This window comes from Porphyromonas gulae, from assembly GCF_000765945.1.
Classification (GTDB): Bacteria; Bacteroidota; Bacteroidia; order Bacteroidales; family Porphyromonadaceae; genus Porphyromonas; species Porphyromonas gulae.
On record NZ_JRAT01000029.1, the window covers coordinates 1 to 57,671 of the forward strand.

General features: G+C 47.8%; 49 protein-coding genes, 2 pseudogenes and 1 riboswitch. Of the genes and pseudogenes, 22 read left to right on the plus strand and 29 right to left on the minus strand.

Annotated features, from left to right (window positions below):
- Positions 1-341: 341 nt before the first annotated feature.
- The 8 genes from gcvT to gltX all read right to left on the minus strand — a co-directional run bounded on the left by gcvT (position 342) and on the right by gltX (position 9,846).
- A complete protein-coding gene (gcvT, locus tag HQ49_RS09620; protein WP_039419690.1) occupies positions 342-1,430 on the minus strand; it encodes a glycine cleavage system aminomethyltransferase GcvT in 1,089 nt (362 codons plus the stop codon).
- Positions 1,431-1,504: 74 nt separating this feature from the next.
- Entirely contained in the window at positions 1,505-2,569 is a 1,065-nt protein-coding gene (gene rfbB / locus HQ49_RS09625) for a dTDP-glucose 4,6-dehydratase (protein WP_039419691.1), read from the minus strand.
- A 6-nt stretch (positions 2,570-2,575) separates the two neighbouring features.
- Positions 2,576-3,433: a dTDP-4-dehydrorhamnose reductase gene (gene rfbD, locus HQ49_RS09630; RefSeq protein ID WP_039419692.1), complete on the minus strand. Its 858-nt coding sequence runs from the start codon at positions 3,431-3,433 to the stop codon at positions 2,576-2,578.
- Positions 3,430-4,020, minus strand: a complete 591-nt coding sequence (gene rfbC, locus HQ49_RS09635; protein WP_039419693.1) for a dTDP-4-dehydrorhamnose 3,5-epimerase — start codon at positions 4,018-4,020, stop codon at positions 3,430-3,432. The genes rfbD and rfbC overlap by 4 nt, the downstream gene beginning before the upstream one ends.
- A 14-nt stretch (positions 4,021-4,034) precedes the next feature.
- Positions 4,035-4,904, minus strand: coding sequence for a glucose-1-phosphate thymidylyltransferase RfbA (gene rfbA, locus HQ49_RS09640; protein ID WP_018965311.1), 870 nt, complete (start codon positions 4,902-4,904; stop codon positions 4,035-4,037).
- 115 nt (positions 4,905-5,019) lie between these two features.
- Positions 5,020-6,975 carry an LTA synthase family protein gene (locus HQ49_RS09645; protein WP_039419694.1) on the minus strand — a complete coding sequence of 652 codons (1,956 nt, stop codon included), beginning with the start codon at positions 6,973-6,975 and terminating at the stop codon, positions 5,020-5,022.
- Between the two features lie 82 nt (positions 6,976-7,057).
- The gene (locus tag HQ49_RS09650) at positions 7,058-8,296 is read right to left on the minus strand and encodes a 3-deoxy-D-manno-octulosonic acid transferase (protein ID WP_039419695.1); all 1,239 of its coding nucleotides are present in this window, start codon (positions 8,294-8,296) and stop codon (positions 7,058-7,060) included.
- A gap of 26 nt (positions 8,297-8,322) precedes the next feature.
- Positions 8,323-9,846, minus strand: a complete 1,524-nt coding sequence (gene gltX / locus HQ49_RS09655) for a glutamate--tRNA ligase (protein WP_039419696.1) — start codon at positions 9,844-9,846, stop codon at positions 8,323-8,325.
- Positions 9,847-10,209: 363 nt separating this feature from the next.
- On the opposite strand from gltX, the pseudogene HQ49_RS09660 reads away from it, so the two are divergent.
- A pseudogene (locus HQ49_RS09660) lies at positions 10,210-10,377 on the plus strand (transposase family protein); the annotation flags it as partial.
- Between the two features lie 554 nt (positions 10,378-10,931).
- Here the strand turns inward: HQ49_RS09660 and HQ49_RS09665 are convergent.
- The 5 genes from HQ49_RS09665 to HQ49_RS09685 all read right to left on the minus strand — a co-directional run bounded on the left by HQ49_RS09665 (position 10,932) and on the right by HQ49_RS09685 (position 15,936).
- A complete protein-coding gene (locus HQ49_RS09665; protein WP_039419698.1) occupies positions 10,932-11,318 on the minus strand; it encodes a rhodanese-like domain-containing protein in 387 nt (128 codons plus the stop codon).
- A complete protein-coding gene (locus HQ49_RS09670; protein ID WP_039419699.1) occupies positions 11,291-12,706 on the minus strand; it encodes an MBL fold metallo-hydrolase in 1,416 nt (471 codons plus the stop codon). The genes HQ49_RS09665 and HQ49_RS09670 overlap by 28 nt, the downstream gene beginning before the upstream one ends.
- Positions 12,707-12,798: 92 nt before the next feature.
- Positions 12,799-13,605, minus strand: a complete 807-nt coding sequence (locus HQ49_RS09675) for a sulfite exporter TauE/SafE family protein (protein ID WP_039419700.1) — start codon at positions 13,603-13,605, stop codon at positions 12,799-12,801.
- 64 nt (positions 13,606-13,669) lie between these two features.
- Complete coding sequence (locus tag HQ49_RS09680; RefSeq protein WP_018965320.1) at positions 13,670-14,293, minus strand: Crp/Fnr family transcriptional regulator; 624 nt, start codon at positions 14,291-14,293, stop codon at positions 13,670-13,672.
- 752 nt (positions 14,294-15,045) lie between these two features.
- A complete protein-coding gene (locus tag HQ49_RS09685; protein ID WP_039419701.1) occupies positions 15,046-15,936 on the minus strand; it encodes a decaprenyl-phosphate phosphoribosyltransferase in 891 nt (296 codons plus the stop codon).
- Positions 15,937-16,325: 389 nt separating this feature from the next.
- Between HQ49_RS09685 and HQ49_RS09690 the strand changes: the two genes are divergently transcribed.
- Positions 16,326-18,929, plus strand: coding sequence for a TonB-dependent receptor (locus HQ49_RS09690; protein WP_026292240.1), 2,604 nt, complete (start codon positions 16,326-16,328; stop codon positions 18,927-18,929).
- A 100-nt stretch (positions 18,930-19,029) separates the two neighbouring features.
- Here HQ49_RS09690 and HQ49_RS09695 read toward each other — a convergent pair whose 3' ends face one another.
- From HQ49_RS09695 to HQ49_RS09725, 7 genes are all read right to left on the minus strand, one after another.
- Complete coding sequence (locus HQ49_RS09695; protein WP_039419702.1) at positions 19,030-20,724, minus strand: alpha-amylase family glycosyl hydrolase; 1,695 nt, start codon at positions 20,722-20,724, stop codon at positions 19,030-19,032.
- Entirely contained in the window at positions 20,721-21,512 is a 792-nt protein-coding gene (locus HQ49_RS09700) for a patatin-like phospholipase family protein (RefSeq protein WP_039419719.1), read from the minus strand. Before HQ49_RS09700 ends, HQ49_RS09695 begins: the two co-directional genes overlap by 4 nt.
- A gap of 146 nt (positions 21,513-21,658) precedes the next feature.
- Entirely contained in the window at positions 21,659-22,822 is a 1,164-nt protein-coding gene (locus tag HQ49_RS09705; RefSeq protein ID WP_039419703.1) for a cytochrome d ubiquinol oxidase subunit II, read from the minus strand.
- 47 nt (positions 22,823-22,869) lie between these two features.
- Entirely contained in the window at positions 22,870-24,459 is a 1,590-nt protein-coding gene (locus HQ49_RS09710; RefSeq protein ID WP_080732512.1) for a cytochrome ubiquinol oxidase subunit I, read from the minus strand.
- 19 nt (positions 24,460-24,478) lie between these two features.
- The gene (locus HQ49_RS09715; RefSeq protein ID WP_018965328.1) at positions 24,479-24,727 is read right to left on the minus strand and encodes a DUF4492 domain-containing protein; all 249 of its coding nucleotides are present in this window, start codon (positions 24,725-24,727) and stop codon (positions 24,479-24,481) included.
- A gap of 180 nt (positions 24,728-24,907) precedes the next feature.
- Positions 24,908-27,133: a GH92 family glycosyl hydrolase gene (locus tag HQ49_RS09720; RefSeq protein ID WP_039419704.1), complete on the minus strand. Its 2,226-nt coding sequence runs from the start codon at positions 27,131-27,133 to the stop codon at positions 24,908-24,910.
- 132 nt (positions 27,134-27,265) lie between these two features.
- Positions 27,266-27,808: a pyruvoyl-dependent arginine decarboxylase gene (locus tag HQ49_RS09725; RefSeq protein ID WP_018965330.1), complete on the minus strand. Its 543-nt coding sequence runs from the start codon at positions 27,806-27,808 to the stop codon at positions 27,266-27,268.
- Between the two features lie 1,027 nt (positions 27,809-28,835).
- On the opposite strand from HQ49_RS09725, the gene HQ49_RS09730 reads away from it, so the two are divergent.
- Positions 28,836-29,288 (plus strand): copper resistance protein NlpE N-terminal domain-containing protein, encoded by a 453-nt coding sequence (locus HQ49_RS09730; RefSeq protein WP_018965332.1) that lies wholly within the window; start codon positions 28,836-28,838, stop codon positions 29,286-29,288.
- A 110-nt stretch (positions 29,289-29,398) separates the two neighbouring features.
- On the opposite strand, the gene HQ49_RS09735 is transcribed toward HQ49_RS09730, so the two are convergent.
- The 7 genes from HQ49_RS09735 to HQ49_RS09765 form a co-directional block, all read right to left on the minus strand.
- Entirely contained in the window at positions 29,399-29,890 is a 492-nt protein-coding gene (locus HQ49_RS09735) for a DNA-deoxyinosine glycosylase (protein WP_039419705.1), read from the minus strand.
- A gap of 15 nt (positions 29,891-29,905) precedes the next feature.
- A complete protein-coding gene (locus tag HQ49_RS09740) occupies positions 29,906-31,207 on the minus strand; it encodes an L-cysteine desulfidase family protein (protein ID WP_018965334.1) in 1,302 nt (433 codons plus the stop codon).
- 49 nt (positions 31,208-31,256) lie between these two features.
- Positions 31,257-31,829 (minus strand): FHA domain-containing protein, encoded by a 573-nt coding sequence (locus HQ49_RS09745; protein WP_039419706.1) that lies wholly within the window; start codon positions 31,827-31,829, stop codon positions 31,257-31,259.
- Between the two features lie 261 nt (positions 31,830-32,090).
- Complete coding sequence (ribH, locus tag HQ49_RS09750) at positions 32,091-32,576, minus strand: 6,7-dimethyl-8-ribityllumazine synthase (protein WP_018965336.1); 486 nt, start codon at positions 32,574-32,576, stop codon at positions 32,091-32,093.
- A 90-nt stretch (positions 32,577-32,666) separates the two neighbouring features.
- Positions 32,667-33,353 (minus strand): tetratricopeptide repeat protein, encoded by a 687-nt coding sequence (locus HQ49_RS09755; protein WP_018965337.1) that lies wholly within the window; start codon positions 33,351-33,353, stop codon positions 32,667-32,669.
- Between the two features lie 175 nt (positions 33,354-33,528).
- Positions 33,529-34,200: a response regulator transcription factor gene (locus HQ49_RS09760; RefSeq protein WP_018965338.1), complete on the minus strand. Its 672-nt coding sequence runs from the start codon at positions 34,198-34,200 to the stop codon at positions 33,529-33,531.
- A 12-nt stretch (positions 34,201-34,212) separates the two neighbouring features.
- Positions 34,213-36,075, minus strand: a complete 1,863-nt coding sequence (locus tag HQ49_RS09765; protein ID WP_052073481.1) for a tetratricopeptide repeat-containing sensor histidine kinase — start codon at positions 36,073-36,075, stop codon at positions 34,213-34,215.
- 399 nt (positions 36,076-36,474) lie between these two features.
- Between HQ49_RS09765 and xseB the strand changes: the two genes are divergently transcribed.
- Both xseB and HQ49_RS09775 read left to right on the plus strand, forming a co-directional pair.
- Positions 36,475-36,669: an exodeoxyribonuclease VII small subunit gene (xseB, locus tag HQ49_RS09770; protein WP_026292245.1), complete on the plus strand. Its 195-nt coding sequence runs from the start codon at positions 36,475-36,477 to the stop codon at positions 36,667-36,669.
- Positions 36,666-37,334, plus strand: coding sequence for a 2-C-methyl-D-erythritol 4-phosphate cytidylyltransferase (locus HQ49_RS09775; protein ID WP_018965341.1), 669 nt, complete (start codon positions 36,666-36,668; stop codon positions 37,332-37,334). The genes xseB and HQ49_RS09775 overlap by 4 nt, the downstream gene beginning before the upstream one ends.
- On the opposite strand, the gene HQ49_RS12350 is transcribed toward HQ49_RS09775, so the two are convergent.
- Entirely contained in the window at positions 37,279-37,599 is a 321-nt protein-coding gene (locus HQ49_RS12350) for a DUF1661 domain-containing protein (protein ID WP_080745587.1), read from the minus strand. The genes HQ49_RS09775 and HQ49_RS12350 overlap by 56 nt on opposite strands.
- 7 nt (positions 37,600-37,606) lie before the next feature.
- Here HQ49_RS12350 and HQ49_RS12355 point away from each other — a divergent pair.
- The 13 genes and pseudogenes from HQ49_RS12355 to HQ49_RS09840 all read left to right on the plus strand — a co-directional run.
- Positions 37,607-37,660: pseudogene (locus HQ49_RS12355) on the plus strand (hypothetical protein); the annotation flags it as partial.
- Between the two features lie 178 nt (positions 37,661-37,838).
- Positions 37,839-39,293: a THUMP domain-containing class I SAM-dependent RNA methyltransferase gene (locus HQ49_RS09780; RefSeq protein WP_039419707.1), complete on the plus strand. Its 1,455-nt coding sequence runs from the start codon at positions 37,839-37,841 to the stop codon at positions 39,291-39,293.
- 33 nt (positions 39,294-39,326) lie between these two features.
- Complete coding sequence (locus HQ49_RS09785; protein ID WP_039419708.1) at positions 39,327-41,525, plus strand: S9 family peptidase; 2,199 nt, start codon at positions 39,327-39,329, stop codon at positions 41,523-41,525.
- Positions 41,522-42,817, plus strand: a complete 1,296-nt coding sequence (gene purD, locus HQ49_RS09790) for a phosphoribosylamine--glycine ligase (RefSeq protein WP_039419709.1) — start codon at positions 41,522-41,524, stop codon at positions 42,815-42,817. The genes HQ49_RS09785 and purD overlap by 4 nt, the downstream gene beginning before the upstream one ends.
- Positions 42,818-42,819: 2 nt before the next feature.
- A complete protein-coding gene (locus tag HQ49_RS09795; protein WP_039419710.1) occupies positions 42,820-43,791 on the plus strand; it encodes a DUF6427 family protein in 972 nt (323 codons plus the stop codon).
- A gap of 423 nt (positions 43,792-44,214) precedes the next feature.
- Positions 44,215-44,471, plus strand: a riboswitch (cobalamin riboswitch).
- A gap of 90 nt (positions 44,472-44,561) precedes the next feature.
- The gene (locus HQ49_RS09805) at positions 44,562-46,958 is read left to right on the plus strand and encodes an anaerobic ribonucleoside triphosphate reductase (RefSeq protein ID WP_018965347.1); all 2,397 of its coding nucleotides are present in this window, start codon (positions 44,562-44,564) and stop codon (positions 46,956-46,958) included.
- 32 nt (positions 46,959-46,990) lie between these two features.
- Positions 46,991-47,482, plus strand: a complete 492-nt coding sequence (nrdG, locus tag HQ49_RS09810; RefSeq protein WP_080732446.1) for an anaerobic ribonucleoside-triphosphate reductase activating protein — start codon at positions 46,991-46,993, stop codon at positions 47,480-47,482.
- Between the two features lie 111 nt (positions 47,483-47,593).
- Positions 47,594-47,872: an HU family DNA-binding protein gene (locus tag HQ49_RS09815; protein WP_004584585.1), complete on the plus strand. Its 279-nt coding sequence runs from the start codon at positions 47,594-47,596 to the stop codon at positions 47,870-47,872.
- Between the two features lie 320 nt (positions 47,873-48,192).
- Positions 48,193-49,707, plus strand: coding sequence for an Rne/Rng family ribonuclease (locus HQ49_RS09820; protein WP_018965349.1), 1,515 nt, complete (start codon positions 48,193-48,195; stop codon positions 49,705-49,707).
- Entirely contained in the window at positions 49,704-50,327 is a 624-nt protein-coding gene (recR, locus tag HQ49_RS09825; protein WP_018965350.1) for a recombination mediator RecR, read from the plus strand. Before HQ49_RS09820 ends, recR begins: the two co-directional genes overlap by 4 nt.
- 6 nt (positions 50,328-50,333) lie before the next feature.
- On the plus strand, positions 50,334-50,861 hold the full coding sequence (locus HQ49_RS09830; protein WP_039419711.1) for a GNAT family N-acetyltransferase: 528 nt from the start codon (positions 50,334-50,336) through the stop codon (positions 50,859-50,861).
- The gene (gene ligA / locus HQ49_RS09835) at positions 50,849-52,858 is read left to right on the plus strand and encodes an NAD-dependent DNA ligase LigA (protein ID WP_039419712.1); all 2,010 of its coding nucleotides are present in this window, start codon (positions 50,849-50,851) and stop codon (positions 52,856-52,858) included. Before HQ49_RS09830 ends, ligA begins: the two co-directional genes overlap by 13 nt.
- 12 nt (positions 52,859-52,870) lie before the next feature.
- A complete protein-coding gene (locus HQ49_RS09840) occupies positions 52,871-54,106 on the plus strand; it encodes an ABC transporter permease (RefSeq protein ID WP_039419713.1) in 1,236 nt (411 codons plus the stop codon).
- Positions 54,107-54,303: 197 nt separating this feature from the next.
- Here HQ49_RS09840 and HQ49_RS12360 read toward each other — a convergent pair whose 3' ends face one another.
- Complete coding sequence (locus HQ49_RS12360) at positions 54,304-54,477, minus strand: hypothetical protein (RefSeq protein WP_230587837.1); 174 nt, start codon at positions 54,475-54,477, stop codon at positions 54,304-54,306.
- A 123-nt stretch (positions 54,478-54,600) separates the two neighbouring features.
- Here HQ49_RS12360 and HQ49_RS09850 point away from each other — a divergent pair, with 123 nt between their 5' ends.
- The 4 genes from HQ49_RS09850 to HQ49_RS09865 all read left to right on the plus strand — a co-directional run bounded on the left by HQ49_RS09850 (position 54,601) and on the right by HQ49_RS09865 (position 57,329).
- A complete protein-coding gene (locus tag HQ49_RS09850; protein WP_039419723.1) occupies positions 54,601-55,362 on the plus strand; it encodes a lysophospholipid acyltransferase family protein in 762 nt (253 codons plus the stop codon).
- A gap of 16 nt (positions 55,363-55,378) precedes the next feature.
- The gene (locus tag HQ49_RS09855; protein ID WP_052073482.1) at positions 55,379-56,137 is read left to right on the plus strand and encodes a DNA alkylation repair protein; all 759 of its coding nucleotides are present in this window, start codon (positions 55,379-55,381) and stop codon (positions 56,135-56,137) included.
- Between the two features lie 31 nt (positions 56,138-56,168).
- On the plus strand, positions 56,169-56,579 hold the full coding sequence (locus HQ49_RS09860; RefSeq protein ID WP_039419715.1) for a hypothetical protein: 411 nt from the start codon (positions 56,169-56,171) through the stop codon (positions 56,577-56,579).
- Positions 56,580-57,056: 477 nt separating this feature from the next.
- Positions 57,057-57,329 (plus strand): hypothetical protein, encoded by a 273-nt coding sequence (locus tag HQ49_RS09865; protein WP_039419716.1) that lies wholly within the window; start codon positions 57,057-57,059, stop codon positions 57,327-57,329.
- The last annotated feature ends 342 nt before the right edge of the window (positions 57,330-57,671 follow it).

Genomic DNA, 57,671 nt, shown 5'->3' on the forward strand with positions numbered 1-57,671 from the left:
CTTTTGCACCTGCTCAAAATAATAAGCGAAAAGCTAAGCGAGAGACCATCGATGAATGACTTCTCACTTGCAAATGCTTTTTAAGGGATGACTAATTACCCTTCCGGAGCTCATGCATGTAGCTCCACAAGGGTGATTTACAAGCCCTTTTACTCCTGCTTCCATCCAAATTCTTCCCTCCTTTTATGCGAAGAATACCTCTTTCATCCATCTCATTATTTTTCAAAGGTCTTATAAAAACAAATCCATCAGCAAAGCCGACCTTGCTGATGGATTAGAAAAAAACTATTGTTGCCCTAAGAGAACCTGTAATGCTTTTACAGGACGTGACAATGCCCCGATTATTTGCGGAACGGGGGTTTCACGATCTCGGCCTTGAGCTGACGACCACGTACTACAATGCCAAGCTCTGTGCCGACTTTGCTGAACTCCGTAGCCACATAGCCCATGCCGATACCTTTCTTGAGGTAAGGAGACATGGTTCCGGAAGTAACCTCTCCGATGATTTGCCCTTCGGCATTGGCAATTTCATAGTGCTGGCGAGGAATACCCTTGTCTTTCAGCTCGAAGGCAACGAGCTTGCGCTTGAGTCCTCCGGCTTTCTGCTCTTCCATGATCTTACGGCTCGGCATATCCATTTTGTCGTCGGTGAACTTGGTAATCCAGCCCAGCCCGGCCTCTATGGGAGAGGTGGTGTCGCATATATCATTGCCGTAGAGACAGAAACCCATCTCCAGACGAAGCGTGTCGCGAGCACCGAGTCCGGCCGGTTTGATACCTTCGGGCTTGCCGGCTTCGAAGAGGGCATCCCATATCTTCTGTGCATATTGGGGATAGAAATAGAGTTCGAAGCCGCCTGCTCCGGTATAACCCGTAGCCGAAATAATTACGTCGGGACATCCAGCGAAAGTACCTACCTTGAACGTATAGTAGGTGATCTCGTTCAGGTCGATGTCCGTGAGGCGTTGCATCACTTCTGTTGCTTTCGGGCCTTGTACGGCAAGCTGGGCGATGTTGTCCGATGCATTTTCCAGTATGGCTCCCATCGTATTCTGCTGCTGGCACCAAGCCCAGTCCTTGGCAATGTTGGCAGCGTTGGGTACCATCATATACTTTTCCTCTTCGTAGCGATAGAGCAGGAAGTCGTCCACTATACCACCATCGTTATTGGGGAAGCAGCAATACTGTACTTGGCCGATGGCCAGTTTGGAAGCATCGTTGCTGGATACTTTCTGTAAGAAGCGGAGGGCATTCGGGCCTTTCACCCAAAATTCGCCCATGTGCGATACGTCGAATACACCTACATTATTGACCACATTCATGTGTTCATCTATGATGCCGCTGTATTCGATAGGCATATTGTAGCCCGCAAACTCGTGCATCTTTGCTCCTAACGCAATGTGCACATCGGTAAAGGGAGTTGTCTTCATTTTTTGATTCCTTGTTTATTGTGATTTGTTTAGTTGATTGGTTCGGAAACGATGACAAATTTAGCCAAAAAGCACTATCGTTCGGAGTACATCTCGTCGTAGTATCGGAGGTAGTCGCCACTGGTAACCCGATCCAGCCAGTCTTGATTGTGAAGATACCAGCGGACGGTTTTCTCGATGCCTTCTTCGAATTGGAGAGAGGGTTCCCAGCCCAGTTCGTTTTTCAGCTTAGTCGAGTCGATGGCATAGCGCAGATCGTGTCCGGCCCTGTCCGTTACGTAGGTGATCAGCTTCTCCGAAGAGCCTTCCTCTCTGCCCAAAAGACGATCCACCACGCGGATCATGACCTTGATAAGATCGATGTTCTTCCATTCGTTGAAGCCACCGATATTGTAGGTGTCGCCATTCTTGCCCCGATGGAATATCAGATCGATGGCACGAGCATGGTCTTCGACATAGAGCCAGTCGCGGACGTTCTCCCCTTTGCCATAGACGGGTAGAGGCTTGTTGTGCCGGATATTATTGATGAAGAGGGGAATGAGTTTCTCCGGAAATTGATAGGGCCCATAGTTGTTCGAGCAGTTGGAGATCACTATCGGCAGACCGAAAGTGTCGTGATAAGCCCGGACAAAATGGTCGCCGGAAGCCTTGCTGGCAGAATAGGGAGAATGTGGGTCGTATTTGGTTTCTTCCGTAAATAGCGTACCGTCGAAAGCCAATGCCCCGTATACCTCATCGGTCGATATGTGATAGAAACGCTTGCTTTCGTATTCCCCATGCCAAGCCTCTTTAGCTGCTTGCAGGAGCGTCAGTGTCCCCATTACGTTGGTACGGGCAAAAGCTAAAGGATCCTTTATAGACCGATCCACATGACTTTCGGCCGCCAGATGAATGACTCCGTCAATGGCATAATAAGCAAAGATTTTCTTCAGCGTATTGGCATCACAAACATCCGCTTTGACGAAGCGATAGTTCGGCTCGGACTCTACATCCTTGAGATTGGCCAGATTGCCGGCATATGTCAGCGTATCGAGATTGATGATCTCATAATCAGGATAAGCATTGACCATGAGTCGTACCACATGCGATCCGATAAAACCGGCACCGCCGGTGATGAGAATATGACGTCGGAAGTTCATCGTTCTTCAATGTTTTAGCAGATTCAGACACGCAGCCAAAGAATCCTGCCAGTGAGGAATGCTGATGTCGAAAGTGTTTTTAATAAGTGTCTTATCCAAGACGGAATAATGCGGCCTTCTTACTCTCGTCGGATATTCATCGCTATGGCAGGGGCTGATCCGGCATGCTGTATGACCACTCATTCGGGCGATGGCCACTGCAAGGTCGAACCACGAACATACGCCTTCGTTGCTAAAGTGATATAACCCCGTCTTAACGGGCAGTTGTCCTATAGCCAGACGGTGTATGAAAGCAGCCAAGTCCGCAGCATAGGTAGGAGTACCAACCTGATCGAAGACTACATTTAATGTATCGCGTTCTGCTGTCAGCCGAAGCATCGTTTTCACGAAATTATTGCCGTACGATGAGTACAGCCACGATGTGCGCAGTATCATGTATCGGCAGTCGGCTGCCAACACAGCCTGTTCTCCTTTTAGCTTGGTACGGCCGTATGCACCGAGAGGAGCCGTCGGAATGTCTTCCCTATAGGGGATATTCGCCATACCATCAAATACATAATCCGTAGAAATATGTATCAGCAGGGCATCATACTTCGCAGCAGCTGCTGCCAGATGAGCCACGGCTTGGTGATTGACTTTCTCGGCAGAGACTTCATTGTCTTCGGCTTTGTCCACAGCTGTATATGCGGCACAGTTGATAATGATCCCGATGCTATATTCCTCTACAAAGCTCAGGACGGTATCTCTATCTCTAATATCCAGCTCCGCCAGGTCGGTGAAAACAAAACGGCTGTCAGCCGAAGCCAACAACCGAAGTTCACTACCCAACTGACCATCGGCTCCGGTTACCAGTATTCGGTTCATTCGTATAAGTCTTGATTGTAGGGGAAGAGATTCCGGAAATCCTCGCTTGATATTAATTCCGTCCATGACGGATTGGTCTGATCTTTAGCTGAGAGGATAATGTCCTCAGCAGGGATTCTCCAGTCAATGCCTAAGTTCGGATCGTTCCAGGCAATGGCTCCTTCGCTTTGCGGAGCATAGTAGTTGTCGCATTTGTACTGGAATACGACCTCGTCGCTTAGCACGACAAAGCCGTGAGCAAATCCGCGTGGGATAAAGAGCTGCCTGAAGTTCGTATCGGAAAGCTCCACGGCTACATATTTGCCGAAAGTAGGCGATCCGAAGCGAATATCCACGGCATAGTCAACCACACACCCACGTACTACTCGCACCAGCTTGCTCTGAGCATGAGGAGGTTTCTGGAAGTGAAGCCCTCTCAGTACTCCATAGCGGGATGCCGATTCGTTGTCTTGTACAAAATTAATGGGACGAATACCCGTTTCTATCTCTTGCCGACTGAATGATTCGAAGAAATAGCCTCGATCGTCACGGAACAATCGGGGCTCAAGGATAACAACTTCGGGTATTTCGGTGGGGGTGAAGTTCATGGATGGGGAGCTCTCTATTTGATCAGTCCAAGCAGATACTTTCCGTATTGATTCTGTTTCATCGGTTCAGCCACACGAGCCAGATCTTCTTTGGTGAGCCAGCCATTATTGTAAGCAATCTCCTCCAAACAGGCGATCTTCAAGCCTTGGCGTTTCTCTATGACAGAGACAAATGCGGAAGCATCTGTCAGTGATTCGTGCGTGCCTGTATCCAGCCAGGCAAAACCACGCCCCAGCTGTTGGAGGCGGAGCTGATTGCGAAGCATGAACTCCTGATTGACTGAGGTTATTTCCAGTTCGCCCCGTGCCGATGGTTTGACATCTGCTGCTACATCCAGTACATCATTGGGATAGAAGTAAAGTCCCACCACTGCGTAGTTGCTTTTCGGCTTTTTCGGTTTTTCCTCCAGACTGATGACCTTGCCGGTAGCGTCCACTTCTGCTACACCATATCGCTCAGGATCATTCACATAATAGCCGAAAATGGTGGCCATGCCCTTTTCTGCATCGGCAACTGCCGACCGAAGCATCTGGCTGAAGCCATGCCCGTAGAAGATATTATCTCCTAAGACGAGACAGGCACAATCGTCTCCTACAAACTTGCGTCCGATGATGAAAGCCTGTGCCAATCCATCGGGGGAGGGTTGCACTGCATACTCCAAGCGAACACCGAGATCACTGCCATCACCCAAAAGCCGTTGGAACATGGGCAGGTCCTGTGGTGTGGAAATGATCAGGACATCCCGAATACCCGCAAGCATAAGCGTAGAAAGCGGGTAGTAAATCATCGGCTTGTCATAAACGGGCAGAAGCTGTTTGCTTACACCCCGAGTTATCGGATATAGACGAGTGCCGGATCCTCCGGCAAGGATTATTCCTTTCATAGCAAATCGATTTGCGGGACAAAAATAACTTTATTACGATCAAATGGCAAATAGGATTGCAGCAATAGCCTGATCTATTTACATCGCTCTCTTCTTACTCTATGAATTTTATTCGTTATTTATCGGCAATGAGCCTGTTTGTATTCATTCGATGATTGAAAGACTGGATCACTGCTTCTATTCGGCGTGTCATACTGTCAGCCCGTGCAGTTTGCGTTTTGATCAGATTTGTGTGAAGTTCTTTATCATTAAGATAGTCGTACAAGGCAAGAGGACGATTGCCATCGTGCTGAAGGACGAAGCCATCCCCTAATAGTTGAAGAGTGCCGTCGTAATCGGTGACGGCAAAATGCGGAGCTTGCCGGCTAAACATGTTATTCCCGAAAGCCAGAACAGGAGCAGAATAACCCAAAAGGCTTAGCACTGTCGGAAGAATATCGGCTTGCTGTACGGTAGTAGTCCTGTCAAATCCTATCAAATCAGATCCCGGAGCATAGAATAAGATGGGTACGGCATAACGTCCGACAGCACTTCTGTACTCAGGACGGAGATCTCCGGAAGCATGGTCGGCTGTGATAACGAAGAGCGTATTTTCAAACCAAGGCTGTAGGCTTGCTTTACGGAAAAATTCTCCCAAGGCATGATCTGTATATCCGATGCACTGCACCAGCGGTTCGCCCTCGTTGGGGAAGCGACCTTTGTAATGACTTGGAATACGGAAAGGCTCATGGCTGGAAAGCGTGAACAGCGTACCTACAAAAGGCTGTTTCATACGGCTGAGCTCGTCCACGGCATGCAGTAAGAACGGCTCGTCCCAGATACCCCATACACCATCGAAATCTTCATCGCGAGCATACTCTGTCTTGCCGAAATAACGTTTGTAGCCGGCTTGTTTGACAAAAGCATCGAAGCCCATTGATCCGTTTGGTGCACCATGCAAGAAAATGGATTGATAACCGATCTGCCCGAGAGCCGTCCCCAATCCTTCAATCTCATTGCCCGAATAGTGAGACGTAATGAAGTGTGAGCGAAGAGAAGGCAACGAACTCAATATGGATGGCATGGCATCGATACTCTTACGCCCGTTGGCAAAAGCTTGTTCGAACAGGTATCCCTCTTGTGAAATCGAGTCGAAGCAGGGTGTATATCCTTTGTAATCGGGAATGTCTTGATTCAGCCGTCCCACGTATTGGCGGGCAAAGCTTTCGATGATTATTACCATCACGTTGCGTCCACGCAACTGACCGAAACGAGCTGTCGTATCCATCGCCAAATGATGAATGGGGTTGAATACTTGCTCCAATTCCTTTTCGGAGGTATAAAAACGCTTTTCCTCCAGACCCTGTTTGCCAATGGTACGAATGATGCTGTAGGGCGTATTCAGTACCAAAGCCCTGTGTTCCACCTTGTCCACCGACAGATTGGCATAGCTCATTGTCATAGGACGCCACGACTTGGCAAAGCTGCCTCCACGTATGCCCCATACGATAAATGCGATAGCAGCAACAAGAGCTACGGCATGAATCGTATAATACTGCTGGCCGCCTTTCTCTTCGGCATAGGTGCGTACCGGCTTAACCCGATGATACAGCCATACCATAACTGCAACGAGGATTATAGCCAGCAGGCTCATATACCAATAATTCAGGAGAAGGTGCCAGATCAGCCCTCCACCTTCATGGCTGAATTCCGAGAAAACTGTCGAAGAGGTTCGCTTTAAGGTATATGGATAGTAAATACAGTCGGCCAGACCTGTCGCCAGCCCTAAAGCGTTCGGAACGAAAAAAGTCCAGTCAGTGAGGATTCGATAAGATCGCTTGGTGCGAAATCTGAACGGCAGAAAGCTCAACAGGATGAAAAGAGCATTCAAATACAAAACGGAAGCCGTGTCGAACCTAAGCCCCCCCATCCATGCACGCCATACCTGCTCGGCAGTCATGTCGGCAAAAAAGCGGTAGTTGAAGAGGTAGAACAATCCACGGGCAATACCAAAAAAGAAATAAGCCAATGCCATACGATAGGCAAAAGCCCACCAGCTGTTTGTCTGTATTGTCCGCTTGAAAATATTCATATCTCTTTCTGTGTGTTCTATTCGGATGGAGGCAGGGGGCGAGGGTAACGAATGATTTCGGTCACATATCCCCCGTTTGAGCCTATTTCATGATTTGGCGGATAATGTATTCCGTTGCACCCGCATTAGATCTGATATAGTCTACTGCTGCGTGGGATGCGGCATCCCTATAGATCTTGTCCGTTTGTAGTCGCTCGATCAGGGAGCCAAACTCCTCTGCCGATGATACCGAGAACCCTCCGCCGACATCTATCAATTCACGGGCTTCCTTGAACTTCTCATATCGTGGCCCGAAAATAACCGGTATGCCATAGACTGCGGCCTCGGGTGTATTGTGAATGCCCTTGCCGAATCCTCCTCCGATAAAAGCTACCTGACCGTAGCGATAAATGGAGGATAGGAGACCGAAGCTGTCTACGATCAGACAATCCTGCCGGGCAATATCGCTTTCCGTAGCTTCCGAAAGTCGTATGAAAGGCCGCCGTATGTGCGATATGATCTGTAGCAAATGTTCCTTGTCGATTTCGTGCGGTGCCAGTATGAGCTTGATCTTGGGATTGCGATTGAAGTAGCGTACGAGTATCTCTTCGTCGGGAGGCCAACTGCTACCGCCCACAATGACCAAACCGTCTTCCGGTACGGAAGCAGCAAAACGCTCTATCAGCGGAAGCGATTTGCGAGCTTCATATACGGAGATCACCCTGTCGAAGCGCGTATCTCCCGCTACGGATACATGGTCTATCCCATGCTTTTCAAGTAGCAGGCGCGAAGCCTCGTCCTGAACAAAAATGTGCGTAAAGCAGTGTAACAAACGCTTGTATGCTCCTCCATACCAGCGGAAAAACAGCTGTGACGGTCGGAAGATGGATGAAACCAGATAAGTAGGTATCTGCCTGCGCTCCAATTCTGTCAGGAAGCAGGGCCAGAAGTCGTATTTGATGAAAATAGCCATCTCAGGCTTGACCAAATCCAGAAACTTACGCACGCGAGCCAAACGATCCGCCGGCAGATACACGATCACATCGGCACCTTCGTAATTCTTACGCACCTCGTATCCCGAAGGGCTGAAGAAGGTAAGCACGATCCTATAGTCCGGATATTCGCTTCGGATGCGTTCTATCATCGGTCTCCCCTGCTCGAACTCCCCCAAAGAAGCAGCATGGAACCATATATAACGTCCGCCCGGCACTATGCCCTCACGTAGCCGACGCCACACCTTCCACCGCCCACGAACCATCATACGAGCTTTGGGATTGAACGGAACGGCAAGTTTGATCAGCGAGGAATAGACCAATCCGATCAGGCTGAAAAGGAATCGCATATATCTCGAAAAAAGAATTATTGCTCTCAGCCTAAGACTTCAATGGCACGGCGTATGCGTCCAACGGTCTCTTCACGCCCGAGCACTTCCATAATGTCGAAGATATGAGGGCCCTTGCTCTCGCCCACGAGTGCCAACCGAGTGGCGTTCATGATATTGCCGAGGTGATAGCCATTGGTCTCGATCCAGTTCTTTACAGTCGGTTCGGTTGCTTCGGCTTCAAACGATGGGTGAGAGTCCAGCAATTCGGCAAGTTCGCCCAACTGCTTGGCCGTATCTTCTTTCCAGCGTTTCTTCACTGTTTTTTCATCATAGGATAGCGGTGCGATAAAGAAGAATCCGGCTTGCTCCCACAGCTCTCCGATGAAGTTTATACGCTCCTTGACGAGGGAGATTACATGAGCCGTTTTCTCATCGGTAGCCTCTACTCCATGTTCGCGAAGGATGGGGCGGAAGAGTTCGGCCAAGTCCGTATCGTCCTTTCGCTGGATATATTGGTGATTGAACCAACGCCCTTTCTCGTAGTCGAACTTGGCCCCGGCTTTGCTGCACTTTTCGATGTCGAACAATCGGATCAATTCGTCCATACTCATGACATCCTGATCATTGCCCGGATTCCAACCCAGAAGCGCGAGGAAGTTTACCACCGCTTCAGGCAGGTAGCCGCTTTCACGATAGCCTTTGGATATATCTCCCGTTTGGGGATCTTTCCATTCCAACGGAAATACGGGAAATCCCAAGCGATCGCCATCGCGTTTGCTCAGCTTACCGTTTCCTTCGGGCTTCAGCAGCAGTGCCAAATGGGCAAATCTCGGCATCGTGTCTTCCCAACCGAAAGCACGATAGAGCAGGACATGAAGCGGTGCACTGGGCAACCACTCCTCACCGCGTATCACATGACTCATTTCCATCAGATGGTCGTCCACGATATTGGCCAGATGGTAGGTGGGCAGGTCGTCGGCACTTTTATACAGCACCTTGTCGTCGAGGATGGAAGAGTTGATCACCACTCGTCCGCGAATCAGGTCGTTCACTTCTACGTCCACATTCGGCTCCACGAGGAAACGAACCACGTACTGCGTCCCCTCCGATACGAGACGCTCCACTTCTTCGGCAGGCAGTGTCAGAGAGTTGCGCATCTGTCCACGAGTAGCGGCATCGTATTGGAAGTTGGGTATCTCGGCTCGCCGAGCTTCCAGCTCCTCCGGCGTATCGAAGGCGATATATGCCCGTCCCGAATCCAATAGTTGGCGAACATATACACGATAAATATCGCGCCTTTCGCTCTGCCTGTATGGGCCATATTGGCCTCCATAGCCCACGCCTTCGTCGAATTTGATGCCGAGCCATTCCAATGCCTCTATTATATATGCCTCGGCACCGGGCACGAATCTATTGCTGTCCGTATCCTCGATGCGCAGGATCATATCACCTCCATGCTGGCGAGCGAAGAGATAGTTGTATAGGGCCGTACGTACCCCTCCTATATGCAACGGCCCGGTAGGACTCGGAGCGAAACGTACGCGTACACGTCTGTTGGTTGTATCCATTATTGGGTAATTTTTCATTTGTATAATGCCACAAAAGTAGCATTTATCTCGGTAGTTTTTTCGCTGAAAAAGCCTAAAAAAGAATCTCAGACTGTCTAATAGCAAAGCAAATTCAAATACATATCGGAAAAACGAGATAATCGAACCTATTCGATCTCATCGACATGTTCGTGCCCATTGTGCAATCCATGTCTTTTGCATCCCGGAGAAAAAAATCGAAAAGATATTAGGAAAAGGCTGATCTCGAAAAGGACATCACTTTTTATGTCAGGGCAGAGGCATTCAAAACAGCGTTCTATAAATTTTATAGTCGTTGAATGAGCCGTCAGTCATGTATTCAGTCTCTATTTGGAAGGCCTCTTTATGGTCTCGAACCCACGGAGGATAGAGAGCAAAGAAGTTTATCCTCTCGACTTTTTACTCCTGATCGTTTTCCTCTCTACGCTCTCAGGTGATACCTCTTGGTACGAGATTGAAGATTATGCCGAGGAATACGAAGAAGAGTTGAAAAGCCGGTACGAAACACTTACGATCGTAGGCGTACGATGCCTTCCTGCACGATGCAGGAGACCAGCGTAGGCCTACGGTGCTCATTACAACATGCTAATTACCAGTATATTATGGCCAATTAAGGTGAAATGAAAATAATCTTAGAAGTTTTTCCTGTTTTGCGTCTTCAAAATTCATTTTCCCCCTTATTTGGGAAGATCAGGACTCATTTCTTATAATAGAAAGAAACCCGTGATTGTAATTTCCAATAGTAAGAGAGCAACACAGACTACAGAAAATTCCCCGAAGAGACCGGCCTCTTCGACAGAGGGCTATCGCATTTGAAGGATTGTACTGCGATTGCCCTGCTTTGGATGTGATTTATAGGGTATAGAAAGCGGTAATATCGGATTTTGAGACCTTTTGCGTCCTATAAACAGTAGAGCAAAAGAGAGAATAGGATACATTTATATGATGTGAAAAAGAAGGATTGGTTTTGTGATGATATTCTTGTCTTCGGAAAGACAAAAATTCAAAAACCAATCCTTCTTAATAGAGTAAAGAGTTGTAACGGTCGAAGTCTTTCTCAGACTTCGTTATCGCTGATCGCCTTTCAGGGAGGCTACATGCCCCCAGGTGCCTCCGTTGAGTACATTGGTGAAGCCATTGCGTTCAAGGATGCTCTTGGCCTGGCTGCTTCTGTTGCCGCTGCGACAGAAGACGATGATGGTCTTCTTATTCTTGAGTTCATCCAGGCGAGATGCTATCCGGTCCAGCGGAATATTCACGGCTCCGGATACACTGCCCGAAGCAAATTCACCCGGCGTACGTACATCGACCAGAAAGGCACCGTTGCGAATAGCCTCGGTCAGAGCCTTATCGTCAGGCTGCGAGAATAGATTTTTCAGTAATCCTAACATGACAATTGCAATAATGATGGTTAAGGAAGACGATATTACTTTTTTGATATTTTGCTTTGACATACATAGTCTGTTTTGGGAACACCGGTCTGCGCAATGCTTGCGAATCCGCCTTCGATGTCCGTGAAATTACGATAACCTCGCGAGAGTAGGATGCTGGAAGCGATCATACTGCGGTATCCGCCTATACAGTGCAGATAGAAATGTCGGTCTCGGGGAATATCCTGTATCCAGTCATTGATATAGGCGAGCGGACGGCTATAAGCTCCTTCCACGTGCTCTGCTGCATATTCGCTCTCCTTGCGTACATCGAATACGAGGCTCTCTTCGGAGCGGAATCGTTCGGAAAATTCGTCGGCCGTGATGCGTTCTACATGGTCGATCTCTTTGCCCGAGGTTTTCCATGTGTCGAATCCGCCATCCAAATAGCCCAATACCTGATCGAATCCCACACGGCTGAGTCTTGTGATCACTTCCTGCTCACGTCCGGGATCTGCCACGAGCAACAGAGGTTGCTTCACGTCTACGATCGTCGTACCGACCCAAGGGGCAAAGTCCCCATCCAGACCGATGTTGATCGAACGAGGAATGAAGCCTTGGGCGAACACGCCGGGAGCTCTCGTATCCAGTACCAGAGCATCGGACGTTTCGGCTATCGCTTCGAAGTCTGCGGCTGAGAGGGCTGAGAGTCCGCGCTCCATCACGTTGTCGATGCTGTCATATCCCATCTTGTTCATAGCCACATTGCCACCGAAATAAGCCGGCGGTGGCAACAAGCCCTCTATCACAGATGCTATAAATGCCTCTCTGCTCGGCTGATTAAGAGCATAATTGACTCGCTTTTGGTTGCCAAGGCTGTCCACTGTCTCCTGCATCATATTCTTGCCGCAGGCCGATCCTGCACCGTGAGCCGGATATACGATGATGTCGTCCGACAAAGGGAGGATCTTAGTGTAGAGACTATCATAGAGCAGGCCGGCCAGCTCTTCCTGTGTCAAGTTCGCAGCTTTCTGCGCCAGGTCAGGACGGCCGACATCTCCGAGGAAGAGCGTGTCGCCACTGAAGAGAGCTGTCTCGCGTCCGTTTTCGTCGATAAGCAGGAAGCAAGAGCTTTCCATCGTATGTCCGGGTGTATGAAGCACTCGGATCCTTACATTGCCCAACTCGAAGATCTGATTATCCTCAGCCACTATCGCATCGAATCCGGGCTTAGCCGTAGGCCCATAAACAATGGGGGCACCTGTGGCACGGCTCAGATCGAGGTGTCCGCTCACAAAGTCGGCATGGAAATGCGTCTCCAATATGTATTTGAGCTTTACCCCGTCGCGCTTGAGACGTTCGAGGTAGGGCGTGATCTCACGCAGTGGGTCGATGATGGCAGCCTCTCCCATCGAAGTGATGTAGTATGCGCCCTGGGCTAAGCAGCCCGTGTAAATCTGTTCTACTTTCATATTTGTCGAGTGTTATTAATGCTTGTCTGACGTTGCAAAGATCAACCATCTTTCCGGCTCGTACAGCTACTTTAGTCACACAATGGCGCGAACTATACGAGTACGGTCTCTTTGAGAATGATGTATAGCCCCATGACGAAGACGAACCAGCCGAATGCCGGTTTGAGTTTGTCTCCGTCAATATATTGGGAGAGTTTCATGCCGATGAATATCCCGATGATGGCAAAAGCCGTTACCGAGAGGAGAAGCCCCCAGTCGAGACCGGCCGGATTATTCTCTCCCAGAAATCCCAAGAGCGATTTGGCTGATATGATTACAAGTGAGGTGCCGATAGCTCGTTTCATTGGTAGGCCTCCGAGGATGACTAAGGCAGGGATGATCAAGAAGCCACCTCCGGCACCGACAAGCCCTGTGAGCGTACCGACCACAATTCCCTCAAGGAGGATCAGGGCATAACGGGGTCGTTTCGGCTTGGGGGATCTCTGTGATGTTTTCTCCTGCATTTTAGCCGGTCTGATCATGCTGACGGATGCCGTAAGCATCAGTACGGCAAACAAGAGCATCAGGAGCATGTTCCGGTCAATCAAAAAACGGCCAAGACTCAATACATGCTCCGGAATCGCCGGTACCAGATAAGCTCTCGTCAGGAATACGGCGAGGATCGATGGCAGACCGAAAAGCACTGCAGTGCGAACGTCCACCAGCGAACGGCGGAAGTATGAGATGCTACCGACTACACTGGTAGCTCCCACGATAAAAAGCGAATAGGCTGTACCCAAGACAGGGTCTATACCCATGAGATATACGAGCACGGGAACGGTGAGGATACTCCCTCCACCACCGATAAGGCCGAGTGACAGGCCGATTAAAATAGATGCCAAGTAACCTGCTATAAGCATACTGTCTCCGGTTTTATGATGAGGCAAAGGTCATCATATCCGGAGCGGTGTACAGCTACTTTGGTCACATAAGGGTGATTTTGTTACGCCCTAAGCGAACGATGCCGGATTCTTCCAGTTGTTTGAGCAGCCTTGATACCACGGCTCTGGCTGTTCCCAATTCATTGGCCAGTTGTTCGTGCGTGATCTGTATCGTATTGCCCTTCACGAGTTCGGCCTTCTTTTGAATGAGGGCCAATAGACGTTCGTCCATTTTCTTGAAAGCAATGGCATTCACCGTATCTAATAGCTCCTCGAATCGCTTGTGGTAGGAGCGGAAGATGTAGTTGAGCCATTCGGGATGCTCTTTCATAAAGAGGGAAACCTTATCGACGGGCAAGAAAAGAATCTCGGCATCGTCTTCGATCTCCACCTTTACCTTGCTCGTCTCATTGTGAAGCCCCCCAAGAAAAGACATGATACAGCTTTCGCCCGCCTTGATATAGTAGAGCAGAATTTCTCTGCCATCCTCTTCGGTACGGATCACCCTCATGACCCCTTTGATAACGATAGGGATGGAGCGAACATGTGCATTCTCATTGAGGATAACGCTGCCGGCCTTGTAGACCTTGAGGATGCCATGCTTATACAGTTTGTCCACAAGCTCAGGCGAAGAGCGAAACTCGGATATATCTTCTATCTGCTTCATAGGAGCAAACTTAATAAAACAAGTACGCAACCGAAAGAAATGGAAGAAAAAGCCTCTTGCTCTATCCCTCTTCTATCGCGATTTAATGCTTGCGTTTTGTTGATTCTTATTTTCCTCCTTATACATCCCAAAAGGATGATTCATAAGCCCAAAAACAGGCGCGAAAAAAGTTTTCAACAACGAAGATGGGTTTAGAATCATTCCAAATAAACATCTGAAAGGAAACGGATTTTGAAGTCAAAAGGGAGATAAAGTAGACTTTTTTAGGTCAAAACATGACTTTTGGAAGAGGGTATAACGATCTATATACAAATCATTTATGATAAATATATAGATCGTTTTCGATTTGTATATAAATCGTTTCCCATTTATATATAGATCGAAAGACATTTCTATATAAATCGCATGCTGAAAAAGGCCTTTTCAAGAGCCTGTATATAAAGAGTCACGCACGAAGTTCTACATAGAACTTGGTGCGTGACTGGTTGTGTGTGGAGGATTATCGGGAGAACTATTGCTCCTTATCTGCCATGAGTACGGACATCATTTCTTTTAACTCCGACAGGTATGAGGAATAAGGGAGAGAGTCCCTTGTAGTAAGATATGTATGAGAATGAAGTATGCATGTTTGGAGTCTTTATCGTTATTTATCAAACAGTTTTATCAAGCAGCCGAGGTCTCTGTATAATAAACGCTTTCTGAGGGGAACCTCTGCCGGCTTGCAAATGTAGCAAAAATCGATTCGACGAACATCAGCAATAGAGTATTATACCAAAGGTGATCGCCCAGCCGATCACACATATCTGCATAAAACGATCCTGCAACAAAACTTTGGTGGGACTGCCACTGCGGTTTTCGACTAATGTCAGTTGTAAATGGCGAAGGAGTCCCGCCAAAACGAATATGGCGGTAAGATATAAATGGCTGCTACCGATACGTGCCACTACCTCGTCAGAAATCGTGTACATGATGTAGCACACCACTGTTATTGCGGCTACGATGCTCAATGCTTGGTTCATGAAAGCGGTATTGTACTTGTCTATATTGCCTCGAGCTTTCATCCCGGTTGTCTCATAGATCCATACATCATCCCATCGCTTGGCTAAAGCCAGGAAAAGAGCCAGAAGCATAGTCATGAGCACAAGCCACTTCGATAGCACAATCCCTGTGGCTAAGCTACCCATTAGAAGTCGTAAAACAAATCCTAAAGAAATGATCAGAATATCTACTATCGCTATCTGCTTGAGCTTGATGCTGTATAAAATATTCATTCCGATGTAACCGACGATTACCAGAGATACCCCCACAAAATCCATGGCTATGGCATTAGCGCCTACCCATAGCAGTCCTATGCTCAAAATAAAGCAGATCACCATCAGAGCATATCCCAATCCGATGGACAACGCTCCGCTGGCAATGGGGCGATGACGTTTGACGGGATGTAACCTGTCCGCCTCCACATCATTGATGTCGTTAAAGCAGTAAACACCGCTGGCAGCAAGGCTGAAACTCACAAAAGCGAACAGACTCGGCAGCCAATACTCCACCTCGAACAGATGTTTGCCGAAAAAAACCGGCAAGAAGATGAAGAGGTTTTTGACCCATTGGTGAGGGCGTAGAACTTTGAAGATAGAATGGCACATCAGTTAAATAATTGTGAAGATAGTGGACAAGAGGCCTGATAGCGTTATTGATCAACCACAAAGGTGTAGTTTCTTTAAGAGGCCTACCCCATGCCATCAGGTTAATTAGAAGAACAACTAAAAACAAAGAGTGGAACGATTCCCTACAAAAATAAAGAGTTTGAGAACACGGACAAATAGCAAACATGATATAGAAAGAACTCGAACGCTTGTTAATTTGTAAGATGACACCCATGGTAATACCTTCCCAAATATTGATTTGGTTTAGATAATCACATGGCAATGAACCGAAGTATAAAGCTTGTAACACAAGCTTAATGTTTCTGGATTATCTTTGTACAAGAATTGGGCAGAGATGCCTTTAAGTCGAATCTAAATTATTATGTCTTATGAGAAAAAGAATTCTACAACTTTTCCTGACCACACTGCTGATGGCCTTAGGTTTCTCTTTGGCAATGGCGCAAACAGTGGTGACCGGTAAGGTGATCGATTCAGAAACATCCGAACCTCTCATCGGTGTATCTGTAAGCACCGGTCAAGGGGCATCCCTCCGCGGTGTAACCACCGATATGGATGGTAGCTTCCGATTCGAAGTGCCGGCCAAATCTGTCCTGACCTTCCGTTGCGTAGGCTATGTTACCCTAACTCGCTCTGTAGGCAGAGGCTCTCAAGAAGACCTTGGCACGATCTCCCTCGATCCGCAAGCCATCGGTTTGGATGAAATTCAGGTAATAGCCTCCGTGGTGCCTAAAGATCGTATGACGCCGGTACCAGTCTCTAATATTCGCGTGGCCGATATTCAGGCAGCTTCGTTGAATATCGAGTTCCCCGAATTGGTTAAGTCCACTCCGTCTACTTATACCACCAAAGGAAGTGGAGGTTTCGGTGACGGCCGTACCAATGTGCGTGGATTCGATACCTATAACTTCGGTGTACTCATTAATGGGGTTCCCGTTAATGGTATGGAAGATGGTAAGGTGTATTGGAGTAATTGGAGCGGTCTGATGAACCAAGCCAGCACCATTCAGATCCAACGCGGACTCGGAGCTTCCAAGCTCGGTATCAGTTCTGTAGGGGGTACGATGAACATTATCACTAAGACTACAGATGTCAATACCGGTGGTTCGGCTTATGTCGGTATGGGTAACGATGGATTGCACAAGGAATCTTTCTCTATCTCTACGGGTATGAACGATGGTTGGGCCATCTCTATCGCAGGTTCCCATATGACTGGTCTGGGTTATGTGAATGGGCTGAAAGGTCGTGCATTCTCTTACTTCTTCAACGTTTCAAAGAAATTCAACGAACGTCACACCCTTTCTCTTACCGGATTTGGTGCACCGCAATGGCACAACCAACGTTCCAGCAAATACTCTGTGGCTGACTATGATAAATATGGTATCCGTCACAATCAATCGTTCGGTTATCTGCGTGGCGAACTGACTCCTACAGCTTATGCTTACAATACCTACCATAAGCCTCAGTTCTCGCTGAACCACTTCTGGAAGATGGATGACAACACCTCTCTTTACACCACAGCATATGCGTCTTTAGCTACCGGTGGAGGTCGTCGTGCTTATGGAAAAAACAGCAAGTGGGTATTGATCAACTATAATACGGGTCAGCCCTACGAACAAACCAAGGTAACTCCCGACGGACTCATCGATTACGATGCGGTACTGGCTGCCAATGCTGCGGCAAGCAACGGATCGGAAGCAATCTTCGCTCTCGGATCTAACTCTCACAAGTGGTTCGGCTTGCTTTCTTCGTTCAAGAAGAAGCTCAATAGCTCGCTGACTTTGACAGCCGGATATGACGGACGTTACTACCGTGGCGATCACTATGACAAGATCACCGATCTGCTCGGTGGCAATTACTATGTAGAGGATCCCAAGGCAAAGCTTGCCTATCATACGGAAGGTCAGCACCTGAAAGTAGGTGACATCGTAAACCGTGACTATACGGGGGAAATCATGTGGCATGGTCTCTTTGCTCAGATGGAGCATTCATCCGAATGGATCGATGCATTCGTATCAGGATCTATCAACTACGAACTCTACCGCAATCATAACTATGGCGGTAGCAAGTCCACCAATTACCTGGCCGGTGTATCGCCGTGGAAGAGCTTCCTTCCCTGGAGTGGTAAGGCCGGTCTGAGCTACAAATTTGCACAGGGACACAACGTATTCGTAAACGGTGGTTACTTCACGCGTGCACCACTCTTCGGTAATGTTTATGCCGCAGGAGCTATCGTTCCCAACGAAAAAGCCAATATGGAAAAGGTGTTTACAGGAGAAATCGGATATGGATTCACGAATCATAAGAACTTCGAATTCAATATCAACGGATACTATACCAAGTGGATGGACCGCGTGACTTCGAAGAGAATCGGAAATGAATATGTTTATCTCAATGGCGTTGATGCCGTTCACTGTGGGGTAGAGGCTGAGATCAGCTATCGTCCTATTCGTCAAATCAACCTTCGCGGTATGTTCTCTCTTGGCGACTGGACTTGGCAAAACAACGTAAGCTACACTTCATACGACGAAGCCGGTAATGAGACAGGACAGGATATAACTTATATCAAAGGGCTGCACGTCGGAGACGCGGCACAGATGACAGCTGCCGTATCTGCGGACATAGAGCTGTTCAAGGGTTTCCATGTTGTAGGTAAGTACAACTTCCTTGGCAAAAACTATGCAGGATTCAACCCTGCAACACGTAATGCACAGCAGTACGAAGCAGATGGCAAAGAAATCGTAGAATCATGGAAGTTGCCCGATGTAGGTCTGTTCGATCTGTCTGCATCTTACAATTTCAAGCTCGGTTCGCTCAGCACTACGTTCTACTTCAATATGGACAACGTCGCTGACAAGCGATATGTGAGCGATGCCGACGACAATATCATCGGTAAGAAACACGATGAGGCTTCGGCTCTCGTATGGTACGGCTTCGGCCGCACTTGGTCTACCGGTATTCGTGTGAACTTCTGATCCTGCTGTATAAAGACTGAGAGAGACTGCGCCGAAAAGCTGTTTCGGCGCAGTCTCTTTGTTTTTACCGAGGTGCTACTAGACCCGAAAAGGGGCTGTATCAATCAAGCGAACGGAAGCGATGCAGTGCATAGCCATAGGCCGGTAGCCGGAGTGGGTAGGGGGCGTATTGGGTGAGACAGCCGATGCTATTTTCTCCGGAAAGCATATCGGTCAGCAGGAAAGCTGTATTGTCCTTTACCTGCATGGTCTGAAAGGCATGTTCGGGGATATTGACCCTGATTTCTGCGTCGAAGGGTGCAAAATTGGCTACAACAAGAAGTATTTCGTCCGATGTATGGCGAAGAAAAGCAAATTGCCGATCAGGCCGGAAGTAAGGATTGCTCCGATTGGCATAGCCAAGGTCATAGAAGTTTCCTTGAACGACTGATGGCAGGGCGCAAACATCATGTAATAGACAGGTATAACTTTTTAGTAAGACGCGTTCTTCTTCGGATAACATCTTCGTGTCGTATAGTCCGCCATTGATGCGACGCTGCATCTTGTCCAGACTCCAATAGTCAAATATCGTGGTGCGACCGTCCTTACCGCTGAACCCTTCGGCATCCATTCCACGTTCGCCAAGTTCCTGTGCGAAGTAAAGCATAAAGGGATTGCGCCCTATCGTGGCGGCTATCGTTACTGCCGGAAGAGCTTTCCGTGCATCTCCTGCAAAGAAATCCGAAGCTATGCGTTGCTCATCGTGATTCTCAAGGAAGTAGAGCATATTGTCGGCAAATCGCTCTGTTTGTCGTACTGCTCCTGATATATCCGAAACGGAGCCATATCCGCAAATAACGGCACGGAGACAGTCATACATGCCTACCTTATCATACAGATAATCGAATCCTGCATGAAGATATTCTTCGTAAAGCTCCGGACGGTAGATTTCAGCGATGAATAAGACCGAGTATCTTTCGCGAATTTGCGATATTACCCATTCCCAAAATTCCACCGGCACCATTTCGGCCATGTCGCAACGGAATCCATCTATTCCTTTGCTTGTCCAAAAGAGCAGAATATCTCGCATCCGAATCCATGTATCGGGTATCGGGTCGAAGTGTTTGCTTCCTCCATTCAGATAGTCGATGCCGTAATTCAATTTCACTGTTTCGTACCAATCCTCCTTGCCTACATGAGAGGAGAATCGGTCGTTGCCCGTTGCCTTCGCAGGCTCTTCCTGATAAGACATCGTACGACTCTGCTCCCCTAAATGCAGGTGGAGGTGTTGTTCCGGCAGGTAGTAAAAATTATTGTTGGGAGAGAATGCTAAAAGCGGATCGTCTCCCTCGCCCAGATCTTTTGTACCCGATGGTTTGGCATCCGACTGATATTCGCGTGCTACATGGTTGGGTACAAAATCTATGATCACTCCCATACCCGCACGGTGTGTACGCTCGATCAGGTCGTCAAATTCTGCCATTCGGTTAGGAATGTCCGTAGCCAATTCGGGCGATATGTCGTAATAGTCTCTGATAGCATAAGGCGATCCTGCTTTCCCCTTGACAATATCGGGATGACAGGGAAGAATACCGGCATCGCCATAATTGGTCTGAGTAGCTTGCTCAAGCAGACCTATGTACCATATATGGGTCGTGCCAAGATTCTGAATCATTTCCAGTGCTTGCAGACTGAAGCCTTCCATCTTGCCACAGCCGTTTTCTTTGAGATCACCTCCCGGTGTTCGTGCTTGAGATCGGTTGTCGAAGAGACGTGGCAGCACGGAATAGATGATTATCTTCTCTTTCTTTTTCATGGATTTCGTCTTATTGATGTTGTTTTGAGGACTTGTTCGGCCATTTTGTATCCGAATGCTGCAATTTCTTCTGCCGGCTCCACTTGGAAGGGTTTGAACTTGATTATTTCTCCTGATTCGATCAGCAAATCGCACAGCTTGCGATCGGGCAAAGAGTTCGCTCGGAAGATGTAGCCGAAGCAACGCTCTGCAATGCCGAAAAGACTCTTTTTATACTCGGAAGGTTCCTTCGGATTGAGGTGTACCCCTATGAGATAGCGGCAGTCCTCCCGAATGACGGAAGCCGGAAGATCTTTGAATAGTCCGCCATCTACGTAGGTAGTCCCGTCTATCTCCACCGGGTTGAATAGAATCGGAATGCTACAAGAGGCTGTGACGGTTTCGACAAGAGGCCCTTGGGTAAAAACCTTAATTAGACCACGGTCAAGATCCGTTGCCACTATCTTGATCGGAAAGTGTAGATCTTCGATATTCTTGTGACGCAATACTGAACGGAGGAAGCTCTTGAACTTTCGTATACTGAATACGCCTCTTTGCGGTATTTGCCATTCGGTCAGGAACCCGAAGTCTTTCCCGCGAAACAGTTGGGGGATTTCTTCGGGAGCATATCCATCGGCATAGAGAGCGGCTACCAACGCTCCTGCGCTAGTACCGGCTATAATGTCGGGGCGTATCCCGTTGTCCTCAAGGGCATGGAGTACCCCTGAATGAGCAAATCCTTTGGCTGCTCCGCCGCTAAGAGCCAAGCCTATTCGATACTTTGCGTTTTGATATGAAGAATGAGGCATATTGCTGTGTTTGGTCAGGTAAATATAACCGTCTTTTCCAACCAACGGCCATGATTGCTGCCGAAATGTAGAAAAACAACGAGACTGTGTCATGGGAGAATCCTCGTATGACACAGCCTCAGATTTGTGGAATTATCTGTCAGAGATCAATAGGTATGATCATCATGCTCCATTTCTTTTTTCGTGATCTTACGAATGTCCAATGCTCGCCATGCATAGAAAATGTAAGCCAAAACGAAAGGAATGAGGAGAGAGACGTAGCTCATCACCTCCAGCGTGAAGTGGCTGGAGCTGGCATTCTCTATTGTAAGAGAGCTTTGCAGATCGTATGTGGATGGATACCAAGACGTGTCGTTCCAGCCGGCTATGAGCAGCAGGGCAAGTACTGTCAGCACGGTTCCTGTACCATGTAACCAAATGCCTCGTTTGAAGCCTTTGCGTAGTAGGGTCAAACCGATACCGGCAAGTACAAGGATTACTCCCAACAGGAAGACCGCCAAAACAGCCGGCATATCCAAGAAGTTGTACAGGTACTTGTATGGCTCCATATAGACCTCTTTGGAGACAGGGTCAACGGCAAAGCCATCCGTATTCATCAAGAAGGCTATGTACGCAAGGAAGAAGACCAGAAAGGCAATCGTATTAGCCCAAAGTCGGCGTCTGGCAGCTGTATAGAGGCTGTCGTCATCGATATTGTTGATGAAATAAAGTAGAGCCGATACTCTGGCAAGGAAGAATACAGCCAATCCGAGTACTACATTCCACAGGTTCAAAACGGCTTCCAGACCTCTCAGCTGCCACCCATTGAACGGCTGCCAGGCCGAAACGATCTGACTGCCTCCGGAGAGATCGAACATCGCCATCTTGTTTACCACGAAGTTACTGCCTGTAAAGAATGTGGAAACAGCCGTTCCGAGCAGAACCGGAGCCAATACACCATTGATGAAAAGCAGTATTTGGTAGGTTTTCTTCCCCCATACATTACCATGTTTGGATTGGTACTCGTAGGATACAGCTTGGATAATGAAGCAGAAGAGGATCAGCATCCATACCCAATATGCTCCGCCAAAGCTGGTGCTGTAGAAAAGTGGGAACGATGCAAAGAGGGCACCCCCGAAAGTAACCAATGTCGTAAAGGTGAACTCCCATTTTCGTCCGGTCGAATTGACCATCATTTTCTGAGTCAGTTCGTCTTTGCCAAGACTGAAGAGGAACGACTGTCCTCCTTGTACGAATAGCAGGAAAACCAGCAGTGCTCCCAGCAATGAGACGAGGAACCACCAGTAGTGTTGTAACAATGCGTATTCCATAATTTCGTGTCGTTTATTCTATGAATAGAGATCGGGATTCGTTAGCGTTATTCTGTCTCGGGACCTTTCTTGATTGCCTTGCGCATGATATTCAGCTCGGCAACGAGCAAAGCAGAAAAGAGTACGAGGAAGACAAAGAAAGTGATCATCACGGAGCCGGCTTCCAGCTTGGATACGGCAGCTTGTACCGGCAATAAATCTTGGATCGTCCAAGGCTGGCGTCCTACTTCCGCTACGATCCAACCACTCTGACTGGCTACCCATGCAAGAGGCATACATACGATAGCGACCATGTGGAACCATCGCATTTTGCTGAATTTTTCCGGTTTGAAGCTGAACAGCCATGCCAATAGGAATAGCAGTATAAACAGCATACCCAATCCTACCATGATACGGAAGCTGTAGTAAGTCAGCCCCACGGGAGGAACTATATCGTTCTTGTGCTGGATATAGCCATAGCCGAAATAGGGGAAATTCTCGTCTATAACGGATTTGTGCTGTAGGGCAGCTTCCATATCGCCGGCTTGTTTGGCCTTGCTGTAGTCGTTCAGAGCCATGATCGCCCTGCGTCCACGCTGCATCATACTATCCACCGGAATAGCGGTAGTGCCATCGGCCTTTACATATCCGCCTTCGAGGATGTTGTTGATACCCGGTACATAACCGCTGGGGTTGCGAGTTCCCAAGACAGAGAGTACGCGTGGCACCGATACGTTGAAGAGGAAGGCTTCCTTATCGTCCTGCGGTGTTTCTTTCGCCGGATTGAGGATGCCGAAGAGGCTGAGTGGAAGGCCCTTGCCATCGGCAGTGAGTCCATCCTTGCCCGTCTGTCCTGCATCGTACAGACCTTCCATGGCTGCCAGCTTCATCGGTTGCTTTTGTGCCACGTTGTAGGCAGAGGTGTCGCCGGTGAAAGCTGTGATAAGCGAAGCAGCCAAGCCGAAGGGAGCGATGATCTTGATGTTTTTGAGGGCGAAGTCCTTGTGTTTGTCGTCCTTTCTGAGCAGGTAGATGCCGCATACGCCCAAAGCAAATACGGATCCGAGAGTCCAGCAGGAAGAGATCGTGTGCCAGAACTTATTGATCGCAGTGGAAGAGAATACCAAAGCCCAAAAATCCGTCATTTCGTTGCGCATCGTATCGGGGTTGAAGGTCATTCCCACCGGCTCCTGCATCCAAGCATTGGCGATAAGAATCCATACGGCCGACAGGCTGGCTCCGATGATGGTCAGCCATGTGGCACTCAGGTGAAACCCTTTGCTGACCTTGTTCCAGCCAAAGAACATAACGGCAATAAAAGTAGCCTCCATGAAGAAAGCCAAAATACCCTCGATAGCCAATGGCGCTCCGAAGATATCGCCCACGAAGAGGCTGTAGTTAGACCAGTTGGTGCCAAACTCGAATTCGAGAATGATTCCCGTGGCCACACCGATCGCAAAGTTGATACCGAATAGCTTCTGCCAGAACTGGGCATAACGCTTCCACTCCGGTTTGCCATTGCGATAATAGATGGTCTCCACGATAGCCATGATGACACCCAATCCCAGTGTCAGCGGGACAAACAACCAGTGATACATGGCTGTAAGAGCAAACTGTGCACGCGACCAGCTTACTAAGGCATCTAAATTCATAATCATACGCTTATATCTTAATATTTTAGGGGTTTATTCCACGTTTGATAAGTTCTTGCTGCACATATTCGGATTTGGCAGCACTGTCACTGCCGGCCTGTTGTTTCAGAAAGTTTGGGAAGAAGAATACTTTCAGGATGGCGAACATGATGAATAGCTTGATGAGGATAATAGCCCATAGCGTCTTTCCTAATTTCATATTCCTGAAGCCATCTATATAAAAGCGGACTATGCGCATAAGCAAGTTCTCGCGTTTTGCTTTGGTTGTTGTCATAGTTTTTTTCGATCCAAAAATGAAAAACCGTGCAGGTCTCGATTTTGCCGTAGTGGTACAGCTTTCTTACAAATATAGGATAAGAATTGTTTTTTCGGACGCGTTTTCTCTCCAGAATATCACATTCGGTTCAATGGAGCCATTATTTTGTTTGTTTTTGAAAGCTCATCGAGTACCGAATCAATACCAGCAATGTCCCTCGCGAGAGGTCATGAACAGCTCCACATGCGCACCGGTTCTGATCTGATTCCATGTGATATATGACTTGTGATAGGGTTTGCCATCCACTTTTACGGACTCGATATACCGGTTCTTCTCACTTAGATTGTGAGCTGTCAGTCGAAAGATGCGACCATTGGGCTGAGGGATGGTCACATGTTCGAACAGGGGCGATCCCAGTTCGTAATGGCCGCTTATCGGATCCACCGGATAGAACCCCAGAGCTGAGAATACGTACCAGGCCGAAAGTTGGCCACAGTCTTCGTTTCCGCATAGACCGTCAGGAGTGTTTTTGTATAGTTCCGTCAGGATGCGGCGTATTATCCCCGCTCCTTTCCATGGCTGCGATACCTTGTTGTACAAGTAAGCCACGTGATGGCTCGGCTCATTGCCGTGAGCATATTGTCCGATCATTCCCGTACTGAAGATCGGCAATGCTATATGAGGGGGAGTAGAGGTACCGAAAAAGAGGTCGAGACGGCGAGCCATCGAATCTGCACCGCCCATCAGTCCCATGAGACCTTCGGTATCATGCTGGACTCCGAAGAGATATTGCCAGGCATTGCTCTCTGTGATGTCCTCGCTATATTCGAAAGGATCGAAAGGAACTTTCCATTCCCCCGATGCCAATCTGGGCCTGAAGAAACCACTTGCCGGATCATATACCTCTTGGTACGACTTGGCATGGTGTGCATATGCCATCGACCGCTTGGCTGCCGCTGCGTTTTCCCTTGCAAAGAGCACGATGCAGCTATCGTCGTAGGCGTATTCCATCGTCTTGCTCAGGCTCCAGTTCGTACAGTCGGCCGGCACATAGCCCAAGCGACGATAGTTGTCCATATCGGTTCTGCCGGTTTTTTCCATGGTCGAAACCAACAGGCGCATGATGCGCTGCGGATTCTCTTTGTAATTGCCTTTTCGATAGGCTTCTACGATGACCGGTATGGAATGGTAGCCGATCATCATATCCGTTTCTCCGGCCCACATCGTCCAAACGGGCAGCAGCCCTTCGTTTTGCTCACCGAAGGCGACGAGACTTTCCGCCATATCGGCCGCACGTTCGGGGAAGAGGATGTTGTACAGGGGGTGAGCAGCTCGGTAGGTGTCCCAGAGCGAGAAGGTACTGTAGTGTTTGCGTGTCGTCTTTAGCGTATGGACCTTTTTGTCCGCTCCTCTGTAACGGCCATCCGCATCGCTGAAAACCGTCGGGCAGAGCAGACTGTGATAGAGCGCGGTATAGAAAATGGTGTCTGCTTGGGACGATACTCCTTTCTCTGCCACTATACGCGACAAGGCGCGTTGCCACAGCTGCGATGCCTCTGCACGGTAGCGGTCGAAATCATGGTGGGGAGCTTCTTTCGCCAGATTGTTAGCCGCTCCCTTTTCGTCCACACCCGATAGGGCGGTGGAGATCGTCAGCGTACTGTCGGATTCGGCCATTAGAAACGAAAGGTGGGCTACAAGGCCGTAACCGATGATTTGCGTCGTATCGTTATTGGTATATTGGGGCACACTGTCTATCGTGAACTGCTCTATCGGAAGGGAAAATCTGCTGCGGAAGAATACGCGCTGATCCCGTGCCCAACCATCCGAGAAGCGATAACCGCTTATCGTGTGGCTGTCGATCAGTTGCAGACGGCTGTCTGTCGTCCTGTCCCAGTTCATCGTACTATTAAGATCGAGGCGAACTTCCAGCACAGAGTCCCGGATTGTATAGCGTTGAATGCCGCAGTGTTCGGTGGCCGTCAGCTCCACCTTGATACCGTTGTCCAAGCTTACAGCATAATATCCGGCTTCGGCTGTCTCGTTTTTGTGGCTGAATGATGTCCGTATACGGTCGTTCGGGCCGGCTTCATCCGGAGAACTTTTGCCGATCGGCATAAAGCGAATGTCATAGAGGTCGCCGGCTCCCGTGCCGCTCAGATGCGTATGGCTGAAGCCTGCTATCATCGTGTCGGGATAATAGTAACCGGCTATATAGTCCCAGCCGCTTTTCCCATTGTCCGGGCTTAGCTGTACCATACCGAAAGGAACCGTAGCCCCCGGATAGGTATTGCCTACCCAGTCGGTTCCGACAAGGGGGTTCACGTACTTTGTGAAGTCAATATCTTTTCCTCTTTTGCTGCCTGCACATGAAAGCAAAAGGCTGACGGAAAGAAAGGCTATGGGGTAGGGGAGAAAGCGCATCGTTGGATCAGGATAAAATGAGATAAAACAAAAAACAACCATGATTTGCACCTGTCTCAAAGCAGGAGAAAACCATGGCTGTACACTAAGCTGCTTGGGAATGCAGGCAGCTATGCCTGAGGGCGGATAGGACTACTTCTTTTGTACTTCGGGTTGGATGAAATCCATGAAGCACAAACCGGCCAAAGCCGTACCGTATCGCTTCTCGATCGTGATACCCTCGGTGATGAAGTTCAGCTCTCCGAGGTAGTATTGGCTGTAGGTCTTCTGGTGTAGATCGTTGATAACGCGGATCAGACGGGACTCCAGCTCTTCGATACGGTAGCGTCCGCTGACCTCGCAGACGAGACCTCCGGCTTTCTCGTCGAAATTCTCATCCTTGTACATCCATGCATACACCACTCCGGCCGAAACGAATTCGTCCTGATAGCCGTGCGAAACGGCCATGATCGTTTTCAGCTCGGAGCCGAAAGGCGGCAGGTCTATTTCGTCCATTGTGACCAAATGAGCCGTTGCAGGCAGTACGGAGGAGTACGTCATGATATTGAAGTCCGAGATCCCGGCGTCGAACAAAGCCATATGATACGAACCGGCATGCAGTTCCAGATCAGACTCGCCACTACCCTTGGTAATGAAGAAAGTGTTGGGGATGAGATTCCCTACAAGTTTGCTCATTTTTGTAATTGTCCTTGATATGTTGTTAGTACTTACACTGTTTCGTCTTGCAAAGATAGGATTATTCCGTCTATATCCGATGAAGGGTTATCGCTCTTTTCCCCTTGTAAATTTGCGGAAGTAAGTCCTGTTTTTTTATATGACATGGTGGTGATCCGATTTGTTTGATCTTGCTTTAAGAGCGAAGACTCGGAGATGTACTGAAAGCAGTGTGCTCCCCATGGAAGAATGTCATCCGAATTTTGTCGAAATTACGTGCCAAAAAAGTTTTCAACAACGAAGAAGAGTTTGGAATGATTCTAAATAAGCACTTAAAAAGAGCCGGATTTTCAGGTAAAAAAGAAGAGAAAACAGGCTCCTTGTGATCTGAATCTGCTTTTCCGGAGTTTGGATCAGGATTTATATATAAATCATTTTCGATTTGTATATAAAACGATTTCAATTTATATATAAATAGTTTTCTATAAATATAGAAATCAAAGGTGATTTGTATATAAATGGTAGCCTCCGAAAGGTTGCTTTGAAGGTCGGAATAAAAGAGGCACCCACCCGAAGTTCGCGACCGAACTCGGATGGGTGCCTTGTATCGCAGGTGGACTGCGCCGTGATTATTCCACTTTATTTTTCATCGAGGTATACTTTTCTCCTGTATGCTGCAATCGTGTGATATAGGACAAGATAGGATAAGCCGAAAGGGCCGGTGCAGTGTGTGAGGAAGTCGGATACATGTCTAATATATTTTTGTCATTTATGTCCTGTAATTATATTCATACGATAGGGCTTTCGGATGCCATGTATTTTTGCCGATGTAAGCCTTATCGAATACAAAGGTAGAAAAAGAACCGAACAGTGGATAGGCTGATGTCGCTACAGCACTGACCGATGGTACTGTAGCGAAGGAATCCGAATGAAAATGAGCTACATATAAAAAAAACTGTAATTTTGCATCGTGATAGGCGGGTCTCATCGTTGGTGGAATCCGCAATCACGTTGAGTAATAATTAATGTTTTTAAAACGAGAAAAGAGATGAAAAAAATTCTTGGTTTCGCCATGTTGAGCGTTGCATTGGTTGCTTGTGGCGGAAATAAAAATGAGCAGGATGCTGCTGCCGATAGCGCACGTATTGCTGATTCTATAGCACAGGTAGAGGCTGCGGCTGCTGCCGATGTAGAGCGCTTTGTAGGTACCTATACAGGCCTTATTCCTGCTGCCGATGCAGAGGGATTCGATGTTAAGTTGGTATTGAATGCAGACAAAACTTTTGCTCTGGAAGAAGTAGCCAAGGGTGGAAAAGAAGACGGTTTCGGATCTACGAATAGCGGTGCTTTTACCATTAGTGGCGATACGGTATCTCTTGCAAGAGAAGGAGAGGTTTCTCCTCTTCGGCTTGTGTTGAATGCGACTGCCGATTCGTTGCAGTACGATGGAGTTCAGGATGAGAAGATGGCTCCTTTCTACGTATTGGCCAAGCAGAAATAATCAAGATTCCGACAGAAAGGCTGCTTTAGGCGGTCTGCCCTAATAATGAAAGGGTTGTGAATATGGTTTTATCCATCGTCACAACCCTTTTTCTTTACAGTAGGATTTTATCAAAGAGAAAAGATCCTACCCCAATCTTTCACTAAGAGGTCTAAGGTTTTTACGGCATTGGCAGGGCTTGTACTCGGCATGAGCAGACGACGAATGGAGAGAGTTTCGGGGAAATGCTTTCCGAACATTTTCTCTGCTTTTTGGCCGTTGAATGCGATCGTGTGCAGATGAGGATTTCGTTCGATCAGTGAGCCTATGTCATTGGGCACTTCGTCGCAGATCTGAATATCCGCACTTCCCTTGCGAATAGCCGAATGGGCTACATCCCACAGACCGATATGTGCCGAAAGCAACATCTCGGTTCGTCCTGCATAGTCATCGGGTAGGGACTTGCCCAGCAGTTTTGCCATCAAAGGCCAAAAGCGATTGCGAGGATGAGCATAGTATTGTCCCCTGCGAATAGATTCGTCACCGGGCAGACTGCCCAATATCAGAATCTCTAAATGACCATTCTCGATGGGTGGGAAAGAATACTTTTGTCCGCAATCCATACCTAAGACAGGACTTTACTTCTTGTTGGTCATGATATTGAGCACAAGGGTATCGGTGGCGTTCATGCCATCCCGGCCTATGCTTGTGAGGTTGTCGATGCTTTGGTCTACATCGTCATCCACGATCCCCTCGTTGCTGGTCACTACCTTTTTCTCCATGGCCAGCAGTGCAGAGAACATGGCAGAGCTAACTCCGCTGGACACTTTCATACTACAGCTCGGCTTGGCTCCATCGCAAAGCATGCCGGTGATATTGCCGATCATGTTTTTGATGGCAAATCCGATTTGCTCTTTAGTACCTCCCATCAGATAAGTGAGTCCGCAGCTCGATCCCGTTGCCGCTACGACACAGCCACACAGAGCCGACAGACGCCCCAGCTTCTGCTTGATGTAGATCACCATGAGATTGCTCAAGACCAAAGCCCTTACCGTTCTTTCGTGATCGGCTTGCTCGTCCTCGGCAAATGAAAGAACGGGCAATGTGGCCGTAATACCTTGATTGCCACTGCCGGAATTGCTCATGACTGTTACCGGAGCACCATCCATACGTGCATCGCATGCCGAGCTTGTATAAGTAAGCATGCGGGTAAGAGAGCTATCGCCAAGATAGCGGCGTCCCAAAGAACCTTGTATCATTCGTCCTACGGCATGGCCATAGTTTCCCTTCATGGAGACTTCGCTGGCATGTCGATTGAGGCGAGCAGCTTCCAAGATGAATTCGATCTCTTCCGTAGGTGTATTCATGGCAAAGTCGTATACCATCTCGAAGGATAGCGTGATGTCCTCCTCCGAATCCGATGATGCGCTGTCGCTCTTGTCCGCCGCATCATGCCGACTATCGATGACGGCTTGGCCATTGTGTGCAGCATAGATGATATTGGTATGGATCTTCTCGATTACCGTAGATGCCGATTCGGAACCGGCCGACATATTGATTTCGATGTGCAATTTGTCTATATCACCCTGTTTGACAGCTACTTGTATAATCTTACTATCGACGATTTTCTTGGCTTCCTCCAGCTGTTCCGGTGCAATTCCATCAAGCACTTTGAGTTGTTTGGTCGGGTCTGCTACCACGATCCCAAGGGCTATGGCTATCGGCAGTCCGATCATTCCTGTTCCCGGGATACCTACGCCCATGGCATTCTTGAGCATATTGGGGCTGAGCAGTACCTCTACATGGTCCGGTCGTTGGTCCATGAGCGAAGCAGCTTGAGCAGCAGCAAGGGCAACGGCAACCGGCTCGGTACAACCTGTGGCCGGAACTACTTCTTTCTTAATGAGACTGATAATTCGTTGTTGGGTTGGTGTATCCATTTTGAAAGTGATATTGAAAAGGCTCTTTGGACTGGCTTATTCTTGATTGTTAATTCTTCTCTTCGGATTCGATGTCTTTGTGATTCGATGTGTACAATATGGCACTGGTAGCACCCATCGTAATCACATCGCCGTCGTTCAGTCTGCACCATTCTTTTTTGTTCAGAAGACGTCCTCCGACAAAAGTGCCTACAAGACTATCATCGTCGGCAATCGAATAAAGAAAGGATCCGTCTTTTTTCGGAGTTACTCGCAGTATGCTGTGGTGCCGTCCCATACTTGGATCACTTGTCAGCACTGCAATGTCCACCACCGAGTCTTTGTTGCGACGTCCTATCCCATTGTCTCCTTCTTTGAGCGCAAACTCTTGTCGGTATCCGAATACATTTTCCAATACGACGATGTATCCGTGGCTTCGGTCGAGCTCCTGCTCCAATTCTTGTTCCTCCTGCACTGTTTTGTGATTGCGTGAACTGTCGGATTTGCTTACCAGCCGAATGCGCAACTGATGACAACAATGCGGACAGAGCAACGACAAAGAACCGTTCGGAGATGTCTGAGAGAGAGTTTCACGGCTGATCGTGATAGGACCGTCACACTTCGGACAAAAGACTCTTTTCATTAAAAAGACGTTATTTTCTCGTGTGCAAAAGTAATCATTGTTTATGTACCCCAAAAAGAAGAGACTGCGGCGCATAAAAACAAAAGTTAGGGTACTAAACTGAATAGCCTGTGATAGTGGTAATGTGAATAGTTTGTCCCTATAAACGAAAAGCCTCCGCTCATTTACCAGCGGAGGCTTCTCGTTATTGATCGTTTTTTCTTTATTGTATTCGTGGCTCTTGTATCTTTTTTCAGAAAGATATAGAGGCTGAAAGAGTGCTTATACCCTTCTCAATCCGGCCATTTTGAGAGCCGTAACGGCTGCTTCTGTGCCTTTGTTGCCATGTTTTCCTCCGGCACGCTCCTCGGCTTGAAGCATGGTTTCCGTGGTAAGCACGCCAAAGATGACAGGTACAAAGCCGTCAACATTCAATTGGGTGATCCCCTGGGTTACGCCTTGGCAGATGTAGTCGAAGTGCGGTGTGTCGCCTCTGACTACACAACCGATAGCAATTACCGCATCCACTTCATGCTGTTCTGCGAGGTATGCACTTGCATAGGTAAGTTCGAATGTGCCGGGAACGTGCTGTACGATAATATCCTCTTCTGTTACATCGTGCTTCAAAAGGGTAGCGATGGCCCCTTTCATCAGAGCTTCTGTGATATTGCGATTCCATTCAGCAACGGCAATTCCTATACGAAGTCCTTTGCCGCTGGGGACACTTTCGTAGTCGTAGTCGGATAGATTATGATAAGCTGTAGCCATATTTTGGTTTTGTCTAATGAGTTGTCCTGAAAAAAAGGCATCCATCCCAGCATGAGACAGATGCCCTTCTTATTTTGTTGTTTGATATTATTATTTCGCTCCTTTGGATTTTACGCGTATGATGTCTGCTTCTACTGTGTTGGCTTCCATCGAGGTGTAGTATTTGTCTTTTACCTGCGTGTAAGCAGCGAGAGCTTTGTCATATTGCTTGAGTTCTTCATATACGCGACCAGCTTTCACCAAACAGCCCGGAGTGATGGCATCGTTGGAAGCTGCGGCAGCGGCTTTCTCGAAATAGCCCACTGCTTCTTCGTACTTTTTGAGCTGTACGTAGCAGTCGCCGATCAGGCGAGTAATGGAAGGTGCTACCATATTTTCTTTGGCAGAGAATCCTTTCAAATGATCAATGGCTTGCTGATATTCTCCGAGGTTGTAGTAGCAAATGCCGGCATAGGCTTTTGCCAGATTGGAAGCATCCGAACCGGAGTATTTCTTTATTACTGCGAGCAGTCCCATTTCGTTAGTGCCATTTCCGTTTAAGGCTACGCTATCCAGTTCCTGAATGAATTTGTCTTCGGCAAGGTATGCCTTGGCAGCAGCTTCACGAGCTTTAGGTTCGCTGACGAAACGTTTGTAGGCAAAAAAACCTGCCACAATGATAAAAACGCCCAAAATAACCAAGCCGATCTTGGTCATGTTCTTTTCTACGAACTGTTCCGAGCGTGAAACCACTTCTCCTACGTGGTTTTCTGGTTGTTGATTTTCTTTTTTAGCCATATGATGGAATAGTTATTTATTTCTTTTCAGTCGCACAAAGGTACGCGTTTGACTGTGATATACAAATGTACGGTCTGAATAAATACGATATCTAATTGTTTGACGAAAACATTTCTTCCATTTCTCTGTATTCCGACGCTTACTTAATTAGGCTGTTGGACGACTCGAAAGAGAACTACTGCCAATCTACTAATCCGGTCTTCACGGCATACCGTATCAGTTCGGCTGCATTGGAGAATCCTAATTTGCGCAGAATGTTGCTACGATGTGTCTCTACGGTTCGGTAGCTGAGATGCATTTTCTCTGCAGTCTCTTTGGCCGAATAGCCATCGCATAGATACTGGACTACTTCTTTTTCGCGCTCAGTTAACTCGCAAGATTCCTGCGACTTCTTGCTCTTTTTCGCTGAGCGATCTGCCGAGCGAGATAGACAAATGTCCAGAATCATCTTGGAAACGCTCTTGCCATAGAAATGACTGCCGGTGGCTACGGTACGAATGGCATTTTCTATATCGTTGGTTTGAGCTGTTTTGCACATGTATCCTTCTACATCGATTTCCAACAGCTCGTTGACTGTTTTTTCTGACACTTCGGAAGACAGTATTATGATCTTAATAGAAGGGTATAGTTTCTTTACCTTCCGAGCAAGATCTACCCCATTGCCATCGGGAAGCCAAATATCCAGTATGATGAGTTCGGGAGCTTTCTCTTCTTTCAGAAAAGTTTCCATCTCTTCACAAGAACCGCACTCGCCTACAATCTCTGCCAAACCTTGTGTTTGGGAGATGGTGGCGCGCAAACCTATCCGATAGAGTTCGTGGTCATCCACGAGTAATATACTGATCATAGTTATATATGTTTAAGGCGAGGTGAGGACGAAGGAGAATATCGAACCCTTGCCTTGCTTGCTATCAATGCATAATTTGCTTTTGTTCCTTTCGAGCAGACCTTTGCAGATGATCAATCCCAATCCACTTCCTTTTTCGCCGTTGGTGCCTACGGTAATCTTATTGTTTTTGTCGGATTCGAGGATGTCGTTTATTTGTTTTTGACTCATGCCTATTCCCTGGTCTGAGATTGAAATTTTTACTCCTCCTTGAGTCTTTCTTTCTTCCACTCGGATCAGTATCATATGACCTCCTTTGGAGAATTTGATTGCGTTGCTAAGCAAGTTGCGAACGACCGTGTTGATCATTTGTAGGTCAGCACGTACAATACATCTTTGCGGTGCGTCCAACTGTAATTCGATGCCTTTATTATGAGCTGAAATGGAGTGAAGGCTGATTGCTTTCTCGATATTTTCAACAATGTTGAAGTTCACAAAAGTGGTCACGAGGTTGCTTAGTTGGATATTCGCCCAATCAAGCAGATTTTGCAAAAGAATGAGTTCGGAAACCACGCTGTCTCGAATAGAAGACAGCATGCTGCGAGTTGGGGCATCGTAATCGGATTGGGGGGTAAGCATAGCGTCGAGAGCCATTTTCTGTGCAATTACAGGACCTTTGATGTCGTGGGATATGATGGATAGAAGTCTGTCTTTGGTGTCATTCATCTCCCGGAGTCTCTTATTCTGTTTGTGTCTCCTCCTTATTAGAATAAAGAGGATAGAGATAATGCATGTCATCAGAATGCATATCAGGATGAAGGCGAATTGCAGTCTGCGCACAAGTCTGAGCTCTTGATTTTTTAATGCAATTTCGGATTCTTTCTCTTTGCTTTTGAAGCGAACTTCGAATTCAGATACTTTTTCTTTCATCTGCCTGGATGCGATCGAATCAGATAGTGCATTCGATCTTTTCAGGCATTCGTATGCCAAGGAGTATAATCCATGGTCGGCATATAAGAAGCTGGCTAAGTCAAGTATACACAGTCTGACCTGATCATATCCAGTTTGTTGTGCTAAATTCTCTGCGATTGTCAGTAATTCGTTTGCTTTTCCGTATAGGCTATGATATGCATAGTAGTAAGCTAAATGTGCGTGACATAGAGCTTGGATCTCCACGTTTTTTGTCTTGGAGGCTATCTCCAATGCTTCGATCAAGGGTTTGAAACTTTCTTCTATCTTATTCTGATCGATCATAATCGTGCCGATATTCATAAGGCTATTGCACATACTGGCACTATCTGCATTGGCACGCTCTATCTTAAGTGCTTTTTCATAATAGGAGCAAGCCGATTCGAAATCTTTTTTTTTCTGGTATATATTGGCTATGTTGTTATAGGCGATGGAGATACCTGTTTCGTTTTTCATGGTTTGCGCTATTTCCAGAGCGCGTTGATAGAAAGTCAGAGCATCATCCCACTTTTCCTGAAAGAAGAATATGATACCCATTTGCATATAGGTACGACCGGCGATTGTATCGTTAGGGTTGCCTTTAAGCAGATCTATTGTTTCCTCAAGGGCTGTTATTGCACTGCTATAGCGACCGGCATAAGTGGACATACTGGCATACTCCAGAAGAAGCTCCGGAATATCTTGAACCAAACCTGCATCTCGGGCGAACTTAATAGCCAATGAGTATGCATCGGCAGCTGTTCCGACATTGTGGTCTTTTTTGAGCTGTTCGCCCAACTTTTCATATCTCTTTTTCTTCTCTGCTGCAGATAGAGTGAGGTCAGAAGCGGTTTTGAAAAGAGAATCTACATTAATCTCTCTCGCGGAGAGTGGAAAAGCGGCGGGGAGAATAAGTATCAGAATAATCAGTTGGATACGTATATTCATAATATGCGTTATATTTCGTTGGCAAAAATAATATTTTTTGATAACTGAGCTCTATAATATAAAGCTTGTTTCCTTGTGGCCTATCTGTCCGTTTCTGCTTTCAAGGCCTTTGCTTAGAGCAAAAGTAGTCTTCCGAAGTCCGAAAAACTTTTTAGTTCTTGTCTTTTTATGTTTTTGACTATTTAATAGGGTGTAGTTGTATAAATTGGATAATTATATGGGACAAAACTATATTTCAGTCATCCGTTATCAGAAGGACTGACGAAAGAGGGAGCATACTCGTTTAGGGTTGGCTTATTACTGCTGCAGTTGTTTTCAGAGCTTCTCATCTGACTTTTGAGTTTGAACAAGCTGGTTCGTTTACTGCTTTTTCTGCAAATCCTTATTTTTGTCAACATTATGACCGAGAACAAGACATATACCGAGGCGATGACACGCCTTGAAGAGATAGTCCGTATTATCGAACACGACAGCCCCGATGTGGATGAGCTGACCAAACTGGCAGAGGAGGCTATTGCGCTGATTGGTTTCTGCCGAGAGAAACTCACCGTAGCTGATAAGCAGATCGAAGAACTCATGGCCAAGCTTTCATGAAAGAAAAACGCTATGCTCTGATCGTAGCCGGTGGGCAGGGACTGCGTATGGGGGCCGATTTGCCTAAGCAATTTCTGCTTTTGGCCGGACGGCCGGTATTGATGCACACGTTGATTCGCTTTGTCCCTCATGTCGATACTATAGTACTGGTATTGCCTGCTGATCATCATACTTATTGGCAAGATCTGTGCCGGAGGTATGACTTTGCTATCTCTCATCAAGTAGTTGCAGGTGGGGGCACTCGTTTTGCCTCTGTTCGGAATGGATTGGAGGTTGTGCCCAATGGTGTTTTGGTTGCAGTGCATGATGGAGTACGTCCTTTGGTCAGTGGCGAGACTATTGATGCTTGTTTCTGTGCGGCCGCAGCGGGAGGGGCTGCTGCTCCTTGTAGAGCTCTGCTCGAATCGCTTCGCTATTATGCCACTGATGGAAATTATGCTGTGGACAGGAGTCGCTACGTCACGGTACAAACTCCGCAAATTTTTCGTAGTGAGTGGTTAAAAGAGGCCTATCGGGAGCCATACGAAGAACGCTTTACGGATGATTGTTCGGTGTATGAACATCATTTTGATCGTCCCGTGGCATTGATTGAGGGCAATCCTGAGAATATCAAATTGACCACTCCTCTCGATCTTTCCCTTGCGGAACTGTTATTGACATCCTAATGCCTGATACGGGATCAAAGTTCCCGGAAACAATTTCCCCCCTAATAATTACTTCCTGCATTTGACGCAACTTCAGACACTGATGTCGTCGTTGTCGCATGCGGTGCATGCGATATGAAAAACCTGGAGCAACATTATTGATTCGATAGGCTAACTCCCAAGAAAACACGGGCCCAAAATACTCCGATTTTGGCTCGTCATTTCTGAAAATATGACGTGAGAATTTTTTCGTTCCGGCGCGAGATTTTTTCCCTTCCGGAGCCAAAAGAAAAAAGTTTACGCGCCATGTTTTTAGAAGCTATAAATGCCAAAATTTGGGCGCGTAAACGCACCACCTGATGTCAAATCGATGCTTCTTGCTGTCTATGTGAGTTCATGTTCGAAGATCGTATTGCCGTACCGTTGACTTTGACCGCGATTCTTTTTTCTGCTTTCTGACAGTGCTCGAAAAGCCTCAGACTGCGGCCGTATTTCATTATCTTTGTTCCATAATCATGGACTATTATGAATAACGATCTCCAATTTACTATGGTGGCTAAGACCCTTTACGGGTTGGAGGATGTCTTGGCTGCCGAACTAACAGCCCTGGGTGCTGAGGAGGTAACCGTGGGTCGGCGTATGGTCAGTTTTCGAGGAGATAAGAGGATGCTCTATCTTGCTAATCTCCGGCTGCGTACAGCACTGCGCATATTGAAACCTGTAACGACTTTTCATGCGAAGACGACAGATGAGATTTATGAAAGGCTCAGACTTTTCGATTGGACGACCGTTATGTCATCGGATCAAACTTTCTCCATTGATTCCGTCGTTTATTCCGATTCGTTCAAGAACAGTCAGTATATAAGCTATCGTACCAAAGATGCTTTGGTGGATTTCTTCCGTGATCGTGAGGGCAAACGCCCTTCCGTCCGGCTCTCCAATCCCGATATTCTACTGAACATACATGTGTCGCACGAGGAAGTAACCCTGTCGCTCGATAGCTCGGGCGAGAGTCTACACAAGCGAGGTTATCGTGTGGCCGAAACGGCAGCTCCTCTAAATGAGGTGTTGGCTGCAGGTATCTTGCTCAAAGCCGGTTGGGATGGCAGTACGGATTTGATCGATCCCATGTGTGGGTCCGGAACGTTCCTGATCGAAGCTGCCCTGATTGCATGCAATATTGCCCCCGGTATCTATCGGCGAGGCTTTGCTTTCCGGCGGTGGGCAGACTTCGATCCCGATCTGTATGATGAGCTGTACCATGACGACAGCGCAGAACGGGTATTCGATCATACCATCTACGGTTCCGATATTTTGCCACAGGCCGTAGCTGCGGCCAGAAGTAATGTGGAGCGAGCCGGTCTTGGCAAGTACATTTCTCTGAGCGTCCTACCCATGCAGCAGCGTCCGAAGCCTGAATCCAGGGCTATGCTCGTGATGAATCCTCCTTATGGAGAACGTATCAAAGTGGAGGATATGCAGCAGTTGTACGCCATGATCGGAGAGCGACTCAAGCATAATTATGCAGGTTGCTCTGCATGGATTCTGGCTTTCAAGCCGGAGCATTTCAATCATATCGGTCTTCGTCAGTCCGATCGAGAGAAGTTGATGAATGGAGCCTTGGAATGTGAGTTGCGAGGTTATGAACTCTTTGAGGGACGACGCGATTCATTTGCCGAAAGAAAAAGTCGTCAAGCCGAAAGAGAACAAGGTGTAGGACGGAGAATCGATCGTCGTGACGTTTCTGCCGGAAGGGAAAGACGCCCCAACTCCATGGATCGAGAAAATAAGCCTCCTTATCGTTCTCCTCGTCCTGATAAGCCTTTCAGAACTTCCGATAAAAGGAAAAGAGAGCATAATGATGAGCAGCAACGAGAGACTCGCTGGCCGAACGATAGGTTCCGATCTTCGGATGAATCTGAAAGAGGGCCTCGCAAATCCTCTTCAAAGCGGATTCAGGTGATTCGCAATGATGAATAAAAAACGAATAGAAAATCAAATACAATAAAATAAATGAAGAAGATAATCTTCCAACAACTATTTCTGTCTGTTTGTGCCCTTACAGTGGCCTTGCCTTGTTCGGCTCAGTCTCCTGAAACGAGCGGCAAGGAGTTTACTCTTGAGCAACTGATGCCCGGAGGAAAAGAGTTTTACAACTTTTACCCCGAATACGTGGCCGGTTTGCAATGGATGGGAGACAATTATGTCTTTATCGAGGGGGATGATTTAGTTTTTAATAAGGTGAATGGCCAACCGGCTCAGTCTTTCAGATTGTCTGCTACAGACCTCAATGCACAGATGCCGGAGGGATGCAAATTCCAGACGACCGATGCTTTCCCTTCATTCCGCACACTCGATGTCGGACGAGGCCAAGTAGTTCTCTTTACACAGGGGGGATTGGTCGGATTCGATATGCTTGCCCGAAAGGTAACTTATGTTTTCGACACCGATGGAGAGACGGCTTCTCTGGACTTTTCTCCTGTGGGAGACCATGTGGCCTATGTCAAAAAGCACAACCTCTATATCGCCCGTGGGGGCAAATCCGGAGAGGGTATGCCACGAGCTATCGCTCTGACAGCAGATGGGACTGAGACGCTTGTCTATGGTGAGGCGGTACACCAACGAGAATTTGGCATCGAAAAAGGTACATTCTGGTCTCCAAAAGGTAGCAGCCTCGCTTTCTATCGAATGGATCAGAGTATGGTGAAGCCTACCCCGATAGTAGATTATCATCCGCTCGAAGCCGAGTCCAAACCGCTTTATTACCCCATGGCCGGTACCCCCTCGCACCACGTTACGGTTGGGATCTATCATTTGGCTACGGGCAGGACTGTCTATCTGCAAACGGGTGAGCCGAAGGAAAAATTTCTGACGAATCTGAGTTGGAGTCCGGACGAAAAGATCTTGTATGTAGCCGAGGTCAATCGTGCTCAAAACGAATGTAAGGTAAATGCCTATGATGCTGAGACCGGTAGATTCGTCCGTACGCTGTTTGTTGAAACCGATAAACATTATGTAGAGCCGTTGCATCCCCTGACATTCCTCCCGGGAAGTAGCAATCAGTTCATCTGGCAGAGCCGTCGCGACGGATGGAACCATCTCTATCTGTATGATACTACAGGTCGTCTGATCCGTCAGGTGACAAAAGGGGAGTGGGAGGTGACCAACTTTGCAGGCTTCAATCCTAAGGGAACACAGCTCTATTTCGAAAGTACCGAAGCCAGCCCTCTCGAACGCCGTTTCTACAGTATCAGTGTCAAGGGTGGAAAGACGAAAGACCTGACTCCCGAATCGGGAATGCATCGTACCCAACTATCTCCCGACGCTTCGGCTATAATCGATGTTTTCCAGTCGCCTACTGTTCCGCGTAAGGTTGCGGTGACAAATATCGGCAAGGGGTCTCGCACTCTATTGGATGCTAAGAACCCCGATACGGGCTATGCCATGCCGGAGATCAGAACGGGTACCATCATGGCGGCCGATGGGCGGACGCCTCTTTATTACAAGCTCACGATGCCGCTTCGCTTCGATCCGGCAAAGAAATATCCTGTTATAGTCTATGTTTACGGAGGGCCTCATGCCCAGCTCGTAACTAAGACATGGCGCAGCTCTGTCGGTGGGTGGGATATTTACATGGCACAGAAAGGCTATGCCGTCTTTACGGTGGATAGTCGCGGATCTGCCAATAGAGGGGCTGCTTTCGAGCAGGTTATTCATCGTCGTTTGGGACAGACCGAGATGGCCGATCAGATGTGCGGTGTGGACTTCCTCAAGAGCCAATCATGGGTAGATGCCGATAGAATAGGAGTACACGGCTGGAGCTATGGTGGCTTTATGACTACGAATCTGATGCTTACGCACGGCGATGTCTTCAAAGTCGGAGTAGCCGGCGGGCCTGTCATAGACTGGAATCGATATGAGATTATGTACGGTGAGCGTTATTTCGATGCGCCACAGGAAAATCCCGAAGGATACGATGCAGCCAACCTGCTCAAACGAGCCGGTGATCTGAAAGGACGACTTATGCTGATTCATGGGGCGATCGATCCGGTCGTGGTATGGCAGCATTCGCTCCTTTTCCTTGATGCCTGTGTGAAGGCACGCACGTATCCCGACTATTACGTCTATCCGAGTCACGAACATAATGTGATGGGGTCGGACAGAGTGCATTTGTATGAAACAATAACCCGTTATTTCACAGATCACTTATGAACATCCTTTTATTAGGCTCCGGCGGGCGCGAACATGCCTTGGCTTGGAAAATAGCCCAAAGCCCGCTAACGAATAAACTCTTCGTTGCTCCCGGAAACGGGGGAACCGGGGATGTGGCGATCAATATCCCCGAAGTGGAAGTTAATGATTTTACTGCTGTTGCCGAAGTGGTACGGCGCGAGTCTATCGACCTGCTGGTAGTGGGGCCTGAAGAACCCCTCGTACGTGGCATAGTGGACTACTTCCGAAATCACGACTCACTGCACGATCTCCTCATCGTGGGACCCGATGCCAAGGGGGCACGCTTGGAGGGAAGCAAGGATTTCAGCAAGTCTTTTATGAAACGGCACGGTATCCCTACTGCCACTTATCAGACCTTTACGGCTGACCAAATAGATGCAGGCAAGGCATTCATAGATACGATGCAGGCTCCTTATGTGTTGAAAGCCGATGGTTTGGCTGCCGGTAAGGGGGTGATTATCGCCTCCACTGCGGAAGAAGCCAAACGAGAGTTGGCCGAGATGCTCTGTGGCAAATTCGGTGCTGCAAGCTGTCATGTGGTGATCGAAGAGTTTCTCGATGGCATAGAGTGCTCCGTATTTGTTGCTACGGATGGCAAAGACTATCGTATACTTCCCATCGCGAAAGATTATAAGCGAATCGGCGATGGAGATACCGGTCTCAATACCGGCGGTATGGGGAGCGTTTCGCCTGTTCCTTTTGCCGACGAAGCATTCATGCGGAAGGTGGAGGAGCGGATTATCCGGCCTACAATATCGGGACTGATAGCCGAAGGGATCGATTATCGCGGATTCATCTTCGTGGGACTGATGAATGTAGGAGGAGATCCTTATGTGGTAGAGTATAATTGCCGTATGGGAGATCCGGAAACCGAAGTGATCATGCTGCGAATCGGATCGGACTTTGTGGAGCTGCTTCGCCGAATAGCTGTGGGTAATATCGGTGATTACCAGATGCAAGAAGATCCTCGCTTTGCTGCCTCGATCATGCTCGTGTCGCGAGGTTATCCGGGTAGTTATGAAAAGGGAATGGAGATGGATATCCCCATCCCTCCGGCCGATACGATTCTGTTCCATGCCGGCACTATGGCAAGTGGGGGGAAGGTATATACCAATGGCGGTCGCGTCATGGCTGTCAGCAGCTACGGAGCGACACCGGAGGCCGCCTTGCAACGTTGCTATACCCACGCTCAGCAAGTGCTCTTCGATGGTAAGAATTATCGTCACGATATCGGCCAAGACATGCTTCTTTGGGCGAAAGCCGAACGTTAACAGTGACAAGAGCTGAAAGAACGTATTTAGTGCCGGCTACGATATTGATTGCCCTCCTGTGTAGGATACTATCCTACGCATGGGGGCTTTCTGCTGATATCCCACCATCAGGAGACAGCTTTAGCTTCTTTGGTACGATCCCTTCTTTGTGGCAGAGCATGGGCTCGTTTGCGATCGGGCTGATCGGATCTTTTATTGCGGTTCGGTTTAGTGCTTTCTATCTGTTGCTTCATGAAGGCGGATTAAAGTTATTCGCCTTTCTGATGATCCTTCTGCTCAATACCCATCAGGCTTTCTTCTCCATACAGCCGTACTCGCTGTCGATACTGCTATTCGTAGCACTCTTGTTCTGTCTGTTCGGCACTTATGGGTATAGCAATATTCCGCGAAAGACCCTCAACGTAGGCTTTTGTATCGGACTTTCTGCCGTGCTTTGGTCTCCATCTCTGCTTCTTGTGCCGTTTATGCTCATACAGCTTTATCCGATGAAGAGTTTGTCTTTCAAAAATCTGCTTGCTTTTTTCTTCGGACTGTTTCTCCCTCTGTGGTGTTGTCTTCCTTTGTTCCTATTGTTAGGAGAGGAGCAGTACATTATCGACAATCTTAACCTTCTAAGCCAGTGGGGTTTTTCCTATCCGACTTCCCACGTAAGTGCTTGGAAGTGGTTGTATCCGTCTCTTTTGTTGGCGTTGTATCTTATCTCCTTCGTCTATTTGCAGCTGACATACACGAGAGAAAAAGTTATCGCACGTATTTACTTCTTTAGCCTTTTGTGTGCCGGTTGCTATATGCTGCTGCTTTCTGCAGTCATGCCTGCTGCTTCGGACGGATTTCTTTATTTGGCTACATTCCCCATATCGGTACATGGAGCGCGTTTCCTGTATTCTCAGAGTCGCCGTCCTGCCAATATCCTGATTTCTCTTATCCTCCTTGCCTTTCCCATCTCTCTATTCGTGTCATCTTTTTTCCTTTGATTTTTCAGTACACGTCACACACCTAAAAACTCCTTTTCCCGGTTCTGAAAAACGTGGCGTGAGAAAATTTTTTTTCTCAGACCGTGTAGAAAAAATTTACGCCCGTAAACGAAATTTTTTTGGCGCCACAATTTTAGAATTTACGCACCGTAATTGAGCTGATTTTGGTCTGCTTTTTGGGGACTAACAGCTGCTTGCCTATAGCCTTTCGGAGTCAGGATTTTATGATGCCGTTCGACGATGTTATGAAGCTCAATTGCTTCATGCTAAAAAAGGGAGCTTTATTTCCTATCTTATTGTCTATGAGTTTGTTTTCTGTTTTTGATGTCCATTTGGGGGATTCCTCGTTTTGGCCTGAAATTGTTATCATATATAGCCCAAAATGCCGAGTTGTCCGTTTGCTGTTGTTATAAAAAACAATATCTTTGTTCCCATCGTAGTGGTCCCTGCTCGTCTCGAACAAGTTGAGTGGGGTGTAAGAGGGAATCGGGTGAGAATCCCGAGCAGTCCCGCTGCTGTAAGCTTCTACCGCCGTGTCGGTTTTTGATGGGCGGACTCTTGTCGCTTTCCAAATGATGCCACTGTTCATTCTCTACTACAGGTGGAGCTGAATGGGAAGGCGCGACAAACAGAAAAGAGATGAAGTAAGCCAGAATACCTGCCTCTACGAGTTGCCTATAAAGTATGGAGAGAAGACCTCGAGGAAAGGAGTCTCCCCGGCACTAAGAGAATAGATCTCGGAAAGTATTTTTTTACAATAACGTATTACAATGGAAGAGGTAATCCTTCGCATCGTAAAGCGTGATGGTCATGTGCAGTCGTTCGATCCGGAGAAAATCCGTCAGGCGATAATCAAGGCTTATCGCGCAGGGGGTGTGCACGAAGAAGCTGCACGTATCGACAATATTGTCCAGTCCGTAACCGATTTTGCCCGTCAGAGCGGTGAGCTTGTCACCGTGGAGCAAATACAGGATCGTGTCGAGGAGGAACTGATGCGTTTGAATCCTTTTATAGCCAAGAAATATATCATCTATCGTGAGTGGCGCACCGTAGAGCGTGACAAGCGTACCTCCATGAAGCATACGATGGACGGCATCGTAACGATAGAGAAGAACGATGTGAATCTGGGCAATGCCAACATGAGCTCGCATACCCCTGCAGGCCAGATGATGACTTTTGCTTCGGAAGTGACCAAGGACTATGCCAGCAAATATCTGCTTCCGCTGCGTTATAGCAGAGCGCACAGGGCAGGAGATATACATATTCATGATTTGGACTATTATCCGACGAAAACGACTACATGTGTCCAGTACGACATAGCAGACCTCTACGAACGGGGATTCCGCACAAAAAACGGCAGTATCCGTACACCGCAGAATATCCATAGCTATGCAACGCTGGCTACTATCATATTCCAGACAAATCAGAACGAACAGCATGGCGGACAAGCTATCCCGGCCTTTGATTTCTTCATGGCTCCGGGTGTGCACAAATCGTTCGTCACGCATCTCATAGAGCGTCTCCGCTTCGTGCTCGAGCTCCGGCAGCCAACCAATACCGACTTAAGTACGACTCTTCCCAAGGCTATTCGGAACCTAACGCCGCTTTTGACAGATTCACCTCAGGAGGCCGGGAGGCTATATGAGGGACTTTGTGCGGCGTCTTTTCCATTTTCGAGTACAGAGGTGGAGATCGCTCTTGCCACAGCTTTCCGAAAGACGCGTAAGGATACGCATCAGGCTATGGAAGGCTTCATTCACAACTTGAATACGATGCACTCTCGTGGAGGCAATCAGGTTGTTTTCAGCTCCATCAATTACGGCACCGATACTTCGCCCGAAGGTCGAATGGTGATGGAGGAGCTGTTACGTGCTACGGAGGAAGGTTTGGGGCATGGCGAAGTACCCATCTTCCCGATTCAGATCTTCAAAGTCAAAGAGGGGATCAACTATTCCGAAGCGGATGTAAAGTTGGCATTGGAAAACTTCGATGACGCGATCGCCGGTAAGATTCTTTTCTCTGCTCCGAACTTCGATTTGCTGCTGAAGGCTTGTGCCACAACGGCCAAAGCCCTCTTCCCGAATTTCGTCTTTCTCGATACGCCATTCAATCTGCATGAGGGTTGGCGAGCAGACGATCCCAAACGTTATCTGCAAGAGGTGGCTACCATGGGTTGTCGTACGAGAGTATTTGACAATGTAAACGGACCGAAGTCATCGATCGGACGAGGCAATCTCTCTTTTACCTCCATGAACCTTCCCCGTTTGGCTATCGAAGCCAGACATGAAGCAGAGGAGAACTGCCCTGATGGCGACAAGGAAACGATCCGCAGTGAAGCACGTCTTCTCTTCCTGGAGGGTGTCCGCCGAATGTCTACACTCATTGCAGACCAACTCTATGACCGCTATTGCTATCAGCGTACAGCATTAGCGCGCCAATTCCCTTTCATGATGGGGAATGATGTTTGGAAGGGTGGTGCTGCCTTACAACCGAACGAAGAAGTCGGCGATGTCATCAATTCCGGTACTCTTGGTATCGGTTTTATCGGTGGGCACAACGCGATGGTGGCCATCTATGGTGAAGGACATGCTCACAACAAGGCAGCTTGGAATACGCTATACGATGCCATTTCGGTCATGAATGATGTCGCTCAGGAGTATAAACGGAAGTATCGTCTGAATTACTCTGTTTTGGCTACTCCGGCAGAAGGTCTTTCCGGTCGTTTTACCCGAATGGATAGAAAACGCTATGGGATTATTCCCGGGGTAACGGATTTGGACTATTACGTCAATTCTTTCCATGTGGATGTTCGCGAACCGATAGGTATAGCCGAGAAGATCAAGTGCGAGGCTCCTTTCCATGCTATTACTGGTGGCGGCCACATTACTTATGTAGAGTTGGATGGCGAAGCCAAGAAGAATGTGTCCGTTATCTTGAAGATTGTCAAGATGATGAAGGACGAAAATATCGGCTATGGCTCGATCAATCATCCTGTGGACACCTGCAAGGGCTGTGGTTTCAAAGGTGTGATTTACGACAAATGTCCTGTATGCGGCAGCGATCGGATAGCTCGTCTGCGACGTATCACCGGCTATCTGACAGGAAGCCTCGATACATGGAATTCAGCCAAACAGGCCGAAGAGCACGATCGTGTAAAACACCTATAATGCTTTAGAAACGCCACCAAGCGCGGGAGCAGGTGTCCGAAAGCATCGAATCATACGGCATCAGGCTGCTGAACGTCTATCGTGAAACTATTTGCGACGGACCGGGCTTGCACTATTCTATTTATTTGGCTGGTTGTCGCCACGCATGTCCCGGTTGCCACAATCCTTCCAGTTGGGATCCGGAAGCCGGTGTACTGATGACGGACTCGATCCTCGGCAATATCATCCGAGAGATCAATGCCAATCCCCTATTGGATGGGATCACACTCTCTGGAGGTGATCCCTTTTACAATCCTGCCGGACTTACCTGTCTGCTACAGAGGCTGCGTGCATCCTGTATCTTGCCGATATGGTGCTATACAGGATATACACTCGAGCAGTTGAAGGCTGATTCGATGCTTTCCGCTCCTCTTGCTTTGATCGATGTTTTGGTCGATGGCCCATTCGTGCGCGAGCTGTTCGACCCCACTTTACTATGGCGTGGCAGCAGCAACCAGCGTATTATTCGGCTGCAAGAGAATTGAATTCACCATGTAAACTAAAAAATGCCGGAGTAAAGTAACTAAGAGAAAAAGCACTATATTTGCAGACCTAAAACAAAAGAAACTCAACCATTTAATTCTGAGCATAGTATTATGACGAAAGCTGACGTAGTGAACGCTATTGCGAAGTCGACAGGGATTGATAAGGAAACAACCCTGAAAGTCGTGGAGTCGTTCATGGACACCATCAAAGACTCCCTTTCGGAAGGAGATAATGTATATCTCCGTGGATTTGGTAGCTTCATTGTGAAGGAAAGAGCTGAGAAGACAGCACGTAATATTTCGAAGCAGACGACTATCATCATCCCCAAAAGGAATATTCCGGCGTTTAAGCCTTCGAAAATCTTTATGAGTCAGATGAAACAAGACTAATCATAGTTTAACAATAAAACATAAAGCATTATGCCTAACGGAAAGAAGAGAAAGAGACATAAGATGGCTACGCACAAGCGTAAAAAGAGACTGAAGAAGAATCGCCATAAAAAGAAGAAATAAAAGAGACGAAAATATTCCATCTCGAATTATTCTCGGCAAATGCGGTCTGTGAGCGAGTACTTTGTGGTCTGATTTCCGTATCAGTACCGCTCCGCCCACAGGCCGTATTTGCTTACTTGTATTTATAATCATCAAGACAATCCTATCATTAAGTGAACAGCGAATTAGTAATTGACGTGAAGCCCAAAGAGGTATCTATGGCCGTCTTGGAGGATGGTAAACTCGTGGAGCTTCAACGTGAACCGCGCAATCTTTCATTTGCCGTGGGGGATATTTACCTCGGTAAAGTGAAGAAGGTGATGCCCGGTCTGAACGCTGCTTTCGTGGATGTAGGATACAAGAAGGACGCATTTCTTCATTATCTCGATTTGGGCTTGACTTTCGATGCTCAGCAGAAGATGATGGAGATGATGACAAAAAGCAAATCGATTCCATCCCTGTCCAAAGTGCCTCTCGGTAGCGACCTGCCCAAAGAAGGGAAGATCGCAGATGTACTCAAGGCCGGACAGCAGATCTTGGTGCAGATAGCCAAAGAGCCGATCTCCACTAAAGGACCACGCCTGACAGCCGAACTTTCTTTTGCCGGCCGCTCATTGGTTTTGGTACCCTTTGCAGACAAGGTGTCGGTGTCTCAGAAGATTCGTTCTGCCGAAGAACGAGCACGCCTGCGACAGTTGATTATCAGCATCAAGCCCAAGAATTTCAGTGTTATCATACGCACTTCTGCTGAAGGAAAACGGGCATCCGAATTGGACAAAGAGCTGCAGAGCCTGCTTCGTCGCTGGGACGACAATATCAAGAAACTTTTGCGTGCCAAGGCTCCGTCCATTGTTTATGAGGAAGCCAGCCGTACTTTGGGGCTCTTGAGGGACAATTTCAATCCCTCTTACCAGAGCATCATCGTCAATGACAAGGCTTTTCGGGACAGTTTGAGCGACTATGTCGAGTTGATAGCTCCGGGACGGGAGGAAATCGTGCAGTATTATCAGGGCGAACTACCCATTTTCGACCATTTTGCCATTACGAAGCAGATCAAAGCCCTCTTCGGGCGTACTGTTACGTATAAGAGTGGTGCTTATCTGATTATCGAGCAGACAGAAGCCATGCACGTGGTGGATGTCAATAGTGGAAATCGCTCGCGTGGCAGTACCGAACAGGAAGCGACGGCCGTCGATGTCAATATGGCTGCAGCCGAAGAGCTGGCCAGACAACTGCGCCTGCGCGATATGGGTGGTATCATCGTAGTGGACTTCATCGATATGAGTGAAGCCCAGCACCGTCAGCAGTTGTACGAACACATGGTCAAGTTGATGTCAGCCGACAGAGCGCGACACAATATCTTGCCATTGAGCAAATTTGGCGTTATGCAGATTACGCGCCAGCGTGTTCGTCCTGCGATGGTCATCCATACCGAAGAGTGTTGTCCCACATGTTTGGGTACCGGGAAGGTAGAATCCTCCATACTCTTCACGGATCAGTTGGAAGAAAAAGTGGCCAAAATGGTCACGGAGCACCAAGTCAAACAATTCGTTCTTCACGTACATCCATACGTGGCAGCATACCTCAAGAAAGGTTTCCTTACTTCTATCTTGAAGAAATGGAAACTCAAGTATGCCAAGGGGATCAAACTTATCCCCGATGAGAGTCTGGGATTTCTGGACTACACATTTTACGACTACGACGGCAACGAGCTGGATATTTTGGATGAATGATACAGAAATATCCTTCGCATCTGCTTGAGAAGGCGATAGACCAATTTGCTACATTGCCGGGTGTAGGGCGCAAGACAGCCCTGCGCCTGGCTTTGTACTTATTGCGCCAACCTGTGGAAAATACCCGTCAATTTGCAGCAGCCCTTGTAGATCTTCGGGAACATATTTCCTATTGCAGGCGCTGTCATAATATCAGTGATTCCGATGTTTGTACCATTTGTGCAGACCTCGCTCGGGATCAGAGTACACTCTGCGTAGTGGAGAATATCCGTGACGTTATGGCTATCGAGAATACCTCACAGTATCGAGGCTTGTATCATGTACTCGGTGGAGTCATATCTCCCATGGATGGGATCGGTCCGGGCGATCTGCAAATAGATTCTCTGGTGCATCGAGTAACATCCGAGCAGATCCGTGAGGTTATATTGGCTTTGAGTACGACTATGGAGGGTGATACTACCAACTTTTTCCTCTTTCGCAAGTTGGAGTCCACCGGCGTTCGGGTCAGTGTAATTGCTCGAGGCATTGCTATAGGCGATGAGATCGAGTATGCCGATGAGATTACCCTCGGTCGCTCTATTCTCAATCGTACCGATTTCTCCGACTCAGTCAAATTCTGATGTTCCATGACCGATCTTTTCTCTTCAGAGCGAGTACGGCTTCGAGCTCTTGAGCCGGAAGATTTGGACTTCCTCTACCTCTGGGAAAACGATGCTGAACTGCGTGAGAGCGGCAATACACTCGTACCTATCGGACGCGATCGACTGAAAGAATATATCGAAAAGAGTTCTGTGGGTCTGATGGAGTTGGGCATGATGCGTCTTGTCATCTGCCTGTCGGATGACGATAAGCCTATCGGTGCAGTAGATCTGTATGAGTACGATGCCTTTCATCGACGTGTAGCCGTAGGGCTGTTCGTTATTCCCGAATACCGTCGGCAGGGAATAGCCGTCGAGTCTCTCCGCAAGATATCCCATTATGTTTTAGACTATTTACGCCTGCATCAGATTTTCGCCTATGTGCTGGAAGATAACAGGCCGAGTCGTACGCTGTTCGAAGCTGCCGGCTTCGAGCATACAGCCACCCTCCGCCAATGGATGTGGCATGCCGGCGATTATTCTGATGTATCGCTTTATCAGTTATGGAAAAGATAGTTCCCCCTGCTGTCAGAATAGAAGAACTGCGCCGCATTCTGCGTGATCACGAATACAGGTATTACGTCCTTTCATCTCCGACTATCGATGACTTCGAGTATGACGCCATGATGAAGCAGCTTGAAGAGCTGGAACAGCAGTATCCCGAATGGGATAGTCCTGACTCACCTACACATCGTGTCGGAAGCGACAAAACGGAAGGATTCGCTTCCGTTCGCCACGACAGACCCATGCTTTCCCTTAGCAATACATACAATTACGATGAGATTGGAGGTTTTTATCGTCGCGTATCCGAAGGACTTCAGGGTGCACCTTTCGAAATCGTTGCAGAGCTGAAATTCGACGGGCTTTCCATTTCGCTTATCTACGAAGATGGTATGCTGGTGCGTGCCGTTACCAGAGGCGATGGAATAACGGGAGATGACGTAACAGCTAATGTCCGTACCATTCGATCTGTCCCCTTACGACTTAGAGGCGATGATTACCCCCGTATGTTGGAAGTTCGTGGAGAGATATTGCTCCCATTCAAGGAATTCGATCGGATCAATGCCCAACGGGAAGCCGATGGGGAACCTCTATTTGCCAATCCGCGCAATGCCGCTTCCGGTACCATTAAACAGCTCGACCCCCGTATCGTATCCGGACGAAACTTGGACGCTTATTTCTACTATCTGTATAGTGATGAGCCTTTGGCTGAGAATCATTACGATCGACTGATGCAGGCGCGTCGGTGGGGATTCAAAGTCTCTGATGCCGTCACACTGTGCCGTAGTAAGGAGGATGCATATGCCTTTATCGATCGTTTCGATACCGAACGCCTGACATTGCCTGTAGCTACTGATGGTATTGTCCTCAAGGTAAATGCTCCGGCTCAGCAGGATTTGCTTGGCTTTACGGCCAAAAGTCCGCGTTGGGCTATTGCCTATAAGTATCAGGCCGAGCGAGTACGTACTCGTCTGCAACATGTAAGCTATCAAGTAGGGCGTACGGGAGCGGTCACGCCTGTGGCCAATCTCGATCCTGTACTAATATCCGGTACGGTCGTGAGGCGTGCCAGCCTGCACAATGCCGATTTTATTGCAGAGAAAGACCTTCACGAGGGAGACTTTGTCTATGTGGAAAAGGGTGGGGAGATCATTCCCAAGATAGTGGGCGTGGATACGGATGCACGTAGTATCGATGGCAGACCTATAGTTTTTACGGCACTCTGTCCCGACTGTGCTACACCGTTGGTGCGCGAACAAGGAGAAGCTGCCTACTATTGCCCGAATGCCGAGGGTTGCCCACAACAGCAGAAAGGACGGCTCGAACACTATTGCGGACGCAAGGCGGCAGACATCAATATCGGCCCGGAGACGATCGAGTTGCTTTATAGCCGTGATATGATTCGCAACGTTGCCGACTTTTATACCCTTACGGAAGAGCAGCTACTCACACTGCCCGGCTTCAAAAAGCGAGCTGCTACCAAACTTTTGGATAGCATCGAAGCTTCCAAAGCCCGTCCGTATCAGGCTATTTTGTTCGGATTAGGCATTCGCTTTGTCGGAGAAACCGTAGCAAAGAAACTTGCTGCGGTCTATCCCTCTATCGATGCCTTGGCCGCTGCGACGAGCGAGGAATTGGTGCAGATAGACGAGATCGGGGAAAGAATAGCCTCTGCTGTACTTCATTTTTTCAGCCTTCGGCAGAACAGAGAATTGGTTGAGCAACTTCGCCTGGTTGGTGTGTCGTTAGAAGCTGAGACAGTTTCCGTACCGGTTTCCGATCGTTTAGCCGGAAAAACGGTTGTTATCAGCGGTACATTTGAAAAGCATAGTCGTGATGAGTACAAAGCTATGGTGGAGGCCAATGGTGGACGTATGGCCGCATCGGTCTCCTCCAAGACCTCTTTCATTCTTGCCGGATCGGATATGGGACCGAGTAAGAGACAGAAAGCAGAGAAGCTCGGTGTGCGACTGATGAACGAAGAGGAATTTCTCCGTCTGATAGAAGAATAGGGTAGAGGGACGATGGAGATCGATTTCTTTTTGGCAGGACGGCTCTTTAGGGGCGGAGGAAAAGAGGGAAAAGGAATAGCCCCTATTGTTCGTCTCTCTGTGATCGGTATCATGCTCAGCCTGATGGTCATGCTCATTACCGTGTCGATAGCCGGTGGCTTCAAGCAAAATATCCGCAGTCTGGTATACGGCTATACGGGACATCTTTGCATAGCACCCGTGGCCGGAACTTCAGATCATTTCAATGCTCCGACCGGGATGCTTGAAGCCATAACCTCTGTCGAAGGTGTGGATCGGGTAGTATCCACGATCGAAATAACAGGTGTCGCCAAGACAGACAGTGCTTTTGCCGGTATTCTACTGATGGGGGGCGATTCACTCCGACCTCGCAATCCGCTTTTCGGTCAAATTGTTTCGGGAAATTATCCGAACTTTAGTTCTGCCGATACGGTACCCAATCCTATCCTTTTGCCACAAGCTACTGCCGACAAACTTCGTCTCAAGATCGGCGATAAGCTCCGCATCTATTTCGCCGGTGGAGAGCGAATGCGTTTGCGCGCATTCACAGTCGCAGGAGTTTATAGTGGAGGCAAAATGGACATGCCTGTTGCCTTGGCTTCTGCCGATATACTCCGCCGAGTGGCTGGGTTTGGTACTGATGACGTTAGCCGATTACTCATTTATGCCTTCGATCCGGACGAAACGGATCTCATTGTGACACGAGTATTCAATCGCCTTTCGGAAACGCCCTATGTCGGGGAACAACGACTGACCATGAATACGGCTACCGAACTGAATCCGATGATTATGGATTGGCTCTCTGCCTTGGACACCAATGTCGCTATCCTGCTGACGCTGATGGGATTGGTAGGAGGCTTCACGATGATAGCCGGTCTGATCGTTTTGGTCATGGACAAAACGCAGTTTATCGGCACGCTCAAAGCTTTAGGCTGCGGTGAAGGGTCGCTTCGCCACATATTCCTCTATCTGGCTATGATGCTCGTTGGTCGTGGTATGATCTGGGGCAATGTCTTGGCTCTTATACTCTGCCTCCTGCAGCAACATTTCCGCTGGCTGCGTCTCCTCGATCCTGATATTTACTACATGGACTATGTACCTATTCAAGTGGATTGGTTCGTATGGATTCTCGTTAATTTGGGTACGCTCCTTGTGACTTTCCTGATGCTCCTTGCTCCCTCGCATATAATCGCGCGAATTTCCCCTGTCAAAGCCCTTCGCTTCGAGTGATCGCTCATCATCGGGGAATAGGGGAGGGCAATTCTGTCCTTTTATAATTCCCGGTGGCTCTGCGATACCCAACTCTTTAAGCTGTAATAATTGAAAAGAGAACCATCGGTTCATTCCTCCTTTCTATGACAGGAGATGAACCGATGGTTCTCTTTTTTCGATTCCCCGATTGGGGAGGTGTTTTCTATATTTCAGCCTTATGCCTTTGCTCTACGGCCGAGAATAATGTGGGCGAAGAAGCCTACGATGACCAAAAAAAGACCGATCATCAAACTCTTGTCGCTGATCGAATTCGTGAATGCGGGGATGGCCAGTACCAAAACGCCAACGAGCAATATGATGGCTCCCAAGTATTTTCCGATTCCTTCCATTGTGAGTATGTTCGTTTTATTTGTTTTCGTTTTTTATTTCTGCAAATAAAGCAATAATCCGCCGAATACAGAAATTATTGCACGAAAGATTCATTACTTTTGTCCGTAATCAATATGAAAAAGATGAATACTATCGGACGCTTTCTTTTTCTCATCTATTTCTGCCTGATCGGTGCTCCTCTTTTCCTCCTGCTCACTATATTGACAGCACTGACTACCACTGTAGGCTGCATGCTGGGAGGCAGTAGGATATTCAGTTATTATCCCGGGATGTTGTGGTCGCGATGCACGCTATTCCTTTTCTTGTGCCCCATTCGAGTCAGAGGGCGAGAGCATATCCCGGGTAAAGGGCCTTTCGTCGTTATGGCCAATCACCAAGGTGCTTGCGATATTTTCATGATGTACGGCTATCTCGGTATTCCTTTCAAATGGGTATTGAAAGAAGGTATTCGCAAATTACCTTTCGTCGGTTATGCATGCCGGTCGGCCGGATTCGTATTTGTCGATGATACTCGCCCTTCCTCTATCGTTCACACTATGGATCAGGCCAAACGTGTTTTGGCGGAAGGCACTTCCATATTTATTTTCCCGGAAGGTAGTCGTACTCGAAACGGCCGTCTGGCTCGGTTCAAAAAGGGCGGTTTTCTGATGGCAGATGAGTTGGGAGTACCTATTATTCCTGTTTCCTTGGATGGCTCTTATCGTGTACTTCCACCGGGTAAACTCGTGCCGCGTCCTCATCGATTGACGCTGACTATCCATCCTCCCCTGTCCGTCTCGGATTTTGGTGAGAAGCCCTTATGTATATCTGAGGCTGTGCGTGAGACATCCAGACGAATAGCCTCTGTGCTACCGGAAGAAATAGCTGTAGCCCAATCGAAATAAATAGGTAGAGAGCCTCGTGGATCATAGCCGACTGACAGCCCAAGGAGTCACGACAGATTTCAAACGTATCGGAAATCCTGAGCGTGCCGGACAGATGCAGCGGTTTTTCAAGACTGCTCCGGGCGAATATGCTGAGGGCGATCTTTTCCTCGGAATATCCGTTCCCGATATTCGCGCTTACGAGAAGGCTCATAGACCTTGGACGGTGAAAACTCTCGCCCTTTTGTTAGAAAGGCCTTATCACGAGGTGCGGCATCTCGCACTTATCGGCATGACCGAACTATACAGACGTACTCGGTCGGAAGAAGTACGGGAGGAGCTATTAGCCTCCTATCTGAGCCATACGGCTATGATCAATAACTGGGATTTGGTCGATGTATCTGCACCCGGAATAGTAGGCGAATATGTCCATGCTCATCCCATCGAAGGTAATGCCTTGCTGGATAGATTGGCCGATTCAAGTTTGTTGTGGGAGCAACGAATAGCGATGGTAGCCAATTGGCGACTGATCCGATACGGAGAGTACGAAGCCACCACTCGTATTGCTGAGCGACTGCTCCACCATCCGCACGACCTGATTCATAAAGCAGTAGGTTGGATGCTGCGTGAGATGGGCAAAAAACAGGAATCTCTTCTGTTTGCTTTCCTTGACAAACATGCCGCCACTATGCCACGGACAGCTCTCCGCTATGCCTTAGAAAAGCTCCCGTCCGATCTGCGTTCTTACTATCTATCTGTCCAAATGAAAAAGATTATAAGACCACGTCAAATATAAAACGTACACTTTTTGTAAATCGCTTATTCTCATGAGAAGAGGTTTCAGGGGGAAGAACAAAAGAGCGGAAGCTGTATTGGCCGGCAAGCTCGCTTTGATACTTTTGGTTGCTTTGATCCTTGTCGTTTTTTTTATCCTCAAGGGTTTGGATTGGGTCGCCGGCGAAGAGGGTGGTTTTGGAGTCTTTTCGGGACTGTTTGTCTTTTGGCTGTCTTTTGCTTTCGCTATCGTTGTATATCTTGTGTCTTGCATCTTTGTCGCGGATTCGGTTGTTTCTCCGGTTCGTCAGGCTTTGCTTACTTTCTTTTCGTCCGCTGTCGTTTTGTCTATCGTGCGAGTAGCCACGATGGAAGAGCACTCCCTTTTTGTCGTGTTGGGCATTCTGCTTGTGCTACTTCTTGGCAAATTCGTGATCAAGCCGATTCTTTGGCTGTTTTCCTGAGCGTGTGACTCCGGTCACTTATATCCACTTTGCCAAATTTTTTCAGTAAGGGCATATTCATAAAGGGTAGATAGGCATCCCTGCCGATGCCCAATCCTACAGGTATTTATGAGGTGATTTTGTTAGTGTGGTCAAAGGTTTGACGACATGAGTTGCTCTTGATTTTGGAAAATTGCCCCATACTTCTCTCCGCCTTTTTATACAAAAGTTATGTGTGTAACAAATATGCTATATGTTTGTGACGTAATCTAATGATATTCTTGTATGAAATGGAATGGCCCAAGCGGATAGCCGAGAAGGGGGTACTCCATCGCTCAGGAGCCAATCACGATAATATATCATCATCCTGAGAACAGATAGGCAGACATGGCAAACAGGAAATCGCGACCAGCACGTTTAATAAACTAAAAGCAGATAGGGTTTTACCCCCCCCCTCCTATCTGCCTCCTATTGGGATAAATTAAAATAGAATTGATTATGATAACAACAGCTTTGGTAGAAAGAAATAGTGAGGGAACATTCTTCATCTTCACACCTGATCTCAAGGATTTCACGATCATGGGTACAGGCGACACTGTGGTAGAAGCCATGTCAGATTTCGAGACTTCTGTGCAAGAGGTTATCGAGTCTTACGCATCGGTAAGTCTGCCCGAAGAGTTGCAGGATTTCAAGTGGGAGTATAGGTATGACTTGGGCTCCTTATTCGACTACTACTCCTCATCAATGTATCTGCGCTGGCTAAGCGAATAGGGATCAATCCTTCGCTCATGAGGCAGTACAAGCGTGGACAGTATATTAGCAAGGAGCAAATGGGCAAGATTGAAAAAGCCTTGCGCGAAATCGGGACCGAATTGTCCGCGGTCAGCTTGACCTGACAAAAAACGCATAAAGCATGTGTATGATAGTATTTTTACTATCTTTGTGGTGTGATAATGAATAAACATTTATATGAGGTATTCAGAATTGGAGAAGAGATTAAAGGCGTCTGGGTGTTACTTCGTGCGTGACTCCAAAAATGGTCACCCGATCTGGCATAGTCCGATAACCAATAAGTCCTTTCGACTAAGCAACCATCGGAGTCAGGAAGTAAAG

Excerpts from the sequence above, each read along its gene's own strand:
- HQ49_RS09705 (WP_039419703.1), bottom strand. The coding sequence starts at position 22,822 with ATGGAATACGCATTGTTACAACACTACTGGTGGTTCCTCGTCTCATTG.
- HQ49_RS09665 (WP_039419698.1), bottom strand. The coding sequence starts at position 11,318 with ATGTCAAAGCAAAATATCAAAAAAGTAATATCGTCTTCCTTAACCATC.
- HQ49_RS09805 (WP_018965347.1), top strand. The coding sequence starts at position 44,562 with ATGGAAGAGGTAATCCTTCGCATCGTAAAGCGTGATGGTCATGTGCAG.
- HQ49_RS09860 (WP_039419715.1), top strand. The coding sequence starts at position 56,169 with ATGAGAAGAGGTTTCAGGGGGAAGAACAAAAGAGCGGAAGCTGTATTG.
- ligA (WP_039419712.1), top strand. The coding sequence starts at position 50,849 with ATGGAAAAGATAGTTCCCCCTGCTGTCAGAATAGAAGAACTGCGCCGC.
- HQ49_RS09865 (WP_039419716.1), top strand. The coding sequence starts at position 57,057 with ATGATAACAACAGCTTTGGTAGAAAGAAATAGTGAGGGAACATTCTTC.
- HQ49_RS09645 (WP_039419694.1), bottom strand. The coding sequence starts at position 6,975 with ATGAATATTTTCAAGCGGACAATACAGACAAACAGCTGGTGGGCTTTT.
- HQ49_RS09760 (WP_018965338.1), bottom strand. The coding sequence starts at position 34,200 with ATGATCAGTATATTACTCGTGGATGACCACGAACTCTATCGGATAGGT.
- gcvT (WP_039419690.1), bottom strand. The coding sequence starts at position 1,430 with ATGAAGACAACTCCCTTTACCGATGTGCACATTGCGTTAGGAGCAAAG.
- rfbA (WP_018965311.1), bottom strand. The coding sequence starts at position 4,904 with ATGAAAGGAATAATCCTTGCCGGAGGATCCGGCACTCGTCTATATCCG.
- HQ49_RS09675 (WP_039419700.1), bottom strand. The coding sequence starts at position 13,605 with ATGCTTATAGCAGGTTACTTGGCATCTATTTTAATCGGCCTGTCACTC.
- rfbB (WP_039419691.1), bottom strand. The coding sequence starts at position 2,569 with ATGAACTTCCGACGTCATATTCTCATCACCGGCGGTGCCGGTTTTATC.
- HQ49_RS09780 (WP_039419707.1), top strand. The coding sequence starts at position 37,839 with ATGAATAACGATCTCCAATTTACTATGGTGGCTAAGACCCTTTACGGG.
- HQ49_RS09715 (WP_018965328.1), bottom strand. The coding sequence starts at position 24,727 with ATGACAACAACCAAAGCAAAACGCGAGAACTTGCTTATGCGCATAGTC.
- HQ49_RS09670 (WP_039419699.1), bottom strand. The coding sequence starts at position 12,706 with ATGAAAGTAGAACAGATTTACACGGGCTGCTTAGCCCAGGGCGCATAC.
- HQ49_RS09690 (WP_026292240.1), top strand. The coding sequence starts at position 16,326 with ATGAGAAAAAGAATTCTACAACTTTTCCTGACCACACTGCTGATGGCC.
- HQ49_RS09820 (WP_018965349.1), top strand. The coding sequence starts at position 48,193 with ATGGCCGTCTTGGAGGATGGTAAACTCGTGGAGCTTCAACGTGAACCG.
- HQ49_RS09650 (WP_039419695.1), bottom strand. The coding sequence starts at position 8,296 with ATGCGATTCCTTTTCAGCCTGATCGGATTGGTCTATTCCTCGCTGATC.
- HQ49_RS09785 (WP_039419708.1), top strand. The coding sequence starts at position 39,327 with ATGAAGAAGATAATCTTCCAACAACTATTTCTGTCTGTTTGTGCCCTT.
- HQ49_RS09730 (WP_018965332.1), top strand. The coding sequence starts at position 28,836 with ATGAAAAAAATTCTTGGTTTCGCCATGTTGAGCGTTGCATTGGTTGCT.
- HQ49_RS09775 (WP_018965341.1), top strand. The coding sequence starts at position 36,666 with ATGAAAGAAAAACGCTATGCTCTGATCGTAGCCGGTGGGCAGGGACTG.
- HQ49_RS12360 (WP_230587837.1), bottom strand. The coding sequence starts at position 54,477 with ATGGAAGGAATCGGAAAATACTTGGGAGCCATCATATTGCTCGTTGGC.
- rfbC (WP_039419693.1), bottom strand. The coding sequence starts at position 4,020 with ATGAACTTCACCCCCACCGAAATACCCGAAGTTGTTATCCTTGAGCCC.
- HQ49_RS09765 (WP_052073481.1), bottom strand. The coding sequence starts at position 36,075 with ATGAATATACGTATCCAACTGATTATTCTGATACTTATTCTCCCCGCC.
- gltX (WP_039419696.1), bottom strand. The coding sequence starts at position 9,846 with ATGGATACAACCAACAGACGTGTACGCGTACGTTTCGCTCCGAGTCCT.
- HQ49_RS09680 (WP_018965320.1), bottom strand. The coding sequence starts at position 14,293 with ATGAAGCAGATAGAAGATATATCCGAGTTTCGCTCTTCGCCTGAGCTT.
- rfbD (WP_039419692.1), bottom strand. The coding sequence starts at position 3,433 with ATGAACCGAATACTGGTAACCGGAGCCGATGGTCAGTTGGGTAGTGAA.
- HQ49_RS09695 (WP_039419702.1), bottom strand. The coding sequence starts at position 20,724 with ATGAAAAAGAAAGAGAAGATAATCATCTATTCCGTGCTGCCACGTCTC.
- HQ49_RS09850 (WP_039419723.1), top strand. The coding sequence starts at position 54,601 with ATGAATACTATCGGACGCTTTCTTTTTCTCATCTATTTCTGCCTGATC.
- HQ49_RS09830 (WP_039419711.1), top strand. The coding sequence starts at position 50,334 with ATGACCGATCTTTTCTCTTCAGAGCGAGTACGGCTTCGAGCTCTTGAG.
- HQ49_RS09840 (WP_039419713.1), top strand. The coding sequence starts at position 52,871 with ATGGAGATCGATTTCTTTTTGGCAGGACGGCTCTTTAGGGGCGGAGGA.
- ribH (WP_018965336.1), bottom strand. The coding sequence starts at position 32,576 with ATGGCTACAGCTTATCATAATCTATCCGACTACGACTACGAAAGTGTC.
- HQ49_RS09685 (WP_039419701.1), bottom strand. The coding sequence starts at position 15,936 with ATGTGCCATTCTATCTTCAAAGTTCTACGCCCTCACCAATGGGTCAAA.
- HQ49_RS09700 (WP_039419719.1), bottom strand. The coding sequence starts at position 21,512 with ATGCCTCATTCTTCATATCAAAACGCAAAGTATCGAATAGGCTTGGCT.
- HQ49_RS09725 (WP_018965330.1), bottom strand. The coding sequence starts at position 27,808 with ATGAGCAAACTTGTAGGGAATCTCATCCCCAACACTTTCTTCATTACC.
- recR (WP_018965350.1), top strand. The coding sequence starts at position 49,704 with ATGATACAGAAATATCCTTCGCATCTGCTTGAGAAGGCGATAGACCAA.
- HQ49_RS09735 (WP_039419705.1), bottom strand. The coding sequence starts at position 29,890 with ATGGATTGCGGACAAAAGTATTCTTTCCCACCCATCGAGAATGGTCAT.
- HQ49_RS09815 (WP_004584585.1), top strand. The coding sequence starts at position 47,594 with ATGACGAAAGCTGACGTAGTGAACGCTATTGCGAAGTCGACAGGGATT.
- HQ49_RS09745 (WP_039419706.1), bottom strand. The coding sequence starts at position 31,829 with ATGAAAAGAGTCTTTTGTCCGAAGTGTGACGGTCCTATCACGATCAGC.
- xseB (WP_026292245.1), top strand. The coding sequence starts at position 36,475 with ATGACCGAGAACAAGACATATACCGAGGCGATGACACGCCTTGAAGAG.
- purD (WP_039419709.1), top strand. The coding sequence starts at position 41,522 with ATGAACATCCTTTTATTAGGCTCCGGCGGGCGCGAACATGCCTTGGCT.
- HQ49_RS09755 (WP_018965337.1), bottom strand. The coding sequence starts at position 33,353 with ATGGCTAAAAAAGAAAATCAACAACCAGAAAACCACGTAGGAGAAGTG.
- HQ49_RS09740 (WP_018965334.1), bottom strand. The coding sequence starts at position 31,207 with ATGGATACACCAACCCAACAACGAATTATCAGTCTCATTAAGAAAGAA.
- HQ49_RS09710 (WP_080732512.1), bottom strand. The coding sequence starts at position 24,459 with ATGATTATGAATTTAGATGCCTTAGTAAGCTGGTCGCGTGCACAGTTT.
- HQ49_RS09720 (WP_039419704.1), bottom strand. The coding sequence starts at position 27,133 with ATGCGCTTTCTCCCCTACCCCATAGCCTTTCTTTCCGTCAGCCTTTTG.